The sequence below is a fragment of the Limosilactobacillus agrestimuris genome (genome assembly GCF_943193105.1).
GTDB lineage: Bacteria > Bacillota > Bacilli > Lactobacillales > Lactobacillaceae > Limosilactobacillus > Limosilactobacillus agrestimuris.
This window is the reverse complement of the sequence record NZ_CALPCW010000003.1, coordinates 57672-115342: the sequence shown is the minus strand read 5'-3', so window position 1 is coordinate 115342 and position 57671 is coordinate 57672. Positions and strand designations below refer to the sequence as shown.

Sequence of the window (57671 nt, the reverse complement as noted above, 5' to 3'; positions counted from 1 at the left end):
GCTGCAACTGGATTTAAGGCAATATTCTTCTTTGCGGAACGAACAGCAATTTCATCAATATCGTAAGCCTTCACCTTACCAACACCGAGTTGCTTAGCTGCAATGCTTAAGACTCCTGAACCGGTCCCAACATCAATCATTGATTCACCACCACGAACCACGATTTCTAATGCTTCTAACATCAACCGTGTCGTCGGGTGTGTTCCTGTTCCAAAGGCCATTCCTGGATCCAAAATGATTAATTTTTCATTAGCAGATTGCGGTTGATAATTTTCCCATTGAGGGACAATCGTTAACTGATTAGTCACGCGTAATGGATGATAGTACTTTTGCCAAACGGTTGCCCAATCTTTATTATTGACGGCTTCTGAAACAACAAGTCCTGCTCCCGGATCAAGTTGATAGTCCTTTAATTTATCTACTTTCTCCTGGATTGTTGAAACTAATTCTGGAACGAAAACATTTTGCGGGAAATATCCCGTTACTGCAGCCCCACTTTCACGGTGAGGAATCTCTTTGGGATCAATAATCTTGCCATGTTTACCATAACGTCCTGGCTTTAAATTAGCGAAATCTTTAGCATCATCAATCTGGACCCCAACTGCCCCTTCACTAGTTAAAATATAACTTACTGCTTCTACCGCTTCACTAGAGGTAATAACTTTTATTGCTGTCCAATCCATATTCTTCTCCTTTTATAAATAAAAAGTGACCACCAACATGATGGTCACAATATCTCGCTCACCTATTCTTCAGTTTCAAAATCAACAGGCTGCGATTGTTTCTCCTTATCACCCTTATTACCAAAGTGACTCTTTAAATACTCGATTAAGTCAGCCTCAGTTTTAAAAATCCGCGGATGATGTTGGTGGTGCAGGCGAACATCAATTTCATTAATTCTCAGTCGCCCGGTCCATGTATGGGAGTAGCGAATGATTACCCGATTGTTCAACCGATGTTTACCGAAACGGAAAACGTACACATGCTGAGGTGTCATCATCGGCCGAATGTATTCTTTTTTATACATTAAGTCGTTGTCACGCATAAAACGCTTCGTTTGATTCAACACGGTAACCACCTCCTCCTTTATATAATCAAATCATTAACATATGTTCTATTTTATCACATGGTTAAGATTGTGCAAAAGGTTAACCAGAATTAATCTTTTAAATTTTAAAAATGCTATAATACCTTCATCTTTTAAGCTTAGGAGGTTAATAAGGTTGGGGATTCTAATCACATTATTATTCTTATGGATCTTATGGAAATTAGGCCTTTTCACCCTTAAAATTTTGGGGTTACTTTTAGTAATTCTTGCAATTGGCTTTATTTTTCACATCCTATTAATTCCAGCAATCATTATTGCAATTCTAGTTATTATAATTGGTAGTTTTCAATCATGATTACGGTTAATTATTGATTAATATAGATAAAAAACGACAATAATTCTAAATTTAATAGCTTTTTTCACATGGAATGTTATAATTAATCATGTGAGAGAAATCTCAAATAGCATATTTACTAGATGAAAGGGAGACTGTTTAATTATGTCAAAGAATCATCAAAAAGTTGTTCTTGTTGGTGACGGTGCCGTAGGTTCAAGTTACGCTTACGCATTAGTACAACAAGGTTTAGCTGAAGAATTAGCAATTGTTGATCTTGTTAAGAAGCGTACTGAAGGTGACGCTTTGGATCTTGAAGATGCTACTGTCTTCACTGCACCAAAGCAAATCTACTCTGCTGATTACGACACTTGCAAGGATGCTGACTTAGTTGTTATCACTGCTGGTGCACCACAAAAGCCAGGCGAAACTCGTCTTCAATTGGTTGACAAGAACCTTAAGATCATGAAGTCAGTTGTTGAACCAATCGTTAAGTCTGGATTCAACGGGATCTTCTTAATCGCTGCTAACCCAGTTGATATCTTAACTTACGCTGTTCAAAAGCTTTCAGGCTTCCCAAAGAACAAGGTTATTGGTTCAGGTACTTCACTTGACTCATCACGTCTTCGGATTGCTTTGGCTAAGTTGTTCAACGTTGACCCACGTGACGTTTCAGCAAACATTCTTGCTGAACACGGTGACTCCGAATTTGCCGCTTACTCAAGTGCAACTATCGGTGGTAAGCCACTTCTTGACATTGCTAAGGAAAACAATGTTTCAATGGATCAATTACTTAAGATCGAAGATGACGTTCGTAACAAGGCTTACGAAATCATTAACCGTAAGGGTGCTACCTTCTACGGTGTTGCAACTTGCTTAATGCGGATTACTCGCGCTATCTTACGTGACGAACATGCCGTATTGCCAGTTGGTGCCCCAATGAACGGTGAATATGGTATCAACGACCTTTACATCGGTACTCCAGCAGTTATTTCTGCAAACGGTATTGACAAGGTTATTGAAGTCCCATTGGATGATCGTGAAAAGAAGGCTATGGATGCTTCTGCTGCTGCCCTTGAAAAGGTTGCAAAGAATGGTATGGCCAAGCTTCAAAACAACTAATTAATTACTAATTAGTTAAATAAAAAGAGTTCGGAAAATTCCGAACTCTTTTTATTTTTAAATTAATCAATATCTATATTAGTTTCTAGTTTCTTCTTCCTCCCTGCTTGAAGAACATAAACCGCAATGATAACTAATGCGATCCCAAGAACTTCAACTAAGGTCAAGTGGAGGTTAAAGAAGATTACACTCAATAATGAAGTTGTAATCGGCTGTAATGCATCCATAATACTAACAACATCTGAAGCCGCATAACGAGTAGCAATCATTAGTAAACTAAAAGGCAAGATTGTACCAAAAAGAACAACTGTTGCTACAGAGGCAACCAGTTCACCGCTGATTTGTGGTGGATTAACCCAAAATGGCCGGTAAATATTAAATAGGAGACTAGCAATGATCGTCCCCCAACCAAGTACAACAACTGGTGGGTTAGAATCAGCGGCCTTTTGCGGCAAAACAACGTAAAAGGCTGCTGTAATCCCTGAACCTAATCCCCACAATAGTGAGTCCATTGGAATATCTAGCTGAGTGAAGTTTCCCTTAGTCAATGCGAAGAAAACTCCAATTAATGCTAATCCAAAGGCAATCAAATCACTCCGGAAAGGTCGACGGTGTTTAAAGATAACTCCCCCAATAACAATAAATAGTGGTGAAAGGTACTGCAAGATAGTTGAAGCAGAAGCGTTCCCAGTTTGAATTGAATAGTAGAAAGTCAAGAGGTTAGCCATTAACCCAAAGATTGCATAAGTAATGACAGAAATTGTCGTATCACGATGCTTAAAAACATTAAAAGTCCTTTTTCCGTACATAAAGCCACTAATTACAAGCAAAATAATTCCGGCCGCAAATGTTCGAATAGAAAGCATCCATGTCGCTGGAATTGCTAAGTTCTGGGATATTAGCTGGAGAGTTGTCCCCGAAATCCCCCACATTATTGATGCAGTTGCCGCAATGATAATCCCCTTCATTATCGGATTACTTGTTTTCTTCACCATAAAGTACCCTTCTTCCTCATAAATTATTTATTTTTCTGTTGAGTATTCAAATTAAAAATTGGGATTTTAGGCCCCTGAATTTTTCTTGATTCTTGGTGTGAATAACTATTTTGTGATTTTTGTTCTTCAAATTGACGTTCATGTTCCTGAACATCGTGAACCGATTTTAGCCCCTGCCTGGACCAATTTCTTAAGATTCGATCCATATACTGAAGGCTCAAAGCATTGTTCATTACCGCTTGCCTTAACGCTAGATCAATGATTGCTCCTTGATAATGATCACGGTCAATCCAATCATTAACGATCTGCATTTCCATTGGCGATAATGGTCGACCAACTTCAGCTTCAATCTTATTAAACGTCGTCTTTCGTTGATTACTATTTTTAGTCTCAACCTTTTCAACCGCTTCTTGTTCATTAAAGGCACCAATTTTATTAATTAGTGGCGTAAAATCCCAAAAGGCGTCTTCCTTCCCATCAGCTAATTTTCGCATCTGTTGGACAACCAGCTTATTGCTCATCATTTGATGTAAAAGATCAAAGACCTGATTTTCATCCGTTTGAAGGTGGCGCGCAATTTGACGAATGTCGGGATCGATAATCCCACGATCAAGGTAGGATTTAAATTCAAGGTAGACAACTAACTGAGCTGTTGACATCCCCAATTCATGATAATGATGAAGAATAATATTACTAATAGTCGTCTCCCCAGCATTAAGGTATTGAACTAACGGATTATTTTCAGTCATTACGAACCCCCTTAATAAGTTTAACCAAAAAAGATAAGGATGTAGCGATCAAGGATCGTCCCCCTATCTTTATAAATTACAGATTATTAATTGATTGAATAACTTTACCTGTCTTAAAGTTAACTAATTCATAACATAATTGGCCTTTTTGATTACGGTAAGTAACCTCCCAGACCACCTTATCATTAAAAACTCCAGGAGCTGCTTTTAAGACTTTTTGTGGATTATGGTCTTGGCGAACTTGTTGAATTACTTGCTGTGCTGTCAGACCACTATTTTGTTTCAACACCCGAACGTTCCCACCATGCTGAGGAACAACTACCAAAATCGGCTGATCTTTATCATTCTTTCCTGCGATGGTGTAATAAGTGCTTTCACGATTGTAAATGTAGAAGCTACCTGGATCTTTGAGGTGAGCATACTTTTTTGCAATGGAAACCGTTTGTCGTCTGGCTGCTGAACGTGGCTGATTACTAATGAGGTAAAAGATCCCCATAATAACAATAATTGCCACAATGACAATTAAAAGATTACGAATCGTTTGTCCAGTAGAACGATTTTGTTTGTCACGCTGGACCTCACGACGACTTTGCATGTAACTTCCCCTCTTTAAATTTATTAATCTTAAAAATTATACCAGAAATTTCTTGCTTTCGTTATTTGTCCGCTGCTTTTTTAAAAAAATTTTGGTACTTTCCACTACTTTAGCTGTTGGCAATTCCTCCACCGGCAAACCCTTAGGCAGATTCTTTAACATTGAATATCCGTATCGCCGAGTACTAATCCTTGAATCAAGAATTACGCCAACTCCAAAGTCTTCAGGGGTTCGCAATAGTCGACCAATTCCTTGTTGAAGTCTCATCGTTGCTTTAGGAAGTGAAGAATGATAAAAAGGATTTTTACCTTCACGTTTCAGCAAGTCATTATAAGCCCGATTCATAATCTCATCTGGTGAATCAAATGGCAAACGAGTAACAATCAATAACTCCAAATTATTCTTAGGCAAGTCAATTCCTTCCCAAAAACTAGATGCACCAAGTAAAATTGAACTTGTCCCACTCGCAAACTGTTTTAAAAGTTTTTCTCGTCGCCCGGTAATTCCCTGTGCCAAAATATCGCGTTGATTAAACAGATCAGTTTCTTTAAGTTGACTATAAACCTGTTCAATCGTTACCAGTGAATTGAAAAGAATCATCGTTTGACATTCGTTATCTTTGCATAGATCGTAAATTGTTTGGGCAAGATAGTGAATATATTCTTCATTATTGGTTCGGTTAGGGGTAGGTGCATCTTTAGCAATCAATAACTTTGCCCTTTCTGCATAGTTAAATGGTGAAGCAAATCGCTTTTGAAGTGTCTGGGACCTCTCTAAATCTAATTGCTCGTACAAGTAATTTGAACGACTTGAAGTAAAGAGGGTCGCACCAACGAATAACGGTTGAGCAAAGTATGGATAAACGTTCTCCGTTAAAAAGTGGTTAGCTGTCAAAAGACCACCACTGAGTTTCATTGAGCTATGTTCAGTGGATTGTTGAACAGTAAGCCAAAAAGCGGCTGAACTTCCTCGCTCTTCAAGAGTTCCAATAAATTGATGAAGCTTATTATCGGCATCAGCAAGAACCAACCATTGACTTTGGAACTGACTCATTAAATACCGATCACTAAAGAGCCACCGATCAGCCTGCTGTTCAAAAAGATGCCGTAATGCTACAAAGTGAAGCTGGATACTTGCTAGGGCCTGTTCTAATTGCATTATTGGCTTACTAGTTGGCGTTAATAATGATAAGAGTTGTTGGTTATTCAATGGCTGTTCAATCAATTCATTAGGGTTACTTTGGATATTAAGCATAAACTGACGGTAGAGTGCTTGTTGAAAGGCATCATTGGCCTCATTCAGGGCACATAAATCATCCCTTAGTAATTCAACATTATATGAGCCAAGAGCATGCTCTTCAAAAATATTTGTCAGATTACGTTCCTGATTGTTACTAACCAAATTCTCCAAAACATGAATTACAGTTCGGATATTTTGGAAGTCAAGGGTCTGGCGCGACCGACGAAGAATACTTTCACTTAAATGCTGAGCCTCATCAACTATTAAGTAAGGTCGACGAGTACCATCCCCTAACTCTTGAGCATGGTCAACTAAGTAGGAATGGTTAGTAATGATCACATTTGCCGTATGCAATTGTTTTTGCCGACGAATTAAGAAGTCGTCTTTATAAAATTCATTATCCTCACGCAGAGTTTTTACTCCCTGATGGCGGATCTCTGCAAAATAAGGAGAGCGTTGAGCATTTAAATTCAGTTCATCCAGGTCGCCACTAGTCGTCCCCAATAACCATACAAGGATCTTTGCCTTGATTAATTGAACATAGTCAGAGTCTTCGATAATACTTAGTGAATGAACAAACTTAGCAAGGTCAAGGTAATGAGAATTTCCCTTCACCACAACCCCATTTAATTCAAACGGAAGAATACGGTTTAATTGTTTCATTGCCTTCTGAGCAATCTGTTGCTGCAAAAGATTAGTAGCAGTACTTACAACAATTTTTTTATTAGGATATGCCACATAAGCTAATGGAAGAAGGTAACCAAGTGTTTTTCCGGTTCCGGTACCAGCTTCAACAATCATTGACTTAGGTGCATCGTGAGTATAGTTATTATAAATGCTATTCATCATCTTCGACTGGGTAGGCCGAAATTTCAACATTTCTTCATATAATTTTAGTTTAGCCCGCTTAGTTGATGGGTAACGAACATTCACGACTTTACCTTGACTTGTTGCCGGGCGAACCTTATGGAGAACGATTCCGTGACTGACGTATAGATCATCAGATAATGGCAAAGGATTAGTTACCCGTAGTTCCAACTCTTTATTGAGGATCATCGTCGTTTGCTGAGGTAAATTTAATTTAAGCTCAACCAACTTTTCAAGAGTTAAAGTTGGTAATTCCCGTAACCGTTTCATCAAGTCAACTAATAAGTGGGCAGTAGCCTCAGCATCCGAAACCGCGCTGTGGGGATGATCGTGTTCAATGGACAATGAACTAGTCAGATCCCGTAAGCGGTAACTCTTTGCAGTAGGCATGAGGATTTGACTCAAAGTTACCGTATCAATTGCTTCAATTGACAAAGAAGGGTAGCCCGCTCGTTCTAACTCTGCGTTCAAAAACGGAAAATCAAAATTAACATTATGGGCAACAAAAATCGTTCCACTTAGAAGACTATAGAGTGTTCCCGCAACATCGTCAAAAAGCGGTGCATGACGGACATCACTATTCTTGATTCCAGTTAATTGTGTAATCTGTCGTGGAATAGTCGTCTGCGGATTAATTTTGGTTTCAAAATGATTAATGATTTCGCCATCTTGAACAAGGATACAACCAACCTGGATAATTCGGTCGCCATGATTAACACTTGTCCCGGTTGTCTCCAAATCAACGACTGAATATATTGGTCCGCGAGTATTCTTTCCTTTTTGCCGGCGTTTTATCGTTGTTGACAAAATATCACCATGTTTCGTTATTTATTCGATCAAAGTTCTGTTATTATGATACACCATTCGTTTTTTAAATTATAGTAACAATTGCCGCAGTCCTTTGGCAAATCAATAAATTTACGCTATTATTAATAATGGTATTTTACGAAGAAAGTAGGTTTTGATGTGAAAGAACAAGGAATCGGTCACAGTCATGCCAAAATAATCCTAATGGGCGAGCACAGCGTTGTCTACGGTGAACCAGCAATTGCCCTTCCTCTCCCTGACATTACATTAACAGTAACTATTGATCGTGCAGATAAGGGTGGTCACCAAATTAAAAGCCGTTATTTTACGGGACCATTAAACAAGTTACCGGAAAAAATGGCGGGAGTTCAACGATTGATCTCTTCACTAATGCATCGTTTTAATGGTGAAAGCGACCAATGGGTAATGACAATTGAAAGCCAATTACCGGCAGAACGAGGTATGGGATCATCTGCAGCAACAGCGATCGCAATCGTTCGTGCCTTTTTTGATTTATACGAAGAACAATTAAGCCGCGAATTACTGCTACAACTTGCTGATATTGAAGAAAAAGTAACCCACCGAAGTCCATCTGGTTTGGACGCCGCAACCGTCAGTTCAACTTCTCCCCTCTACTTTATCAAAGGTAAAGAAGGAGTCGCCTTAAAAATGAACCTCCATGCGACTATGGTAATCGCTGATACAGGAATTAAGGGAGCAACTAAAGAAGCGATTGATGCGGTTAAAAATGAATTAAAGACCAATCACGATAGTGCACAAACCCATATTAACCACCTTGGTAAATTGGTCAATTTAACAAGGGATTACCTAAAGAACGACGAAAGTATGAGTTTAGGAATCGCCTTAAATAGTGCCCAAAACGATTTAAAAGCATTAAAAGTAAGCGAACCACACCTTGAAAATTTAATCGTTACTGCTAATCGTAATGGTGCATTAGGCGCCAAATTAACGGGTGGTGGTCGCGGTGGCTGTATGTTTGCACTTACTAAGACTGCTCTTGGTGCCCGAAAACTAGCAGGAATTTTAAAAGATAGTGGTGCTCAACAGGTATGGTTACAACCACTTGGGGATACGGAGGAAAGCAATTAATGATTACTGCGCGTGCACATACTAACATCGCATTAGTTAAGTACTGGGGGAAAAAGGACCAAAAATTGATCATTCCGCAAACGGATAGTCTTTCACTAACGCTAAACGAATTTTATGCTGATACCAGTGTAGAATTTCGGGATGACCTAACTGCGGATCATATTGAAATTGATGGCCATGTAGTTACTGGTCATGTAGCTGACAAAGTCATTAATTTCCTTAATATTATCAGGAAAATGAGCGAAAAAAACAGCTATGCTAATGTCATTTCCACTAACCACGTTCCAGTCTCGGCAGGATTAGCTTCTTCTGCTTCAGCATTTGCAGCATTGGCAACCGCTGCCAGTAAAGCTGCTGGACTGGAACTGGATCGCCGTGATCTTTCCCGTTTAGCTCGCCGAGGCTCTGGATCAGCCACGCGCTCCATTTATGGGGGGCTTGTTGAGTGGCATCGAGGAACGGATGATCTCACCTCCTTTGCGGAACCAATTATGGAAAATGTTGATTTTGGAATTGAAATGATTGCACTCCTCCTTAATACTTCCAAAAAGAAAGTTTCAAGTCGGCAAGGGATGCAATCAAGTGTTGAAACATCGCCCTATTATCCTGCATGGCATAAAGTAGTTGCTCATGACATGGTAGCAATGAAAAAAGCTATCAATAATCAAGACATCGACCAAATTGGTCATATTGCTGAGGAAAATGCCTTGCGGATGCATGCACTCACCCTTTCTGCTGATCCAGGATACACTTACTTTAACGGTGAGACCATTCGTGCAATCCAAGCAATTAATGACTTGCGCTCTCAAGGAATTAGTTGTTACTATACTATGGATGCTGGTCCGAACGTAAAGGTAATTTATGACCGAAAGAATCGTTCAAAAATCATTGAATACTTGGGGAAGCTTTTTGGTCAAGAAAAGCTTATCGTATCAAAACCTGGACCAGGGGTAAAAATTATTAGTAAATAGGATTTGATTGAGAGGTTATGTAAGATTGATTACTGAAAAAGCACCTGGCAAACTTTATATTGCCGGTGAATATGCTGTTGTTGAAAATGGTTATCCAGCGATTTTAGTAGCACTGGATCAATTTGTTACCTGTTCAATTGAGGAAAGCGCCGCAGAAGTTGGTCGAATTATCAGCCGCCAATACCATAACAACGCTTTACAATGGCACCGCCTTGGAGAACAAATGGTTGTCGATAATCGTGACAACCCATTTTCGTATATTCTATCTGCAATTAAGGTAACTGAAGAATACGCACGGGCCTTCGCTCGTGAATTACGAATTTTTGATCTTCATATCGATAGTCAACTTGATAGTGAATCTGGAAAGAAGTACGGGCTTGGTTCGTCGGCTGCCGTTACCGTTGCCACGGTTAAGGCCCTTTGCCGTTTTTACAACCTTCCAGTAACAAAAGATGAAATTTTTAAGTTAGCTGCCATTGCCCACTTTGAAGTTCAGGGAAACGGTTCACTGGGTGATGTTGCCGCTTCTGTTTACGGTGGTTGGATCGCTTACCATTCATTTGATCGCCAATGGCTCGCCCAACAAAGAAAGTACCTTGATTTGCGAACTCTTATTGACCTTCCTTGGCCCGATTTAAAAATTGAGTCACTAAAGGCGCCAAGCAACCTCCAACTTCTTATCGGCTGGACTGGAAAACCTGCCTCTACTTCACAGTTGGTAGATAAAATCTCACTATTTAAGGCACGTCAGCAAAAAGAATATCACCAATTCCTAGAAGAAAGTAAGCACTGTATTCAACGGATGGTTGACGGTTTCCATAATGCTGACTTAGAGGCAATTAAAAATGAAATCCGTTATAATCGTGAGTTACTAAAACAATTAGGAACTAATTCCGGTGTTCACATTGAAACCCCAATCCTTAACAAGCTTTGTCAAATAGCTGAAGATTTTGGCGGTGCAGCTAAAACATCAGGTGCCGGTGGTGGTGACTGTGGGATTGTCGCCATTGATCGAAACAGCAATTTCAAGCAAGTATTAACAGAATGGACAGCAAATAAAATTGAGCAATTACCCCTTTCTGTTCACTTTATTGAAAATATTAAGGGTGAAATCAAACACCGACTTATTAAAAAAGGACAATAAATACTAAAAGAGTATGATAATCGATCAATTGATCTAAAATCACACTCTTTTACTTTATAATGGAATTAAATAATTTTGTCGTCATTTTGACGATTTTAAGGAGAATAGTTATGGAATCAAATCATGCTCAACGCAAGAATGAACACCTTTCGTTGGCAACTAAACTTTACGATCAGGTCCATACTAATTCACTCGATAGTATGCAGATCATCCATCATAGTCTACCAGAAATTGCTCTAAAAGAGGTAACAACAGCCACAAGTTGCGGAAGACTAAATTTCACCTCCCCCTTCTTTATTGAGGCAATGACTGGTGGTAGCCAAAATGCCTATCAGGTTAATCAGGAACTAGCAATTCTGGCAAAAAAGTACCAGCTTGCAATGGCCCTTGGTTCAGCTAGTATTACTTTTCACGATCCAGCTGCAAGAAAAAGTTTCTCTGTAGTTCGTGAAATAAATCCTAATGGTATTATCATTGCTAATTTGAGCGCCAAAGCAAATTTAGAACAAGCGCGGACCGTTATTGAGTTACTAAACGCTGATGCTTTAGAACTCCATATTAATACTACCCAGGAGCTAATTATGAATGACGGCGATCGTGACTTTCACTGGCTTGCAAACATTGAATCATTGACTAACCATCTCGATGTTCCAGTAATCGTAAAAGAAGTTGGCTTTGGAATGGACGCTGCAACGATTAATCAACTCCAATCAATTGGTGTCCAGTTAATTAATATTAGTGGTCGTGGAGGTACCAATTTTGCGGCGATTGAGGATCGGCGAAACCGCCACACTAATTTTAATTTTCTCAATAACTGGGGACAAACAACATTAGAATCCTTACTCGAGGCTCGTCAAGCCCGTAAAGAAACTACCCAAATTATTGCCTCCGGTGGTATCTGTTCACCGCTCGACGTTGTTAAAGCAGGAATTCTTAGTGCAAATGCCGTTGGAGTGGCTGGATACTTTCTTAATCTCCTTATTCGTAACGGTTTCGATGCTCTTGACAAGGAGATCAATAATTGGCAAACTACTCTTCCTCGTCTTCTTACCCTTCTCGGCTGTAGATCATTTAATGAATTAACCACAATTGATTTTGTTTTACATGGTAAAGAGTTAGAATATGCTCAACAACGCCATTTAATTTAAGGAGGTCTTTAATTATGAAGAAAAAAATTAATTGGCCAGTTACTATTGCTGCTGGTGTTGCTGGTGGGATAATTGGTGGTCTTGTTAAGCTCGGTTGGGAAAACATTTTACCACCCCGGACACCGGAAAGAGATCAAACTAACCCACCGCAAAAGCTCCTTCAGCAGTTAGGGATTCCTGCTAAGGTTACTCATTCAACATATTCCTACTCCGGTCACCAATTACCATGGGTAAGCTATTTGGTTCACTTCGGCTTTTCAACAGGATTTGGAGTTACCTATAGTATTGCTGGTCAACTTTTTCCATGGATTAAAGTCGGTCATGGGGTTCCATTCGGAATTGCTGTTTGGGATGCATTTCATGTTGAATTAATGCCCGCTTTAGGAACTATTCCAGCGGCTAAAGATCAACCACTGGAAGAACACGTTTCCGAAATTCTAGGGCATGCCGTTTGGATGTGGACAATTGATGAAATCATCCGTGGTATTAATAGTGAAGACTAACAGGAAAATCAAAAATGCCCTATTATAAAAATATTTTATTTGACCTTGATGATACTTTACTTGACTACGGAGCCGCTGAAGATCATGCTTTAAGACAGCTCTTTAGTGACTTTAACATTCCATTAACTGCTAACACTAAACGAACTTTTCAAAACTATAACGTTAATATGTGGCAGAGATATGAGCGAAACGAGCTTAGCTGGGATCAGTTAATGGACCACTTATTTGCTGACTACTTTAAGGTCTACCATAAGCTAAATGTCCCAGGGAGAAAGACAATCAAAACCTATCTCCACTACCTTAGCAATAACCATCAATTGGTACCCGGCACGCGAACTGTAATGCAGTATTTAAAAGAAAACAACTATAGTGTATACGCGGTCACTAATGGTCAAAAGCTAGTCCAAGATAAACGATTAAAAGATTCTCAACTTTTACAATACTTTAGTGGAATTTTTATTTCCCAAATTATTGGGTTCCAAAAGCCGAAAAAAGAAATGTTTGATTATGTATTAGCCAAAATTAATGGTCAGCAAACCAATACTCTGATGATTGGCGACTCATTAAGTTCAGATGTTCAAGGTGGCATTAACGCTCACCTTGATACCGTCTGGTTTAATCCCCATTCACTTCACAATCCTACACGGATAACACCAACCTTCGAAATTCACCGGTTAACTGAATTAAAAACAATTCTTTAAAAAGAAAGGCTCTTTGTCAAATCCTGTTGATATTGAGTTTTTGAATGGGAGAATCAAGTATTTATTTTGCTTGATTCTTCCTTTTCTTTATGGTCATTTGTTGTAACTTAATTCGAATAACTAAATTATGATAATTCCGTACTCCATACGACGTACGAATAATTTGTTTGATTTTGCGATTCACTCCTTCTAATGGGCCATTTGAATAATGGTATTTTGTAGCGTTCATAACTGCTTGAAGGTGCTCCTTAAAGGTACGATAGTTAGTTGATAAGGCTTCACAGACATCTTGGTCATCATTGATGATCTCTTTTAAACTCTGCCCATCATGTTCCTTGATTGCTTTACGAAATCCTTGTGTCGACCAGTAAGTGTTGGTTAATAATGGATTAGCCTGAATACCGTCTGTAATAATATGCTCTTCTGTTAACCGGTCACGTAAATAACGGTTATAAAAAAACTTTTTTTTCTAAATCATCATATGATTTTAGATATAGTTTCCAAGGTGATTTGAGTAAACGATAAGCCATTGAATGCTTCTCATAGCGCTTCATCGTTTGGATTCGTAACTGATTAAAACTACGGTTTACCATTTGCACAAGATAAAAACGATCAACGATAATTTGCGCTTTGGGAAATACTTTTCTGATAATGTCTGGATAATAGCTATTTAAGTCCACCGATACAGTTTTAACTCTTTGCCTAGTAAGGAGGGGGAATTTCTTAAAGTATTTAATAATCGTATTTTTATTATGATCCGGTAATATCTGTTGAATCTGGTGATTGTCGCTATCTAAGTAAATAAAATGCAGTTGGTGTCCGACACCCCTAAACTCATCAAAAGCTAAGCGTAATGGTAAATAATTAAAATTATGCCGGAAATATTCATCGAAAGCGTTTAGTTGTCTTTGTACCGTATTGGCAGAGATATTCGTTTCAGTTGCGATGCTAGTCATCGCCCGATCTTCAGTTAAGGCCATTTGCACTTTATGTTTTGCCTGATTAGAGATAAAGCAATACTTATTTACTAAAGTGGTACTAGCCATGGAATTTTGATGACAATCACGACAGATGACGCGTTGTTTATGTAAATCAATAATGACGGGGCGACTAGAGTCGGCACTAATGTAATGCACTTTTGAACGATAATGACCATTATGACAAATATTGATTGATCCACAATGAGGGCAAGCGGGTTAATTAACTCTGCTTCGTAAATCTTTTGTTGATTTTCATGATGAAAACCAGTAAAAATAATGTTTTGCTCTTTTATATCGAGACAAAATTTAATACTATTATCTAATAGGGACATAGTCATACACCTTATTTCTAATAATATGTTTGGTCGCAGATTTTTGAATACAAGGACTATGTCCTTTTTTGTATTCAAAAATCCCGTTAACAGGCTATCATAAAGATAACCTATCAACAGGATTTAGTGTATACCCAAAAGAAAAAGATGCGATGAAAATTCATCACATCTTTTTATATTACTACTTGATTAAATAGTTAACTAAACCAACTTTAGTCATACCATCAGTAACAACTTTCTTTAGAGCCTCAGATGACTTAGCCATCGCTTCACTCTCCCGTTCATTCAACGGAACTTCGATTACCTTTGAAATACCAGATGCATTAATTACAGCTGGAGTTCCTAGATAATTATCCTTAATACCATATTCACCATCGATATAAGCACCAACAGGTAATACAGCATTTTCATCCCGGAGAATTGCACGTGTAATTCTCATTAAGCAAGTTGCAACACCATATGCAGTAAAGCCTTTACGGTTGATGATTTCGTAAGCCTTATGACGTACATCATCTTCAATCTTTAGCAATTCATCATTACTGATACCCTTTTCTTCACAAATTTGAAGAAGAGGCTTGCCACCGACAGTTGCACTGGAATATGCAGCAAATTCTGAATCACCGTGTTCAGCCATAACATTAGCACTAATATCTAACGGACTAACGTCAAGCTTTTTAGCCAAAGCAATCCGAAGACGTGCTGAATCAAGTGAAGTACCAGATGAAATAACACGACTAGTAGGTAATCCAGAAATCTTTTGTACCGCGTAGGTCAAAATATCAACTGGATTGGTAGCTAACAAGAGAATGCCATCAAAACCAGTAGCCATAATACTCTTCGTAATTTGCTCCATAATCTTGAGGTTCTTCCCAACTAAGTCAAGACGGGTTTCGCCTGGCTTTTGAGCAGCACCAGCACAGATTACAACTAGGTCAGCATCTGCACAGGCATCATAATCAGCCTGGTAAACTTGTTTAGGAGCAGTAAAAACAGTTGCGTCTTCTAAATCGAGGGCGTCACCTTCTGCATGTTCCTTTGACAGGTTAACAATTGCTAATTCTTCAGCCAAGCCTTGTTGAACTAATGCATAGGCGTAAGCTGAACCAACTTGTCCGTCACCAACAAGAACAACTTTTTGATGATTTTTTGACATAATTCAGTTTCTCCTTAACGATTAATTAAATTACATGAATAAGTGAGCGTAGATTGGTACTAAGATATCCATAGCCAATGAAATAATCAAAACAGAAACACCGGCCATAGCACCTTGAACTTCACCAAGAGAAAGAGCCTTAACAGAACCAACGGTGTGCCCTGCAGAACCTAAACCTAAACCAGTAGCAACCGCAGAAATCTTCTTCAAGCCAAGAACCTTAATAAGGAATTCGGCCAATGCGTAAATAACAACGGCGTTAAGGATACATGCCATCGCAGTAACGGCTGGAACACCATGTACACCAGCAGCGATTGGCATGGCAACAGCAGTAGTTGCGGCTTGTGGCAACATTGATGCAGTTGAAGCAGCGGAAAGACCGAACAACTTACATACAAGGTTGATAAGGAACAATGAAATAAATCCACCAACGAAGCAGATTACGATGATATCGAACCAGTACTTCTTGAAAATGTTGTTAACACGGTAAACTGGAATAGCAAAGGCCATAGTAGCTGGGTTCAAGAACCAGAAAATCATGTTACCACCAGGAAGGTAGAACTTCTTGTAAACAGCAGCAGTAGTAGAACCAGTACCCTTAGCCCAAATTGCTAAGACAACGATACCAAGCACCATACCAACAAGTAATGGGTTAAAAAGGAAGAATCCATTACTAATCTTTGTTAACCACATACCAATTAGGTAAACAATTAATGAAATGAAGATACCAGTAAATGGTAATGCTAGATTTGTAACAATCGTATTAGCCATAATTATTGTGCCTCCCTAGTCTTCTTTAGTACCAGTGATCTTGTGGTGAATGCTCATAACAAGGGCACCAACGTAGGCAATAACAACAAGAATGATAATCGTAGCAATAATGATTACGATAACATCTTGAAGTCCTTCCTTCTTCATGATGTCAAGGTGAGCAGCTAATTGAATACCTGATGGAACGAACAGGAATGCAATTAGTCCGATCATAAAGTCACCAAACTTAGCAACTTGGTGAAGCTTAACAATGTGACATGCCAACAGAATGTAAAGCAATACCATACCAATTAAAGGAGTTGGTACAACAAAGCTCTTTGGAAAAAGATCAGAGATCAATTGAGAAACAAATAAAATAGCAGCAAAGATTCCCATTTGAACATAAATGTTGGAATCCTTAGGTTGTTTGTCCTTTTCCATAACTTATTCCCTCCCACAGAAATAAAAATAAATTTTGTTCGGCGCTGTTCTAAAGCGCCTCTTCAGTTATTTAATTTACACTTTTTTTTACGATTTGTGTTCGTTTTCACACTTAAATAGCCATATTTTAAGATGAAATGCCCTAGATAAGGGATGAAATGCCTTTAAAGCTTGTTAACCTATTTACAATTTCAAAAAACATATAATTACTTCTATTAAAATCATTCTTATCAAATGCTGGTATATCAATATAATTACTGTTAATTCCCCTTAAATATACTTGTACACTATTGATCGAATATTGATTTTTATTTTTCGGTTTAACAATTAAAAAAGAAAGAAGACCATGTAATTATTATCACGATCTTCTTCCTTTTTAGTAATCTAACTTCACTTTACTCCTAATGCTTGCTTCGTTGCGGAAACAAATGACCGACTTACAGGAATTTTACTTCCATCATCAAGAGTTAACTCATAAGTATGGTTAAAGCTTGGCTGTAATTCGTGTACCTTATTAAGGTTAACAACAAAGCCACGATGAACCCGAATAAACCTGTTTGGATCTAGCAAGCTAATCATGCTGTTTAACGTTTGTTTACTAATTATTTCTTGTTTCTCAGTATGAACAACCGCTTTTCCGTTTTGCGCTTGAACATAAAGAATATCTCGCTTTTGAATAACAATTGTTCGTTCATCATTAGTTAACGAAATTCGGGGGTTCTTCTGCTGAGGAGTAACTTCATTATTATACTGGTTATTATTCAATAACTTAGCAACCCGGTTTACCGCGTCATCAATTCGTTCCTGTTCAAACGGCTTTAAAACATAATCAATCGCATCAGCCTCAAAAGCATCCAAAGCATATTGATCATATGCCGTGGCGAAGACAATGTAAGGACCATCATCCATCTTCTTTAGTCTTTTAGCAAAAGCCATTCCACTACCATCATCTAATTGGATATCCAGAAAAATTAAATCAGGCCGATTCTTTTCAACCTCTTCTCGAGCTGAATTTATTCCATCAGCTTCATTAATCTCATCAATTAGGTCATTTTGCTCCAGTAAATAATGCAGTTCATCCCGCGCTAGTGGTTCATCATCCACAATTAAGACTTTCATTTACTTGTCCTCCCTTTTTAGTAAATGGAATGGATATCATAACAGTTGTTCCCTGCTCACTACTCTTAAAACGAAGGCAACTATCTTCTCCGTACAATCCAATTAACCGTTGATTCAAGTTATGCAATGCAGTTCCTGAACCATGCTCAGACGGTACGGCTTGGTGTCCAAGACGCTTTATTAGGTCAGGGGAAATTCCTTGACCATTATCTTTGACCGTAATTATTAATCGGTCATTTTGGTTATTAATGTTTACAATTACATGATTTCCTGTTTTTCGTTTTCCAAAAGCATGCTTTAACGCATTCTCAACTAAAACTTGAATTGTAAATGGCGGTAATAAGACATCATCACTAACGGTGCTATTTAGTTGAACATCATATTTATTCGGAAAACGGGTCATTTCTAAACTGAGGTAAGCATTAACTTGTTGACGCTCCTGCGTTAATGTTATCTGTGTCTCACGTGCACCAACAAGGTTTGAGCGGAAATACGTACTCAACTGAAGAAGAAGCTGCCGTGCCTTTTCACTATCCCGTCGCATTAATGCACTAATTGTATTAATGGCGTTAAAGAAGAAATGGGGATTTACTTGTGCCTGGAGTGATTTAATTTCAGCATCACGAACTAGTTTTGCCTGCATTTCCGCATTTCCTAAAGCAATTTGGTTAGCAAAAATTTCTCCTAACCCAGTTGCTAGTTGAATCTCAACTGGCGTCAATTTCCAACTATCCGTGTAATACATCTTTAATGTCCCAACAACACCATCTGCAACCCGGAGTGGGACAATAATCGCTGCCTGTAAAGGACAATCAATATGGGAACACCCTATTTCTTCTGCATTTCTTGCAACCTTTACCTGACCGCTTTGAATAACGGATTCGGACAAGGTTGTTACCATTGTCTTTCCTGAAATATGGTGATCGCTTCCTGCGCCGATATGAGCAAGAATTGTATTGCGATCAGTAATACTAATTGCATCAAAATTTGTGTACTTTTTAATAATGCGGACAACTTGCTGAGCTGATTTAAAGTTAAGACCATTTCTAAAATATGGCAACGTTTGATTGGTTAATTTTAAAACCGAGTGAGTTTGGGTTGCCCGAGTTTCCTCCTCTTGGCGAAGGTACATTGTAATAATCGAAATAAAAATTGACGTCCCTAAAGAACTAATCAAAATCATCGGAATTGCAATATAACGAACAAGGAGCCAACCAGTTGGACTAAAGAGGAAAACAAAAATCATCTGGATTGATTCCATTGATAACCCAACGATAAAGCTCCGCCACGGTGTCATAACAGTAAAGGAACTATTTTTATCCTTATATAGGTAACCTGAAAGGAGACCAATTAAAGTCGAACTTGGAATATAGAACCAAGCCTCACTGGCAAACCCGGCTTGAAATGCCCGGTGGAGCCCAGCGATTAAACCAACAGAGCCCCCTACCCAGGGGCCACCAATAATTCCCGCTGTCGTAACAGCAAGAATTCGCGCATTCACTACTGAATAATCATGCGATACGGCAGTTAGAATAACCTTATTATGTAATTCATTAGCTGGATCAATTTCAATCCCGGTAATATTCGCCATAATCGCAAAAAGCGAGAAAATTACCACTAATTGTAATTTTGCGGTAATCGTTTGGGCAAACAAGCACCGCCGAAATGCGGGAATATTAACAAGAAGGAAGGCACAAATAATAACAAAGCCGACCCGCTCGGTCATTAAAATTGTTAAATATAGCATGTGTTTTCTATCCCCGATTACTGTTGGGTTCCGGTATTAATTACCGGTTGGGTTCCCCGTTCACTAATAATCGCCACCATAATATTGTTGATAATTTGAAGGCGCTGTTCATCAGTTAACTCTAGATTTGCTTCTTTTGATAAGCGATCAATTGCATCCTCAGTAATTGATACAGCACCCTCAACAATAATTTTTCTTGCTGAAAGGATGGCAGATGACTGCTGTTTTTGCAGCATTGCACTAGCAATTTCGGTTGCATAAGCCAAGTGAGTCAACCGGGTTTCAATAATCTTAACCCCAGCAACGTTTAGCCGTTCCTGCAACTCACTTGCTAACCGATCTGAGACCTCGGTTGGGTTGCTCCGCAGAGTTAACGCGTTTTCATTTTCAAACGTGTCATATGGGTATTCACTGGCAACATGACGAATTGCTGATTCACTTTGGATTTGTACAAATTGTTCATAATCATCAACCGAAAACAGTGCCTTAGCGGTATCAACTACTTTAAAGACTATTACCGCTGCAATTTCAACTGGGTTCCCTTTAGAATCATTTACCTTAAGGATTTGACTATTAAAGTTCCGTACCCGAAGAGAAACGGGTTCTTTATCAGTAAACGGTACCGTCATAAACAAACCAGCATCACGAATAGTTCCTATATAATTACCAAAGAACGTTAATGCCTTAGCTTCGTTTGGTTGAATAATGGTTAAGCTACTTGCCAAAATTAAAATAAGAATAACTAAGATGATGCCAACGATCATTGTTAGTAGGTGTCCTAAGCGAAAGCCACTATATATCAGCCAGAAGCCAACCAAGCCTCCAAGGATTGCCACCAGTAGGCCAAGGTAACCATTAACATGAAATGCCTGTTTTTCCTTCATTTTATTTCATCTCCCTAAAACCGTAATCCCTTTGGGTAGAAGTTCTTAACTGTTCCTTGAACTAACTTACCAAAACCACAGGGATGGTTATCACAAATTAATAAGTACCACCCATTAGGTAACTGCCCCTTAATTGTAAAGGTATCACCATGAACATACTGACGCCACTGCTCTCTACTTATTTCTAGAGATTTTCTGGTATCCTCTGGTTTCAAAGCAAGCGCTAGGGCCAACGATGGTTCAAATCGTCGTTTTTTAAATGTTCCGAGATGCAAACCTGGACGAAGAATATTCAGGTCATCAATTTCACTAATCCCTGCTGGCAAATCATAAAGTTGCTCTCCAAACAAGATCAGTTTATTTGCCTTGTAATCTGGAATTACCATTTGCCGAAAATCATTAAACAATTGTTGTTGTTCCCTACTTAGGCCATACTTATTTTGCTGTCTCTTCTTTTTCCGTCCTTTTTTCTTTGAACTATCCACTACTGGTGCACTTCCATAACGGAACTTAGAAATGAAATGACCTTCTCCTTTAATATGGTGCGGAAATAACCGAATTGCCTTTGTTAGTTCAGGATTACCATCTGCCCATTCGGGACGGCCATGATCCATTCCCGGATATGCTTTAATTTCTTCCATCCGCATCTCGGGGTAATTTTTAAGAATCCAACTCGCATTCTGTTCATCTTCTTCAGGAGCAAACGTGCAAGTCGAATAAACCAGTACACCACCTGGCTTCAGCATCTTTACTGCCGAAGCAATAATTTTTCGTTGACGATTAGCACATTCCGCCGGGTAATCAGGATTCCAGTATTCAATCCCTGCTGGTTCCTTCCGAAACATTCCTTCTCCAGAACATGGAGCATCAATTAGGATTCGGTCAAAAAAGTGGGAAAAATGTTTTTCTAATTCTTCCGGACTTTCATTAGTAACTACGGTATGTCTAGTCCCCCACCGTTCTATATTTTCGGCTAAAACTTGTGCCCGTTTCCGGAAAATTTCGTTAGCAACTAGCAGTCCTTGGTCCTTCATCAATGAAATTAAATGGGTCGATTTCCCACCAGGTGCGGCACAAAGATCAAGTACCTTTTCACCCGGCTGCGGATCAACTACTTCACCGACATACATTGCCGATGGCTCCTGACTATATAGCCATCCCGTAACGTGATCAAGGGATTTTCCATTCACTTGCCCATAATACCCAGTCGGAACATAGGGAACTTTCCCCTCAGCCCTGTTGATTGTTTCCTGCGGAAGGCCATTCTTAAGTGGGTTAACTCGAAAGCCACTCACACTTTCCTCAGTACTTAACGCTTTCAAAAATACCGGAGCTTCTTCTCCTAACAATTGCTGGTATTTAGTTTTAAATGCACTTGGTAGCTGCATTTCTTTCATCACTCCATCAATTTAATCTTAATCAAATTATAACTTATTTTAGCCAGTTCCTAAACATTTCCCCAGCGCATTCTTGCATTTCATTTAACTTTTCCTTAATTCCAGGTATAATATTTAATTATTCGCAATGATAAATCAAAGGAAGTGACAACTTCAATGGATCAACACCTAATTGCCATCGACCTCGATGGAACAACATTAAATAATCAATCAAAATTAACTACCAAAACAATCAATACTTTACGGGCCGCGGCCAAGAACGGTCACATCGTTAGTATTATTACTGGGCGCCCTTACCGAATCGCTCAACATATTTATGACCAAATTGGCATTAAAACCCCAATGGTCAATTTTAATGGTGCCCTGACTCATATTCCTCACGAAAACTGGGATAAAGAATATGAAGTTGAATTAACTAAAGAATTAGCCCTTGATCTTCTGGAACATAAAGAAGAATTAGGGATTGATACAATCACTGTTGAAAGTAAGGAACGATTCTGGGCAAACCAGGCAACGGAAGATGTTCCCGAGTTTCTCCCAAACAGGCTCAAGCCAGAGCAACTTCTCAGTAAAAAGAACCTCAGTGATGACCCAATTGCAATGACAATTGAATACCAACCAGGAAGTAAAGAGCGGATCATCAAAGCCGTTAACGAAAAATACGGTGACTTTGTGGAACCACGAGTCTGGGGTGGCCCATACCATATTCTTGAGTTAATCCATCGCGGTACTCATAAGGAATCTGGTATGTTTTATATCGCTAAACAGTATGGGATCGACCGAACCCATATTATTGCTTTCGGTGATGAAAAAAACGATCAAGAAATGATTGATGCTGCTGGTCGTGGTGTCGCAATGAATAATGCCATTCCAGAAATCAAGTCAATTGCAGACGATGTAACCCCACTTGATAATGACCATAATGGTTTGGCTAGGTATCTCCAAGATTATTTAAAATTAGCCTAAATTCTATAATTAGACTTATAAATTAAAAAGGCCGATGAAAAGTAAAACTTCATCGACCTTTTTGTCTGTCAATTATTAGATTTCAGGATCGCCAGTAAACTTACCAACTAATGGTAAATCTTCAAGAACCCGCTTCATATGAAGTGAACGTTTAATTGCGGCACTCACATCATGCCCAGCCAAATTACCGTGGTGTTTCCCGTTACGCCAAGCAGGGATGTTACTAACATCATAAACCTTTCCCTCAACTGCGACATAGGCTGGGTTACCATCTTGGCCATTATACTTTGCAAGTTCTTCAGCGGAAAATGTCCTTGTAGTCATACTAAAATAGATCCTCCCGATACTCATTGTTAAATTTATTATAGCACTTTTAAATTCAACACTTACTATTGGTGATCATTAACAATACAATAATAATCTAAAAATTAATTTTACTTAAATAATGTTTATTTATACAACAAGTATCAAAAATTTTGTTATAATAAAAAAGAAGGTGATTCTGCAATCACTTTCGCTAAATACTTCTACTTGGGGATCACGATATGTCATGTTATCGCGGTCCTCAATTTTTTACTTAATTAAACCGTCTAAAAAGGTAACAATATAATACAACAAAATTGCAGCAATAATGAGGGAAAGAACATCCCAGAGCTGACGCCAAATATTTTTCTTCATTTCCTTGCCTCCCTCAAATCAATATTTCATATTATACACCAGATAACTTTTCCAATTACTATATTTCTATCCAAAATTAAAAATCGACATTCCCAAAATAAGGAACGTCGATTTTTTACTTCTCATCCACTTCTTCATCGGTCTTGAGGACAGCCATAAAGGCTTCTTGAGGAATATCAACTTTTCCAACAGCCTTCATCCGTTTCTTACCACGCTTCTGCTTTTCCAAAAGCTTGGCCCGTCGATCGGGATCACCGGTATGAATCCGTGCAGTAACATCTTTCCGGTAAGCCTTAATGTTTGTCCTGGCAATAATCTTTGAACCAATCGCAGCTTGGATTGGGATTTCAAAGTTTTGTCGGGGAATAATCTTCTTCAGCTTAGAAGTAATATCACGTCCTCGCTCTGCAGCAAAGTCCTTATGCGCGATAAAACTCAAGGCATCAACTTTATCCCCATTTAGGAGGATATCGATCTTCACTAACTTGCTTGGCTTATAATCGTCAATCTCATAATCAAGGGAAGCATAACCACGGGTCGAGCTCTTTAACTTGTCGAAAAAGTCAAAGATGATTTCGGACAACGGAATATGGTAAATCACGTTTACCCGAGTATCACTCAAGTATTCCATTGTTTCAAAGATTCCCCGTTTCCGTTGGCAAAGTTCCATTACCGGCCCAACATAATCGTTTGGCACCATAATAGAAGCCTTTACGTACGGTTCTTTAATATCTTTAATTGACGAAGCATCAGGCATTTCAGCTGGGTTTTCAACTTCTTTTGTTGTACCATCAGCAAGATCAACATGGTAAGTAACCGAAGGCGCAGTGGTAATCAAGTCGAGGTTAAATTCCCGTTCAAGCCGTTCTTGAATAACATCCATGTGTAATAATCCAAGGAACCCACACCGGAATCCAAAGCCAAGTGCTTGCGAAGATTCGGGTTCAAACGTTAAAGCGGCATCGTTTAACTGTAACTTTTCTAACGCATCCCGTAAATCGTTAAACTTCGCGTTATCGGTTGGGTAAAGTCCAGCATAAACCATTGGGGTCATTTGCCGGTACCCTTCCAGCGGCTTGTCAGTTGGGTTATCCGCATTTGTAACGGTATCACCAACCCGGGTATCCTTAATATCTTTAATTGCTGCGGTAATGTAACCAACATCTCCAGCCATCAAGACATCCCGGGCAAGTGGCTTTGGTGAGTTAATCCCAACTTCAGCAACTTCATATTCGGTCCCACTATTCATTAGGCGGATCTTATCGCCCTTTTTAACGGTTCCTTCAAATACCCGGACACTAAGAACAACACCACGGTAATCATCATATTTTGAATCAAAGATTAAGGCCTTCAAAGGTGCTTTCAAGTCACCAGTTGGTGCTGGCACTTTCTTGACGATTTCTTCTAGCACCTTATCAACGCCTAAACCGGTTTTAGCACTAACATCTAAGGCATCATTAGTATCCAAACCGATTTCGTCTTCAATTTGCTTCTTTGTTCCTTCAGGATCAGCTGATGGTAAGTCAATCTTATTGATTACTGGTAAAATTTCCAAATCATTATCCAAGGCCAGGTAAACATTTGCCAAGGTCTGTGCTTCGACCCCTTGTGTAGCATCGACAACGAGGATTGCCCCTTCACAAGCTGCCAAAGAACGCGAAACCTCATAGGAAAAGTCGACGTGTCCTGGAGTATCAATCAAGTGAAAAATATAATCCTGTCCATCCTTAGCATGGTAGGTTAAGGCAACGGCATTTAGCTTAATAGTAATCCCCCGTTCACGTTCCAGAGGCATATCATCAAGGATTTGATCCTTCATTTCGCGCTTACTAATTGAATCTGTCATTTCCAAGATCCGGTCAGCAAGTGTTGATTTCCCGTGATCAATGTGAGCCACAATCGAAAAGTTACGAATGTGCTTTTGCCGTTCTTTCATTTCATCAAAATCCATTGTCATGAATTAGTTCACTACTTTCTAAACTTGTAAAATAACTAGTACTAGTATACCAAAGACCGGAGTGGCTTGAAAAGTTAATCAAACCAGGACCTTTAAATACAATAAGCCAGTAATCCCGATTAACCACCGGAAATTACTAGCTTATTTTCATTTATTTATCTTCAAATGCGTCTCGGAGCTTGTCTAAGACAGTCTTCTTAACTCCCTTAACTTCTTCACCACTAGCAGCAGCGAATGCCATCATGGCCTCTTTTTGACGCTTGTTAAGGCTCTTTGGCGTATGAACATGGACAGTCACATGTTCATCACCGTTACCATTACCATTTAGGTGTGGGACACCCTTTCCACGGAGACGGAAGTTCGTTTCTGATTGGGTACCAGCAGGAATCTTCAAGTTAACGTCACCATGAACAGTCTTTACCTTCACCTCATCACCAAGTGCGGCTTGAGCAAATGAAATATCTTGATCAACATAGATTGTAGAACCATCTCGACGGAATTCACGACTTGGCGTTACCCGGAACACAATGTAAAGGTCACCATAAGGGCCACCATTTTCACCAGCATCTCCCTGGTGTTCCAAACGCATTTGTTGACCGTCATCAATCCCGGCAGGAACCTTAACTTCCAATTGGTGGCGTTCATGAACATGACCGGTACCATGACACTTAGTACACTGATCCTCTGGCTTAATAATCTTCCCGGTTCCGTGACATTCAGGACAAGTTGTTTGGGTCTGGATATTACCAAGTGGCGTCCGCCGTACGGTAAATACTGCCCCACTACCATGACAACGTGAACATGTCTCAGGAGACTTACCAGGCTTTGCACCAGTCCCGTGACAAACATCACATTGGGCATCCCGTTCATACTTGATCGTCGTGGTCTTGCCAAAAACAGCATCCATAAAGTCCAGAGTCATAGAATACTGTAAGTCACGGCCCTGACGAGGCGCCGTTGGATCGGCTTGACGACGACCACCGCCACCAAAGAATTGGCTAAAGATATCACCAAAGTCACCACCAGCAAAGTCGCCGTAGCCTTGTTGACCACCAAAGCCACCGAAACCGCCACCAGCACCAGCATTAGGACCAGCAGAACCAAATTGGTCATATTGAGCACGCTTCTGTGGATCACTCAAAACTTCATGTGCTTCATTAATTTTCTTAAACTTTTCTTCAGCACCAGGTTCGTGGTTAATATCTGGGTGGTATTTTGCGGCTAATTTCCGGTAAGCACGGTTAATTTCTTTTTCCGAAGCATCCTTTTTTACGCCTAGGATGTCGTAATAACTTTCTTCTGCCATACGGAGATCCTCCATTTTTATTGCTTGTTTAGTTATACCACAGGTGACAAACGAAAGTAAAAGCCAAAGTCCTCATCCCGGCCTTTGGCTTTTAACAATTGTTTACTAACGTACTCTGACGTTATTTCTTGTCATCTGGAGTAACATCCTTGAAGTCACCATCAACGGTCTTACCATCATCGGAACCAGAATTATTGTTATTTCCAGTAGCACCGTTGTTACCGGCAGCGCCAGTTTGACCGCCTTGAGCACCTTGAGCTTGTTGGTAAAGCTTTACACTAAGGTCTTGGATAACCTTGTTTAAGGCGTCCTTCTTTGCCTTCATGTCATCTAAGTTGCCGCTTTCCTTAGCCTTCTTCAAGTCGTCACGAGCACTTTCAGCCTTCTTGATATCTTCTTCAGGAACCTTACCCTTAACTTCATTTAGAGTCTTATCAACTTGGAAGAGTTCTTGGTCAACTTCGTTCTTCAAGTCGACTTCTTCCTTCTTCTTCTTATCGGCTGCTGCGTGTTCTTCAGCATCCTTCTTCATCCGTTCAATTTCTTCATCACTTAAGCCGGAATTAGACTTAATAGTGATGTTTTGCTTCTTGTGGGTTCCTTGATCTTCAGCAGAAACGTTAACAATCCCGTTCTTGTCGATATCAAAGGTAACCTTGATTTGAGGTACACCACGAGGAGCAGCAGGAATGTCTGTTAGTTGGAAGTTGCCTAAAGTCTTGTTATCTGCTGCCATTGGACGTTCACCTTGAAGGACGTGAATATCAACGGCTGATTGGTTATCAGCAGCAGTTGAGAAGATTTGACTCTTTGATGTTGGAATAGTAGTATTCCGGTCAATCAACTTGGTGAAGACACCACCCATGGTTTCGATACCAAGTGAAAGTGGAGTAACATCAAGCAAAACAACATCCTTAACATCACCAGTAAGGACACCACCTTGGATAGCAGCACCAAGAGCAACGGCTTCATCTGGGTTGATGGAGTGGTTAGGTTCCTTACCAGTTAATTCCTTAACCATTTCTTGAACAGCTGGAATACGAGTAGAACCACCATTAAGGATAACTTCATCGATATCATCAAAGGTCAAGTCAGCATCCTTTAAGGCATTCATAACGGGTTGCTTAGTCCGTTCAACCAAGTCATTAGTTAATTGATTAAATTGGGCACGACTCAAGGTCTTTTCAAGGTGTAGTGGACCATTTTCACCAGCAGAAATAAATGGCAAGCTGATTTGGGCTTCTTGAACACCAGACAAGTCTTTCTTTGCCTTTTCAGCAGCATCCTTCAAACGTTGAAGAGCCATCTTGTCCTTAGATAAGTCAACACCATTTTCTTCCTTAAAGCCTTCGATTAACCAATCCATGATCTTCTTATCGAAGTCATCACCACCAAGGTGAGTATCACCATTAGTTGAAAGTACTTGGAAGACACCGTCACCTAATTCAAGGATGGAAACATCAAAAGTACCACCACCAAGGTCATAAACAAGGATCTTTTCATCCTTGTCCTTCTTATCAAGACCATAAGCTAATGATGAAGCAGTTGGTTCGTTAATAATCCGCTTAACATCCAAGCCAGCGATCTTACCAGCATCCTTAGTTGCTTGACGTTGGGCATCATTGAAGTATGCAGGAACAGTAATAACTGCCTTATCAACAGTATCACCGATGTAATCTTCAGCATACTTCTTTAAGTATTGAAGAATCATTGCAGAAATTTCTTGTGGAGTGTACTTCTTACCGTCAACTTCAACGGTGTATCCTGCTTCACCCATGTGACTCTTGATTGATGAAATGGTGTTAGGGTTAGTAATCGCTTGACGCTTTGCAACTTCACCAACTTGAGTTTCACCATTCTTAAATGAGACAACAGATGGAGTTGTCCGACTACCTTCCGGATTTGTAATAATCTTTGGCTCGTTACCTTCCATAACGGCAACGGCGGAGTTAGTAGTACCTAAATCAATACCAATAATCTTGTTACTTGCCATTGTTTATTCCCTCTCTTATTTTTATTGTGCAACTACAACCATTGCGGGACGAAGAACCCGGTCCTTTAATTGATAGCCGGCCTGCAGTACTTTAACTACTGTTTCAGCCTTCTGATCACCTTCAACCGGAACAGTTTGCACTGCCTGGTGGAGGGTCGGATCAAACGGCTTACCGTCAGCCTCAATCTCCGTAATTCCATGATCCTTTAACGCACTAATCAAGTGATCGTGAACCATTTGGATCCCCTTCTTTAGCTGTTGACCATTTTTATCATGAACTTCAATTGTCAACGCCCGCTTAAGGTTATCTAAAACTGGTAAAACAGATTTTGCTAAATCTTGACCATCATACTTTAATAACTGAGCACGTTCTTTTTTAAAGTGAGTATTCATATTTTGAATCTCTGCTTCAGCTCGTAAGTATTGATCATCCTTATCACTTAATTGTTGCTGTAAATCTTTAACTTGGTCTTTTAATTTTGTTACTTGACTTTGTAACTCTTTAGCATCAAGTTTATCATTCTTTTCAGGAGCAGCACTCTTAGATGCTTGCTTTTCATCCTTACTTTGCTTTGCAGCTTTGTCTTCTGCCAATCGACTCGCCTCCTATGAATCGTAATAGTGACGGTAAAAGTCCAAAAGTCGTTTGGCTAGTTCCTGACGAAATGCATTCACCAACCCGATTGTCCGTGAATAAGACATTCGTGTAGGACCTAGCACCGCAATAATACCCTTACCATATTGGTCAACATCATAGGTTGCCGTGATCAAACTATAGTTATCCAAGGCCTTATCCTTAGAAATCTCAGAGCCAATCTTAACGCTTACCTTATCACCAGAAACGTTTGAATCTAGTAAGTGTGATAATTGATCATTATGATCGAGCAGACTATACAATGTTTGCAGGTCTACAGCATCATGTTTTTCTGAGAAATCTAACAGGTTTAACCGGCCGCCAACAAAGAATTGTTCACGTGCTGCCCTTGACACGACACTATCAAAAAGATCCAAGAAGCCATCCGCACTTTGCATATAATGCATTACCCGCAGCGGAATATCATCGTTCAACCGCTTCATTACATCAGCCAATGGTTGCCCAACTAACTGATCATTAATCATTCGGATAACTGCTTGAAGTGCATCAGTATCATAATTTCGTGGTAACGTAAATGCCTGACTTTCAACATCCCCACTATCGGTAACCAGAATAGCAACAACTTTCCGATTACCTAATGGGACAACCCGAAACCCGCTTAAACGGACATCCGCTTGTTCAGGTTTCAAGGTAAAAGTAGTGTAGGAAGTAAGATCGGATAAAATATCAGCCGAGTGCGAAATGATCTCATCGATCTTTTGAAAACTTGTTCCTAACGAGTTTTGAATTACCACTAAATCATTGTTAGTAATTGCTTCTGAATTAAGCAAGTGGTCAACATAATAACGGTAACCCTTTTTTGACGGAACACGCCCAGAAGACGAATGTTCCTTAGCAACAAAGCCATTATCTTCAAGAACACTCATCTCGTTACGAACCGTAGCCGGGCTTACCTTAAATGGTAATTCCTCAGCTAAGTGTTTTGAACCAACAGGTTGACCGGTTGAGGTATATTGACGTACAATCGCTTGCAGGATCTTATTTTGACGCTGTGTTAGCATTTTTATCACTTCCCCTTTTAGCACTCTATAGGGTTAAGTGCTAAACACATGTATAATATACCAATCTGGTTAGTAAAAGTCAAGAAACGTCAAATGAAAATTTAGGAGTTTTTCAATGAAGCATAAAAAGCAACGATATATTCAACCAAGTGGTCCTGAAGATGCCATGCGAATTATCCAGAAGCTCTTTAACAGTTACCGGAATGCTCCGTTAACTAAAGAGCTCTTAGACTACCACAATAATTTAATTAGTCGCCTTCAATCTGACATTCGTGAAGCAGCGGTTAAAAGCAATGACGAACATCTGCTCAAGCAGCTTGACGGAATGACAGATATCCTACGACGTTGGGTTTCTATCCGCCTATCGAACCGTCCATTCAATGCTAAAATGCGTCATTTTAGGTTAGTTTCTGATGGTGGAACAAAATTCAAACGCTATGTTCATAAGATTAATCAAACCGGCGGTCACCGTTCAAGTCGCCATTAATAGAATAGGATTCCAAAGCTCGGGAAAATGTCCGAATTTTGGAACCCTATTTTTCTATATTAAAGAATACTTTTTAGTAGCCATCTTTTTAAGGTACTCGCGTGACACTTGCTCATCACGATTCATCTGAGCAACCAATTCATCTGCACCATTAAACTTTATCTCACCCCGTTGGTAATAAAGCCAACGTACTTGTACCTCTTCCCCATAGACCATTTGGCTAAAATCAAAGAGGAAAATTTCAACTGTAAGCTTATTCTGATCACCAAAAGTAATATTGTGGCCAACACTTGCCATTCCGCCATACCACTTTGAGCCGATTTTTACCTGAACCGTATATACACCAATTCCGGGAATACGCTCAGCCTCTGGCGTTTCAACATTAATCGTCGGAAAACCTAAAGTTCTCCCTCGCGCTAATCCATGCACAACAATCCCCGTTGTCATATATCGGTATCCAAACATCCGATTAGCTACTCCGATATTACCGTTATCAATTGCCTTACGAATACTACTTGAACCAATCTTTTGTTCACCTTTACCGGTAAATTTAGGGACAGTCACCACATTAAAACGTCCCTTTGCATACTCCGGTAGTTTTTCCATGGTTGCAACTGCTGCTTTACCATAAGTATGATCAAAGCCTGCTACTACTGTATTGGCATGAAAGCCAATCAAATATTGGTCAACAAATTCCTGGGGTGAAAGACTAGCAAAAGCAGAAGTAAAGCTAACGAGATATACTAAGTCAACACCAAGCTGTCTTAATAGGGACAATTTTCGGGTGGTTGTCGACAAATATTTAAAACCACCGGGATACTGTCGATAAACAATTCCAGGAGCGTGATCGTAAGTTAAGACAGCTAAAGGAAGGCCTTCTTTATTAGCAATTTCTTTGGCAGTTTCAATTACTTGCTGGTGGCCCCGGTGAACACCGTCAAAGAAGCCCATTGCTAGAACTACTTGTCCTGCAGGAACTAAATCTTTTTGCAATGGATGGTGGATTTTTACAACTTCCACTAGTCCTTCCTCCTTTATTTTACTGAGAACATTTTTGTTGGTTTATACCCTTGAGAGGTCAAATGATATAAGGCCTTAGTTGAACCATTATATTTTAAAACAACTTCATTGGCAGTCGTTGATAATTCATCCTTTTTCAACCATCCACCATGCTGAACAGCTTGCCATTGATCTTCGGTTAATTCTACCGATGGATACTCCTTCAAGGCATAGTCGATCGGGTAAAGGTGCCGATTAATTGGCTGGTGAGCAACTGCATCTTGAATATCGTTTAAACTCATGGTTTGGTCAAGCGTAAAGCCACCACTTTCTAGCCGAGTCAACCACTTCATTGCGCCAGGATAGCCAAGGGCACGGGCTAAATCAGCAACAAGCGTCCTGATGTAGGTTCCTTTGCTACATTTTACTTTGAAGTAAACATGTTGCTCTTGAGCCTTGTCATCATACTCATTCCGGCACATTACAAATTCACTAATTGTTGCTTTCCTGCGAGGTCGCTCAACCGTTTCACCAGCACGGGCATATTCATAAAGGCGTTTCCCGTTAACCTTTACAGCTGAATACATCGGGGGGATTTGAATAATCTCCCCCGTCATTTTCTCCATCGCAGCCTTAACTTTTTCATCACTAATTGGCGCTTCAACTGGCTTGCTTTCTACAACATCACCATCAAAATCTTCGGTTGTCGTTGTTTTACCGATTACCAATTCACCCTGATATTCTTTTCCAGACTGCATCAGGTATTCTACTACTTTAGTTGCATTTCCCACACAGATTGGCAAAACACCATCAACTGAGGGATCCAACGTTCCAGAATGACCAATCTTTTTAGTTTTTAAAATTCGTCGTAATCGACTTACGCAATCAAAGCTTGTCATTCCCCGTTCTTTGTATAAAGGAATAATTCCGTCCATACACTTTCACTCCATAAAAAACGGGCCAAGGAGTCGTTCCTCCCAGCCCGTTCATCCTTAATTACTTATCTTGTTCTTGCTGGTGAAGCTTGTTGATCAATTGATCAATTCGACTTCCATAAGCAATTGACTTGTCTCTTTCAAATTTGATTTTGGGTGTCTTAAAGATGTTTAACCGTGCACCTAATTCACTCCGAATCAAACCAGTTGCTTTGTCTAAACCGGCTTGAGTCTTTTCCATATCAGAAGCCTTGTCAGACAAGATACTGTAGTAAATAGTTGCTTGTTGAAGATCTCCAGTAACATCTACCCCAGTAATGGTTACCCCTTGTACACGAGGATCGCGAACCCGTTTCAAAAGAATTTCGTCAACGTCTCGTTGAATTTCTTGAGATAACCGATCAACACGATATTGTTTGTTAGGCATTTTATTCACCTCGGTTTACTTAACTGGTACTTCCTTCATTTGGTAAGCTTCAATAACATCATTTTCCTTGATGTCATTGTAGTTTTGAATTGTCAAACCACATTCAAAGCCAGACTTAACTTCCTTAACGTCATCCTTAAACCGCTTCAAGCTACCAAGTTCACCACTGTAAACAACGATTCCATCACGAACTAACCGTACTTTTGCATCACGGGTAATCTTACCAGATGTAACCATTCCACCAGCAATTGTTCCAACTTTAGATGCCTTGTAGATTTGCCGTACTTCAACCTGACCAATTGTCTCTTCTTTATAGACAGGTTCAAGCATCCCCTTCATAGCATCTTCAACTTCTTCAATTGCATTATAGATAACTTGGTGAAGACGGATATCAATCTTATTGGAATCTGCTAATGATTTAGCAAGGGATGTTGGGCGAACATTGAAACCAATAATAACCGCATTTGAAGCTTCGGCCAATGTAACATCAGATTCATTAATTGCACCAACGGCTTGGTGAATAATATCAACCCGAACACCATCGACCTTGATCTTTTGGAGACTTTGGCTTAATGCTTCAACTGATCCTTGAACATCAGCCTTAATGATCAATGGGAGAGTCTTCATTTGCCCCTTCTTCATCGTATCAAATAAGTTGTCCAAAGTAACGTGAGAAGTCCGTTTCCGCTCTTCTTCTTGTGCTTGTTCGGCACGTTTTTCACCAGCAGCCCGGGCAGTCTTTTCATCATCAAAGACAACAAACCGGTCCCCGGCTTCTGGGACAGAATTTAGACCAGTAATTTCCACTGGGGTTGATGGTGTTGCTTCCTTGATCCGTCGACCATTTTCATTTGTCATGGTCCGAACACGCCCATAGGTATTCCCAACAACAATTGGATCACCGACATGCAAGGTTCCTTGTTGGACAAGGACAGTAGCAACTGAACCCTTACCTTGGTCAAGACGAGCTTCAACTACAGAACCAGCAGCATTTTGTTCTGGGTTAGCCTTCAATTCCATCATTTCAGCTTGAAGTTGAATCATATCAAGTAATTCATCAATATTCTTACCAAACTTAGCTGAAATATTAACAAAGATGGTGTCACCACCCCAGTCTTCTGGGATTAAGTTATACTTAGCTAATTCTTCAATTACTCGTTCTGGATTAGCCCCCGGCTTATCAATCTTGTTAACAGCAACAATGATTGGTGTCTTAGCAGCTTGAGCGTGGTGGATTGCTTCAACAGTTTGTGGCATAACCCCATCATCAGCGGCAACAACCAATACAGTAATATCAGTAACGTTAGCACCACGCGCACGCATTTCTGTGAAGGCTGCGTGTCCTGGAGTATCCAAGAATGTGATCAAGTTATCCTTGTAGTGAACTTGGTAGGCACCAATTTCCTGGGTAATTCCACCGGCTTCATGTTCAGTAACGTGGGAATGACGAAGCTTATCTAGTAACGTGGTCTTACCATGGTCAACGTGCCCCATAACTGTAACAACTGGTGGCCGACTAACTAGGTGATCCGTGTTGTTCTGTTCTTCTTCGAACATCTTATCGATATCAGAAATATCTTCTTCAACCTTTTCCTTAGCGTCGATTCCATAATCTGTCGCTAACAGTTCAATTGTATCTTTATCTAAGGATTGGTTTTGGTTAATCATTACACCAAGCATAAAGAGCTTCTTAATAATTTCAGCTGGTGAACGGTGTAAAATCTTACCAAGATCTTGAGCATTCATCCCTTCGGTGTATTCAAGAACATCTGGTAACGGCTTATCCTTCCGTTGAGTTGGTTGTTGGTGCTTAACCTCACGAAGGCGACCATTGTTATTGTGCTTCTTATTCCGCTTCTTGTTGAATCGTTTACCTTTTCGACCAGATTCATTTAAGCTACCGCCAAAGCGACCGTTGTTGTCATTTTGGTGACGGTTATTGTTTTCGTTATTTTGCTTTGAAGAATGGTTATTATTCTCATGATGTTTCTTATTGTGATCATGATGTTCATTCTTCTTGTTGTTATGGTTATTAGGCTTGCTAGTTGGACGTTGGTTATCTTTATGACTAGCCTTAGCTTGAGAATTCTTCTCGTGCTTTTGAGACTGGTGCTTAGATTGGCCATTGCTGCTATTATTATTTCCCTTAACAACTTGACGCAGCTTTTGAGCTTGATCTGGAGTTACGGATGACATGTGGCTCTTAATATCCATTCCTTGATCCTTAGCTACCTTTACTAAGCTCTTGCTTGGCATCTTGAGTTCTTTGGCTAATTCATAAATTCGTTCTTTGGCCATGTACTCACGCTCCTTAATTCATTGTTAGTAATTCCTCAAACTTTCTTGCAAATCCAGATTGCGTTACACAAATAACAGTTCTTGACTGTCCGATTGCTTGACTTAGCTGTTGCTTTGTAAATGATTCACACAACGGAACCCGATAAAAGCTACATTTATCTGTAAACTTTTTTATCGTTGCTGAACCAGCATCCTTTGCTAAGAAAACAAACTGGGCTTTTCCTGTTTGAATTGATTTTAATACACTACCTTCGCCACTTTGAATTTGTTTGGCGCGGCGTGCTAACCCGAGTAAATTTAAAACGGATTGTTGATTATTTTTCATTGTTACCAAATAATGCTTGTCGTGCTTGCAAATGATCTGTATATTGGATCAATTCATCGTAGAATGAATCATCCATTTTAACATGAAAGGCTTTTTCAAAGGTCTTTTCATCCTTTGCGCGCTTTGCAACCTCAACATCAACTGCGATGTATGCACCCCGACCGGACTTCTTACCGGTTGGGTCGATTGAGACTTCACCTTCCTTGTTCTTTACTACCCGGATCAATTGTCGTTTAGGCATCATTTCACCAGTAACAATATCTTTTCGCATCGGTACTTTTCTCTTTTTCATTTATTTCACCCCGCTGCTTTATTCTTCTGAAGCGTCAGTTTCGTCTTCGTCTACATCGACACTATCTTCCATTTCAGAAGCTGGCTTAATGTCGATCTTGTACTTTGTCAAACGTGCAGCTAACCGAGCATTTTGACCTCGCTTACCAATTGCAAGAGAAAGTTGGCTGTCAGGAACAACAACGGTACAAGAGCGTTCTACAGAAGTAGTTGTTGCTGGTGCTTCTGAATTTTCTTCACTTGATACTTCACTACTTTCAGTAGCTGCTGAATTATCACTTGCTTCTTCTGCAGGTTGTTCTTCAGTTGTTGGTTCTTCTGGTTCATTAAAGATCACATCGAGAACTTCTGCTGGATTAAGTGCATTAGCAATGAATTGTGCTGGATCCTTAACGTATTCAACGATATCCATGTTTTCGCCATCAAGTTCATTAACAATGGCTTGAACACGTGAACCTCGAGGACCTACACAAGTACCAACAGGGTCAACGTTTGGATCATTTGAGTACACAGCAACCTTAGCTCGATCTCCAGCTTCCCGCGCAATATTTTCAATTAAAACAGTTCCATCCTTAATTTCAGGAACTTCACGTTCAAATAGCCGCTTTAATAATTCTGGGGCTGTCCGACTAACGAAGATTTGTGGACCACGACGATCATCATTTACCTTTGAAACATAAACCTGGATCCGATCATGGATGTGGTAGTGTTCATTTGGCATCTTGTCACGATAACCCATTGCACCTTCAACACCATCACCAAGATCAACCCACGTAAAGCGCTTATCCTCACGGGAAACTTCACCAGTGATAATTTCGTTTTCGTAAGTCTTGTACTTATTGTAAATGATCTTCCGTTCTTCTTCACGCAACCGTTGCATAACTACTTGCTTGGCAGTTTGTGCAGCAATTCGGCCGAAGTCACGTGGGGTAACTTCTTCACGGATTTCGTCACCAACATCGTATCCTTGACCGTGAGGCAACTTTCGTGCATCAGCAAGGCTCATGTATTCGTTATCGTCTTCTTCGACCAGGTCTTCATTATCGGTAATAGTCTTAACGGCATAAACCTTAATGTTACCGGTAACTCCGTCAAAGTCTACTTCAACGTTCTTTTCACCGTAGTTTTGCTTATAAGCTAATTCTAGGGCTTGTTCCAAAGCCTCAACAACAACATCCTTCTTGATTCCTTTCTCCTTTTCAAGGTAATCAAGAGCGGCGATCATTTCAGTGTTTACTTTTGTTTTGCTCACCTTTTAACACTCCCTTTAAATCTTACTAAAGTCGATTGCTAACCGTGCTTGTGCGATCACTTTACGGTCAATTTTTACTTGGCGCCGACGGGTCTTATCCATGTATTCCAGTGTTAATTCATCCGGCTTAAGGTCAACTAATGTTCCTTCATAAACCTTCTTCCCTTCAACTTGTTGGTAAAGGGAAATATGAATATAATCATTCACTGCTCGCTCATAGTCGGCTTCCTTCTTCAATGGCCGTTCGGCACCTGGTGAAGAAACCTCAAGGAAATATGCTTGAGGGATCGGATCCGGTTCAGTATTGTCGAGTGCTTCACTCAATTCATCACTAATATCCGCACAGTCTTCTAGAGTTACTCCCCCATCCTTATCAACATAAACCCGTAAGTACCAGCTTTTACCTTCCTTAACGAATTCAAGATCATAAAGGTAGCAACCATGCTTTGCTAAGATTGGTTCTGCTAATTCAGTTACTGTTTCAACGACATTGCTCAACTGCGTCACCTCCATTGTTTGCAATAAAAAGAGCGAGCATCTCTGCTCACTCCAACGGGTTATTTACCATGTATATTATAGCATGAACAATTACAACTAGCAAGCCGCGATGCTTAGAAGAGGCTTAGCTGGTTTTCATCAGGCAGGCCATCTAGAACATGATTCTCCGTTAGGAAGTCAATAATTGTTTGTGAAACCTTTCCCCGTTCAGCAAGGTCCTGCTTGGATAAGAATTCCTTTTCTTCCCGTGCAGCAACAATTTGCTTAGCAACGTTTAATCCTAAACCAGGGACTGCCCGGAATGGCGCAATTAATGAATCACCATCAATTAACCAGTCGCTTGCATCTGACCGTTCGAGATCAACCATCTTGAACTTAAAGCCCCGCTCTAGCATTTCATTTGCCAATTCAAGGATTGTTAATAAACTCTTATCCTTTGCACTAGCATCATTCCCTTGGTCGTTGATTTCTTTCATCCGTGTCTTAACCGCATCCTTACCGTGAGACATGGCAACGACATCGAAATCATCAGCCCGAACAGAGAAGAATGCACAGTAATAAACTAACGGGAAGTAAACCTTAAAGTAGGCAATTCGTAACGCCATTAAGACATAGGCTGCCGCGTGGGCCCGCGGGAACATGTACTTAATCTTCAGGCAAGAATCCATGTACCATTGTGGAACATTTACGTCCCGCATCTTCTTTTGCCATTCATCTGGAATACCACGTCCGTGCCGCACTGATTCCATTACCTGGAAGGACGTTTCAGAATCAAGGCCATAGTGAATCAAGTCGGTCATAATGTTATCACGACATCCGATCACGTTGGCAATCGTTGCGACTCCTTGCTTAATCAGCTCTTGTGCGTTATCCAACCACACACCTGTCCCGTGAGAAAGTCCAGAAATCTGTAATAACTGAGAATAATTTTTCGGGTGGGTATCTTCAAGCATCCCCCGCACAAAACGAGTCCCGAACTCTGGCAATCCAAGTGTCCCTGTCTTACTTTGGATTTGTTCTTCGGTAACTCCTAAGGCTTTAGGACTAGAGAAGAGGCTCATCACACCAGGGTCATTCATTGGAATGGTTTGTGGATCAACACCAGATAAATCCTGTAGCGCACGAATCATCGTTGGGTCATCATGTCCCAGGATATCCATCTTCAAAATATTATCGTGGATTGAGTGGAAATCAAAGTGGGTTGTTTCCCAGGCGGCATTTTGATCATCTGCTGGGTATTGAACCGGCGTAAAATCATAGATCTCCATATCATCGGGGACAATAATAATTCCCGCCGGGTGCTGACCAGTCGTCCGCTTTACCCCAGTGGCACCGTGGGAAAGACGATCCTCTTCTGCCCCCCGGAACTGCTTATCGGTGTCTCGTTCGTAAGCTTTAACGTACCCGTAAGCAGTCTTATCGGCAACCGTACCAATCGTTCCCGCACGGAATACGTTCTTTTCACCAAACAGGACTTTCATGTAGTTATGGGCAATCGGTTGGTAATCTCCGGAGAAGTTCAAATCAATATCTGGAACCTTATTCCCCTTAAACCCTAAGAAAGTTTGGAATGGGATATCATGACCATCTTTAACCAATAATGTCCCACAACGCGGACAATTCTTTTCAGGAAGGTCAAAGCCAGAACTATATTCCCCCTTAGTGTAGAAGTGAGAATAGTGACACTTTGGACACCGGTAATGTGGTGGCAACGGGTTAACTTCCGTAATTCCAGAAAGGGTTGCAACCACACTCGAACCAACAGAACCACGAGAACCTACCAGGTATCCGTCTTTATTCGACTTTGCTACCAACCGCTGGGCAATTAAGTAGATAACTGAGAAACCGTTTTTAACGATACTATTTAGCTCAAGTTCAACCCGGTCCTTGACAATTCTTGGCAACGGATCGCCATACCACCTTTTAGCGGTATCCCAGGTCCGGTCCTGGATTTCTTGTTCTGCACCCTTCATATGCGGCGTATAAAGTTTATCCTTGACTGGACTGATATCATCATCAATCATATCCGCAACTTTATGGGTATTCGTAACAACAATTTGGTGCGCCAGATCATCATCAAGGAAACTAAATTCATTTAGCATTTCGTCGGTTGTCCTGAAATGAACATCCGGCCGACTCGTTCTGTTTAGTGGGTTTGCACCACCCTGGGAATTAATTAAAATCTTCCGGTAAATTGCATCATGAGCATCCAAATAATGGACATCCCCTGTTGCAACAACTGGCTTATCTAGGTTCTCACCAAGTTTAACCATGTTCTTCAAAATATCTTCCAGGTGGGCATCATTAGCAATCACCTTTTGTTCCATCAACGGGAGATAATTTGGCTTCGGTTGAACTTCAATAAAGTCATAATATTTCGCCTTTTGTTCGGCCTCCGTGAAGCCTTTCTCCATCATTGCGGTAAACACTTCACCAGATGAACACGCAGTCCCCAAAATCAAACCTTTCCGGTACTTAGTTAGAACACTCCGGGGAATCCGTGGCACCCGGGCAAAGTATTTAACATTCGACATCGAAACTAACTTATAGAGATTCTTCAACCCCGCTTGAGTCTGGGCCAAAATAGTAACATGGAATGGTCGCGCATGGCGGTAAGCATCGTTATCTGCCATATGCTTATTTAGATCACTAATTTTCTTGATCCCATAACGCTTTTCTGCATTCTTCAAGAAAATGTGGAGCAGTTTTCCGGTCGCTTCAGCATCGTAATTTGCCCGGTGGTGGTGTTCAAGCGCAACCTTAAACTTTTTACTCAGAGTATTTAACCGGTAGCCCCGCATGTGAGGGTAAAGGAAGCGCGCAAGTGGAAGAGTATCAATAACTGGTGCCGTAATTTCCTCCATATTGTGTCGTCGATATCCGGTATTCATGAACCCCATATCAAAGGAAACGTTATGTCCGGCAATGATGCAGCCCTTACAGAAGTCCTTAAACATCTTAAAGACCTCTTCCTCACTTTTCGATCCCTTGACCATTTCATCGGTGATTGACGTTAAATTGGTAGTTTCTTCAGAAAGTGGAAAACCAGGATCAATAAATTCATCGAACCGCTCTAAGACTTCACCATCTTTCATCTTTGAAGCAGAAAGTTCAATTACTTTATCATAAATTGCGGAAAGACCCGTTGTTTCCACGTCAAAGATAACATATGTTTGACCATCAAGAGGGGTGTCATTTTCGTTATAAACTAACGGAATCCCATCATCAACAACGTTAGCTTCAACACCATAGAGCATCTTTATTCCAAACTTTTTAGCCGCCTTAAACGCTTCTGGAAAGGCCTGAACGTCGGCATGATCCGTAATTGCGATTGCAGGATGTCCCCATGAATGAGCTCGACCAGTCAGTTCGGTAATTGAATTAGTGGCATCCATTTGGCTCATTTCAGAGTGAGTATGAAGTTCGATCCGCTTATCGTCAGCAGGAGCCTTATCTTGACGTTCTTCATGTTTAATTTCATTCACGTCAAATGCATTGATAACTAAATCATGCATCCAGGTGTCCTCTTGAACAGGTCCGCGAACTTTAAGCCACATACCAGCTTTAATATTTGCAAATTGGGCCTCATCTGCTTCATTCCGGGAGAACTTCTTTACGGCAAATGATGAAGTATAATCAGTAATTTCAAAAGTAAGCAGTTGTCTCCCCGAACGTAATTCACGAACCTCGGTATTGAAGACATATCCTTCAACAACGACCGATCGTTCTTCTTCAACAATGTCCTTCATCTGCTTAACTTCTTGAGAATCATTTATTAGCCGACCAAGTTGAACTGGCCCGTCGGCAGGAGCAACCGCCTTTTGCTGCTTTTTCTTCTTGGCAACATTATTCTTTTTAATCTGTTCCATTGCCTTAGCTGCCAGTTTAGCATCCGCAGCTTCATGCTTAGCCTTTAGCTCCTTAATCCGTGCTTCAGAAGCTGACTCGTCAACAAAGGGGTGAATCCGAAACTTAGGAAAGCCAAGCTCAACGTAGTACTCTTCAATTTTTCCGAGAACGTTTTTGGTAAGAAATTCCTTCATCATTTCATTTTCAATAACAAGGGTAACCCGACCATCTTTTACTTCTGGTGCAGTTTGGGTGCAAACTTGCTGGGTCATTGGTGAATCAGGAGCAGTATGACGAACTACATATTCCCAGTAATCTCCAATCAACTTAGAATCAAGTTCAGTCATTGGACTACTAATTTTTACCTGTGTATTGGCAATGTCACGAAAACCCATTTTTAAGGCATTCCCAAAATCATTAAAGAGGTTAAACGGTAATGGTTGGCGCATCATTAAGTGAAATTCCCATAGCCGTGAATCCTTATGCACCACAACTGATTGAACCTTTGCATCACGAAAGGCCGGATTATCTTTTTCTGGAAAGTGAATTTGTTCAAGTAACTTTTGAAATAATTCTTGTCGCGATAAGCTCACTTGTATCCTCCTACAATAAAAAAGTGGTGCGTTGATAAGTTAAACTTTACCATCGCTACCACAAATTAATGATTAGACTAATTATTTAGCTTCATTAGCATCTTGTCCACTAAGTTGCTTAAGCAAAATACCAACAGTATCAGCAACTTCTTCGGTCTTAACTTCGACTGTTTCACCAGTCTTCCGAATCTTAATTTCAACAATCCCGTCGGCAGCCTTTTTACCAACAGTAACCCGAATTGGTAACCCAATTAAGTCAGAATCAGCAAACTTAACACCGGCACGTTCTTTACGATCATCTAATAGGACCTCATAACCAGCTTTTTCTAAGTTAGCAGTGATTTCATTAGCCATTTCCATTTGGTCAGCCTTCTTGGCATTTACAGGAATAACGTGAACATCAAATGGGGCAATACTATCAGGCCAAACCAAACCATTTTCGTCAGCAGTTTGTTCCGCAACCGCAGAAAGTAACCGACTAACACCGATTCCGTAACTTCCCATAATAACGTCCACTAAGCGACCGTTATTATCAAGGACTTGAGCGCCAAGCTTATGGGAGTAGTGAGTCCCTAATTTAAAGATGTGACCAATCTCGATTCCGGGAGTGAACTTAATTGGGTGGCCGTCTGGGGCAATTTCACCTTCCTTAACATTCCGGAAATCACCAAATTTATCAACACGGAAGTCCCGGTCAATATTAGCGTTAATGTAGTGGTAACCATCCTCATTTGCACCACAAGCCATGTTAACCATTACCTTAACGTAATTATCAGCATAAATTTTGATGTTGTCATCAACGTTAACTGGTCCAAGTGAACCCGGATGTGCACCAAGGTACTTTATAGCATCTTCTTCACTAGCCAGGGTTAATTCCTCACAACCCAGTTCATCCTTCAACTTTGCTTCGTTAACTTCATCGTTACCACGCATTAAAACGAGAACTGGTTCTGATTCTTCCTCACTCATCTTAGCAATGTAGAACATTGTCTTAATAATTTGGCTTGGATCAATCCCAAGGCTTTCTGCCGCTTCATCTACACTGTGAGCGCCAGGAGTTGGCTTCTTTTCAAGTTCCTTTGGTTCATCAGTTTGTTGAACCTCTGTGAACTTGCTAGTAGCCTTTTCCAAGTTTGCAGCGTAGTCACCGTCAGTATAAGCAATAATATCTTCCCCAACTTCGGCTGGAGCGGAGAATTCTTGAGAGTTCTTACCACCCATTGTACCTGAATCAGCCAAGATTACCTTATAGTTCAAGCCAATCCGGTCAAAGATGTTCCGGTAAGCCTTAGCTTGAAGATCATATGCTTGGTCCAATCCCGCTTGGTCAGCAGAGAATGAGTAACCATCAAGCATTTCAAATTCTTTACCACGGAGGATTCCATAACGTGGACGATCTTCATCACGGAACTTATCTTGCAATTGGTAAACAACAAGGGGTAACTTCTTGTAAGACTTAATGCTATCCCGGATAACTTCAGTAAAGGTTTCTTCATGAGTTGGTCCCATAATAAAATCGCGATCACGACGATCCTTTAGTTTAAAGAGGTTATCGCCATAGCTTTCGTACCTACCAGATTCCTTCCATAAGTCAGCAGGAAGTAATGCTGGCATCATCATTTCAACGGCACCTGCTTTATCCATTTCTTGGCGAATAATATTTTCAACTTTCCGAATAACCCGGTAAGCCATTGGCAAGTAAGCCCAGACACCAGCGGAAACCTGGTAAATATACCCAGCCCGAACCATCATCTTATGACTAAGTGCCTCTGCATCACTTGGTGCTTCCTTTTTTGTTGGAATTAAAATCTTTGATTGTAGCATACAAATACTCCTTTTCCCTTATCGAATGAAATAACGTTGAATGTCATTCCACGTAACCAAAATCATTAATACTAATAGCAAGAAAAAGCCGATCATCGTCACAATTCCTTCAGCCTTTTCTGGAATTGGGCGCCGAATAATCGCTTCGATGATGTTTAGTAATAATTTCCCACCATCGAGAGCTGGAATTGGCAGCAAGTTAACAATCCCCAAGTTAATCGAAAGTAATGCTAAGAAGTTCAATACTCCCGTAAAACCAAGTGATGTCGCCTGTGATGTTCCAGCATAAATAGCAACCGGTCCCCCAAGATCATTTAATGAGAAACCATGGGTAAACATATGACCGAGAACACTAAAGATTAATGTTCCGGCTTCAACAAATCGTTGCCAGCCAAAATTAATTCGGGCTGAGAAACTCTTATCCGTTTCTTCCAGGATCCCAATTTGACCAATCTTTTGATTTGATTGTTTAACAGTCTTAGGAACCATTGAAGTGGTGTGCTGTTTACCATTGTGCTCATAATTTACCGTAATCTTTTTTCCAGGATGACTTGAAATTGCGGTCGAAAGATCTGTCCAGTTCTCAATTTTAGTATGGTTAACACGGATAATTCGATCACCACTTGCAAGCCCTGCACGAGCTGCAATTGAGCTTGAATTAACGTGACCAATCTTATTGCTATTTACCGGAACACCACCACTGAGAAGGAAACCAAGAATAATGAAAACGACAAGAGATAAGATAAAGTTATTCATTGGTCCCGCAAAGTTGGTCATCATCCGGGCTGGCAAACTAGCTGAATTAAACTGAACATCCTTTGGCGCAATTTGGACAACAGTCCCATCGTGTTCCGTAATCAAAGCATCATGAGCAACATTATACGTCTTAAGATCATTCTCATCACCATTAACATATCCCTTAATCCATAAGCCATTGACTAAATCAGAATCAACAACTTGTAGCGGAATTCCTTGAAAAAGGGTTGTCTTTTGACTTGCGTTAATGTTAGTAACAAGGTCTTGATCGTTTAATTGAATTGTTACTGGCGTCCCAGGACGTAATTCATCTTCATCCTCGTCATCTGCACCAGCAAGGCGAACATAACCACCTAATGGTAAAATCCGGATCGTGTAAGTTGTTCCACCGGATTGTTTCCACCAGATCTTGGGCCCCATTCCAATTGAAAATTCGCGGACGAGGATTCCCGCACGTTTTGCAAAATAATAGTGTCCAAATTCATGAACTAAGACTAATATTCCGAAAACGATTATAAAGGTGATGATTGTTATTATCACAAAATCCCTTCTTCTTTCAGAATTAAATAATACCTAAGAGGTGCATCATCGGCATAACGATTAACATACTATCAAACCGGTCAAGAATACCACCATGTCCTGGTAGAATCTTTCCGGAATCCTTCACACCATAAAAACGCTTGAGTGATGATTCAATCAGATCACCAAATTGTCCCATAATCGATAAGACTAACGTCAAGCAAACCATTGGGATAAATGAACCGCCAACCGGAATAAAGTAGAGGTAAATAGCAAGAATGATTGTTGCGGCAACCGTTCCGCCAATTGAACCTTCCCAAGTCTTATTAGGACTAATCTTTGGTGCCAACTTATTCTTTCCGATCTTTCGTCCAATAAGGTAAGCACCACTATCGGTAATCCAGACAATTAACATCCCGTACAACAATGTTTGGAAGTTTACGGCCCGTGCTTCTACAAAATAACGAAAACCAAGGCCAATGTAAAGCATCGCTAACGTTAATACCCCAGCATCATCAAAGGTAAAACGCTGTTTACGAATTACGGTATGTAATAGTAATAAGATTACTAAAAAATAAAATGCAAACCACCTGGTAGCGACACTAGGTAAGAAATCTAGCCAACCATCAGGAAGGACTAACAACGCTACTCCTAAGTAAGAGACAATGGCCTCAAACGAAATCAGAAACATTTTCTTCATTGCCAGGATTTCACTCATTGCAACAATGCCCAGCACAATTGCGGCAATTGTTAATGGCCAATGACCATAAACAATTAGCGGAATGAAGATCGCTAAACCAACAACAGCAGTAATTATCCGTGTTTTCAATGTTTTTCTCCCCAAACTTAATTATTTTTTAAGCCGCCATAACGACGATGACGTCCTTGAAACTCAATAATGGCATCTTCCAAAGAAGCGCGATTAAAGTCGGGCCAGTAGACATCAGTAAATTCTAATTCACTGTAAGCAATCTGCCAGAGCATAAAATTACTAATTCGTTCTTCACCACTAGTTCGAATTAGGAGATCAGGATCAGCTAAATCACCTAACTTTGCTGACATCATATTCTGCGAAAGTAGCTGTTCATCAATCTGTTCACTACTAATCTCGCCAGCGGCCACCTTTCCGGCAATGTGTTTAGTGGCCCGAATAATTTCATCGCGACTGCCATAATTCAAAGCAAAATTCAAAATCATCCCATCACAATCGGCAGTATCTTTAATCGCATCGTTAACCGCCTTTTGAGTCCCAGCAGGTAACTTGGTGATATCTCCCATCACCATTACCCGGACGTTATGTTTAACTAGATCCGGAACAAAGGTTGAAAAGAACTTGATTGGTAATTGCATTAAATAATTAACTTCACTCGATGGTCGCTTCCAATTCTCAGTTGAGAAAGCATAGAGTGAAAGAACTTTTACCCCTAATTCACTAGCAGCAATCGTCACGGCCTTCACAGTCTGCATTCCCTGCTTATGACCAGCGACCCGTGGCAAGTGACGTTTTTGCGCCCACCGACCATTTCCATCCATAATAATTGCAATATGGTTAGGAATTCGTGTTGGATCTAACTTTGCATTACTAGTTGAGGATACTTCTTTTTTGCCAAACAAAACAGTTCCTCCAGACAAAATTTTGGATTTAAAGTAAAAACTACTTGTCAATTATAAATGTATTGGGGCGAAAAGCCAACCCTAACTAAAAAAAGAGCGAAAACGAACTAGTTTCCCAACTCGCTTTTCGCTCTTCTAAAACAACGGAGATATTAAATTAACCCATTAATTCCTTTTCCTTATCAGCAGCAATGCCTTCAAGGTTCTTAATTCCATTATCGGTTTCTGCTTGAACCTTCTTTTCAAGATCATGGAATTCGTCATCATTGAAGTCACCATCTTTGTTACCCTTCTTCAAGTCGTCCATTGCTTCACGACGGACATTCCGAACGGCAACCTTAGCCTTTTCAAGTTCAGCCTTAACATCCTTAACGAGTTCTTTCCGCCGCTCTTCAGTGAGTTGTGGAATCAAAATTCGAATAGCTGAACCATCATTTTGTGGTGTCAAGCCAAGGTTAGCAGCATAAATTGCCTTTTCAATGTTGTCCAATGAGCTTTCATCATATGGAGTAACAAGTAATTGCCGGGCTTCAGGGATTGTAATTGACGCCACTTGGTTTAATGGAGTAGGTGCACCGTAGTAGTCCACCTTAACACCATTAAGCAGGCTTGCGTTTGCCCGTCCGGCACGGATATCAGCTAAGGTCCGACGTAATGCATCGCCTGACTTGGCCATTTTATCCTTTGCTTCATTTAAAATTTGCTTTCCTGTAGCCATAAGTTAATCCCCCTCAATCGTGGTTCCAACTTCTTGTCCCTTAACAACTTTCATAATATTGCCGGGAGTATTCAGGTTAAATACAACTAATGGAATATGGTTATCCATTGAAAGTGAACTTGCAGTGGTATCCATAACGTGTAAGTTCTTTTCGATTAATTCCATGTGGGTTAAGTGATCAAACTTAACCGCGCTTGAATCCTTATTTGGATCTGCACTATAAACACCATCAACACCATTCTTACCCATAAGAATAGCATCAGCATTAATTTCAGCAGCACGCAATGCAGCGGTAGTATCAGTTGAGAAGTAAGGACTTCCAGTACCACCAGCAAAGATCACGATCCGATCCTTTTCAAGGTGACGAATAGCCTTCCGCCGAATATATGGTTCAGCGATTTGACGCATTTCAATAGAGGTTTGGACCCGTGTTGGAACATCAAGTGATTCCAATGCGTCTTGAAGTGATAATGCGTTCATAATTGTTGCTAACATTCCAATGTAGTCAGCCTGTGCACGTTCCATTCCAAGTTCTGCACCTGTAACACCACGCCACATGTTTCCACCACCAACAACAATGGCAATTTGAACACCTAAATCATGGACTTCCTTTAATTCCTTAGCGACATCTTTAAGCACTGGTGGGTTAATTCCAAAGCCCTTTTCACCAGCAAGAGCTTCACCACTAAGCTTTAAAATGACACGATTGTATTTAATGTCTGACATAAACCTACCTCCTAATGGTATTGTTTTCAAAAAAAGGCGCACTTCAAAGAGTACGCCCTTTCTAGCCGAACGTTGTTTAGTTCATTTGGTCCTTAACTTCTTGAGCAAAGTCATCTTGCTTCTTTTCGATTCCTTCACCAACTTCGTAACGAACAAATGACTTCAACTTACCATCGTTAGCAGATACGAATTCAGCAACGGTTTGGTCTGGGTTCTTAACAAAGTCTTGGTCAGCCAAGCAAATTTGTGAAAGGAACTTGTTTAAACGACCTTCAACAATCTTGTCAACAATCTTAGCAGGCTTGCCTTCGTTCAAGGTTTCTTCCTTGAAGACTTCACGTTCATGGTCAAGACGGTCTTGGGATACATCGTCACGAGTCATGAATTCAGGGTTGATAGCAGCAACATGCATAGCAACATCCTTAGCTGCATCTTCATTTCCGCCTTCAAGAACAACAAGGGCAGCAATTTGGCCACCTTGGTGAAGGTAGGCACCGAAACTGTCGCCGTCTTCCTTTTCAACAACTTCAAAACGACGAAGACTAATCTTTTCACCGGTCTTTTGAGTAGTGCTGATCAAGTCATCGTTTAAAGTACCGTTTTCAGTCTTCATAGCAAGAGCTTCTTCAACGTTAGCTGGCTTGTTTTCACTGATTAACTTAGTAACCTTCTTCAATAAATCCATGAATGGGTCACTTGCAGCAACAAAGTCAGTTTCTGAGTTTAATTCAACGATAGCAGCTGTGTTACCACTAACAGCAATGTCAGCTAAACCTTCAGCAGCAACGCGGTCACTCTTCTTAGCAGCCTTTGCAATACCCTTTTCACGTAAGTAATCCATTGCCTTATCCATATCACCATCACTAGCAACTAATGCCTTCTTGGCATCCATGATACCGGCACCAGATTTCTTACGTAATTCCATAACTTGAGCAGCTTTAATTTCAGCCATGATTAGATCTCTCCTTCGTTAACTTTTTAATAAAAAAGGCCATTTGGTACTCAGGCCACAATGGTCCGTACGCAAACAGCCCAAGTATTTAATACTTAATTATCGTTTAATTACTTACCTTCAACACTGTTCTTAAGGTTCTTTAATGAATCTTCAGAAACTTCTTCGTGTTCTTCGGCAGCGTCGTTAGTATCAGCTTGCTTGTTGTCATCTTGACCTTGCTTACCTTCGATAACAGCATCAGCCATCTTTGAAGTGATAAGACGAACGGCACGAATAGCATCATCGTTTGATGGAATTACGTAGTCGATGTCGTCTGGGTCAGTGTTAGTATCAACCATGGCAACGATTGGAATGTGAAGCTTTTGTGCTTCCTTAACAGCGATTTGTTCCTTGTGTGGATCCACAATGAACATTACATCAGGCATCTTTGGCATATCTTCAATACCACCTAAGAAACGTTCAAGCTTTTCACGTTGCTTAGTCAAAACAGCAACTTCCTTCTTTGGAAGAACATCAAAAGTGCCGTCTTCAGACATCTTCTTCAATTCCTTCAAACGAGCAATCCGTGATTGGATAGTCTTCCAGTTGGTCAAAGTACCACCTAACCAACGGTGGTTAACGTAGTATTGACCTGCACGGGTAGCTTCTTCTTCGATTGAGTCTTGAGCTTGCTTCTTAGTACCAACAAAAAGAACAACACCGCCATTAGCAGCAACATCCTTCATGTAGTTGTAAGCAGTATCAATCAACTTAACAGTCTTTTGTAAGTCAATGATGTAGATACCGTTACGTTCAGTGAAGATGTATTCTTCCATCTTTGGGTTCCAACGGCGAGTTTGGTGACCGAAGTGAACACCGGCTTCAAGCAATTGCTTCATAGTAACAACAGACATAAAATATGTACCTCCAAAATGTTTTTTCCTCCCCAATAATCCTCTGGCAGTCAAACTGAATCAGCACATTGCCACCATCCTATTGGGTGTGAAATTGGCGTTTAACACCGAAATATAGTATACAAAAAAGCGTCTCATCTGACAAGCTTTTATCCCTAACTTCACAGAATTAATTTAAATACTAATTCCTCTCAAGTGTAAGTAGTGTTCTTTTTGCTGTCTACTTTGGTGTTTGAAATGGTATTCAGCACTTAATGCATCATGTTTAGTCGGGTATTCGCACCAGTAGATCAACTTAAGTGGGTGGCGTGATTTTACCCGCGTATATTTTGCTCCCTTATATGTTTGATGAGTGTGAAACCGTCGGAGCACATCAGTTGTAAAGCCACAATAAAGACTTTCATCGGCACAATGTAAAACATACATATAATAATGTTTACTTTTTATCGCCATAAAGCAACCGTTGCACCTCAGTTCCGTACTCACCGTTAGCTTGATTAACTACTAATGGGGGAACGACCCGGATGCCACCATCCCCACCATCCTTAATTGCCTCAATCAATACGATATTTGCTTCACGATCCGGTTTTGGATGGATAAAGCGGATCCGTTTAGGAGCAAGACGGTGACTAGTTAATGTCGTTAAAATTTCAGCTAAGCGATCTGGACGGTGGACTAGGTATCCCCGACCATTCATCTTTAAGAGGCCACTCATCTTTTCGACAACCATTGTTAAATTAGTTTTAATTTCATGACGAGCAATAGCTAAAGCTTGGTTAGGGTTCTTTTGACTATGCTCATTATTTGGAAAATATGGTGGATTGCACAAAACGATATCTGCTGAATCCTTTGGTATCTTCTCGTAAACGTCCTTAATATCCATATTTAAAACATCATAACGTTCTTCTAAGTGATTTAACTTGACGGTTCGCTCTGCCATGTCCGCAATCGGCTGTTGAAGTTCTACCTCTGTAAAGTGACCACCAAGCTTCTGATGGAGAAAAAGGCCAATCGCCCCATTGCCAGCACACAGATCAACAATTTTTGCTTGGCGCTTCTTATTGGGCCAAACAAAATCAGCTAAGAGAACTGCATCTAGTGAAAACGCAAAGCAGTTTGGATTTTGAATAATTTGAACATCCTGGCTGTATAGTTGATCAATTCGTTCATTTGTTTTTAGTAATTTATCATTGTCCATTTACCACTCACCTCTTTTAAAACTTGCAAGGAGTTGATTTTTTCGTCATAATAATGCCAGTTATTATTCAGATTAAGATTGGATGATTTTATGCTATATTCATTTCTCGTTGCCATTATTCAACCATTTTTAAACTTAATTAATGGCAAGGCTAAGATTTACAATAAGGAAAATATACCCGACGGTAATTATATCATTATTGCCCCCCACCGGACATGGATGGATCCGGTCCTAATTGCTCTAGCGATCTACCCAAAGAAGTTTAGTTTTATGGCAAAAAAGGAGTTATTCAAAAATCCTTTAGCCGCCTTCTTCTTAAAGCGGCTCCATGCCTTCCCAGTCGACCGTAAAAATCCCGGTCCATCTGTTATTAAAAAGCCGGTCCAGATCCTGCGGAAGACCGATCTATCAATAATTATTTTTCCATCAGGTTCCCGCTATTCAAGCAAGTTAAAGGGTGGTGCTACTTTAATTGCCAAATTAGCGAATGTTCCCCTCGTTCCGGTTGTTTACCAAGGACCACTCAAGTTTGGTGAAATGTTTAAGCGGCAACCTCGCCACATTGCCTTTGGTAAGCCAATTTATGTTGACCGCAAAAACAAATTAGATGATGAAAGCCAGGCAAAGCTAGAAGATGAAATGCAAAGGGCTTTTGATGAACTAGACCACCAAATTAATCCAAATTACAAATATATTGTTCCACCAAAGCCAAAAGATGACGACTTTTAATTATAAATTGAAAGAAATCTGAGAATTAACCTTCTTGAGAGCCAAATAGACTTGCGCCGCTGCGTTATACTCTAAGACGGCTCTGGTTACGACGCGAAGCTAGCCTTTAGGATTCCCGTAATTAGACTTTATAAGTTTGAAACTATAAAAAATAGATTAAGGGTGAGAAAAACGTTTTGTTTTTCTCACCCTCTTATCTTTTAAAAATTACTTATTTGCTTTTTTGGCTTGCGCCTTCATGGTTTGCATCATTTGATGTAACTTTCGGCTAGATGGCTTCTGGCCCATTTGTAACATCATTGTCCGCAACATTTCTTCACTAATAGGTGGATTATTGCGAAGGTAGTTTTCCATGTAACGACGAGCACCAAAGAAACCGCCAACTAAACCGATTAGTAAGGCGAGGATTACCAATGAAATTGTTAATGCCACAACTACTTTCCTCCTTTTTTAGTTACTGTTCAATAGTACACGAAAGTAGTCGACTTGAAAAGGGCTAAACAATTTTAGTCATCCCGTAATCCCCTTTTCCGTTGAATTTCACGAACCTTTTCTGGAGTAACTTCCTTACCGTTATCATCAAAGATCCGCATCATTTCAATATTACTCCGCATTGCTTCACGAAAATTCTTAAGATATTCTTTTCTTAACTTTGCCCGCTCTTTTGTTTCGGCTTCCGTTAAACCTTCTTCTTTATTTTTGTGGGCAAGTTCATTAATTCGCTTTAATAACTTTTCCTGGTCTGTAGATTCAGCCATAATTATCTCCTCACATTCCATATATTCTTAAATTACTACCTTGATCTTAGCTAAATTGGTGGCTATTTTCAAGATATCTACTAATTAGCTTTTGTCGCGAACGTACGTTTGAAAATCATCATTCACTATGATATTCTAAGAATAATATCAATAGCCAAATGAGGTGTCAAAATGGCAAAAGCTGCAAGTCAAAAACAAATTGCCGTATTAAATTGCATTTATAAACACGTTAAGGATCACGGTTACCCACCAACAGTCCGCGAAATTTGCGGAACCGTTGGCCTTTCTTCCACCTCAACCGTCCATTCTCACTTAACTAACTTAATTAAGGAAGGCTACCTCCAAAAGGATCCTTCCAAACCACGGGCATTAGAAATCACTAAGCAAGGGCTTGATCTTCTCGGAATCGAACCAGAGCAAAAGGAGATTCCAATGCTCGGTGTAGTCACAGCTGGTCAACCGATTTTAGCCGTTCAAGATACCACTGACTACTTCCCTCTCCCTCCTTCGATTAAGGATGCATCTGGATTATTTATGTTAAAGATCCACGGGACGAGTATGATCAAGGCGGGAATCCTTGACAGGGATGACGTCATCGTCCGCAAGCAATCGACTGCAAAAGACGGTGAAATCGTGATCGCCATGACGAGTGATAATGAAGCCACTTGCAAGCGTTTCTACCGCGAACCAGAAAACAAACGCTACCGTCTTCAGCCCGAAAACGATACGATGGCACCGATTTACTTAGATAACGTTACAATTCTTGGAAAAGTGATTGGTTTATATCGTGATCATATATTCTAATAGATATATCACCATTAAAGCATAGCAGAAACCTAAAGTAGTTATGTTGTGCTTTTTCTTTTGCGCTCAACTAACCATACCAGAAGCATCACAATCATAACATCTGGTAAGGTATTCCCTACTGGCAAGTCAATTAACATCAAGCACCGGTAAACGATGAAGCCAATCAACCAGAGATTGAAGTTCCGCCAATTAATCCGTTGGTCGCGATTATCAAAATGGAAAACAAAGCGGTCCATAATCTGAATCGTAATCATTGGAGTAAACACGGAACCAATGATATAGAGAAAGTTACTGAAATTATCCATCGGCAAAATAATCGCTCCCAGAACGCCAAAGACCGTTACCAAGATCGCGGTCGAGCGAGATGACCACTTAACTTTTAGTGTCTGGGCAGAAACACCAGCGGAATAAGCATCCATAAAGGTCGTGGTGACTGTCGAGAGGAGAACAATAGCTAAGCCACCTAGGCCAACTCCAGCATCGAGCATAATTTTAGCAATATTGGTTTCACCGGTTAGGAGGGTTGCACCCAGCCCAACAATGGCCATCCAGCAACTAATCACCCCATAAGTAACCGCACTAACGCCACTTGCCTGAGCGGGTTCCTGGGCTACCGAAGTATAATCTGAAATCAAAGGTAACCAAGAAAGGGGCATCGAGACCGCTAATTCAAGGCCTTGACCAAATGACAAGTTGCCAAAGCGACTATCAACGTGGGGTTCTGTGAAGATGAGGTAGCAAAGGCCAACCGTCAGTAACAATAAAGCAGCTAGCGCAATCAAATTGAGCCACTTTAGTCGTCGAATTCCAATAACCAACCATAAAATGATCAAAATCCCAATTAACAGGCACCATGTCGGTTGACCAAGTTGCCAGAGTCCATCAGCCGCTAATGAACCATCATAAATCATAATCCCGGTCCAACCGACTAACTGGAGGACATTCAATAACGCAAAAAACAACGCCCCAATTTGACCAAAGCTCAGTTTAACCGATTCCATTGCACTAATTCGTAACTGACCGCCAATTACTCCCGAAAGGAAAAGAAGACTACAACCAATAAGGTGGCCTAAAATAATCGCGATAATTCCTTTCGTCATTCCTAATGGCGCCAAATACGTTCCTGTCAGGATCTCGGCAATTGAGATTCCTGCTCCACACCAAATCATTCCATTCTCAAACAGTGACGTCCTATGTTGCATCAGTTCCACCATCCTTTACATGATTAGCGGAACTTGATCCTGATAAAGAAAAGTCGACCAGGTTCAAAACCTGATCGACTTTAAAATTCTTAATTGAATTCCCTCCGTTGGCATTATCCAAATCAGGTCCCATGGGTCGAAGATCACATCTTCCTCTCAGCCTGTTATACAAGCTCCCCGTTTATTGTTAATTACAGTATAACACTTTTGTCCAAGATTAATTTTCGCCCTTACCATAAACCCGCTTGTAATCTTTTTGTCCCTTAAGAACAAACGGTGCTGGATCCTTTTCCCAGTCAAGCTCTACATCATCAGGATTCATCCCTAATTGAGAATTAAATTGCTGTTCGTATTCTTCAATTGATACCTGATGACGATCAGCTAAGTCCGCTTTAACGTTACTGAGGTATTTTTCAAAACCATCTTGTAAAATTCCACTGTAGAATTCACCTTCAGCTCCGGAGCCATAGCTAAAGAGTCCAATCCGGTCACCAGCTTTAACCTGACCATTTTGCAATAGCGACATCAAGCCAAGGTAAAGTGAACCAGTATACAAGTTTCCTACTTCACGACAGTACTTTTGACTTGCGGTTAATTGTTCCCGCATCTTCTCTGCAATTGGGGAATGATCATCCTGGAGTAATCCTTCAAGAGCCTTCTTCCCCATCTTGGTAAAGGGAAGGTGAAATGCGAGCGCAGCAAAATCATCGAGTTGGCGACCCGTTAATTGACGATAGCGTTGCCAGCATTGGAGGAAGAATTCAATGTAAACGTTAGTCGAGTACTTCCCGTCAACATGCGCCTCAGTGGCATAGAGTGGCCGCCAGAAGTCCATGACGTCCTTAGTGTATGATACCGCCGTATCTTCGAGCGCCAAGACATGCGGGGTAGCTGTGATCAACATTGCGACCGCGCCAGCACCCTGGGTCACTTCACCCGGAGTTTCTAAGCCGTACCGGGCAATATCAGCCGCAATTACCAAGACAGCCGACTGGGGATCCATTGCTACCAATCCCTTAGCAAATTGGATCCCAGCAGTTGCGGAGTAACAAGCTTCCTTTAATTCTACAGTCCGCACAAAATCATCCAAGCCTAAAAAATGCTTCACGTAAATTGCACTGGCCTTTGAATTATCAATTCCTGATTCCGTGGCTACAATGACAGTTGACAGGTGCTTTTTGTCATCATCAGTTAGCAGCTTTTCTGCCGCTGCCGCCCCTAACGTTACGATATCCTGACTTGCCGGCACAACGGCTTGACGATCTTGGCCAATCCCAATTGTATACTTGTCTGGTTCATCTCCCCGCTTCCGGGCCAATTCCCGTAAGTCAATGTATTCATCGGTTGTGGCAAATGCCATTTTATCAATTCCAATTTTCATTTTTCTTCCCCCATCTTATCCATCGTTTCATTTAAGAGGTGGTCAACAATGATATTCCCATCGTTATCAGCGTGACCCTTTGTCCACTGAAATTCGATCCGGTTAAATTGTGGCAGTAATTTGACAACCTCCTGCCATAATTCCTTGTTAGCGACTGGCGAACCGCTGCTTGTTTTCCAGCCCCGCTTTCGCCAACCATTTAACCAATACTTCATAATTGGGTCCAAAACATAGTGCGAATCAAGGATCGCAATGATCAGGCTATCCTGCTTTTTATTTTTCAACAGGATTTGGAGGGCATTCCGCAATGCCATTAGCTCCATCCGGTTATTCGTTGCCCCAAATTCCCCACCGGTTTTGGTAAAGGACTTGTCACCTTTCCTAATCAATAATGCCCAAGCAGCCTTATCCGTCTTTTTAACGTGTTGGCCTAACTTATTTCCGTGATTTCGCGATCCACCATCCGTAAAAAGGTAAATCGCATCGGGATTATTTTTATTGATTTTTTTCTGATCGGTATCCCGTCCATCAAGCCACTCGATTGCGGTTTGCCTATCCAAAAAGCTTTTATACACCGCACCAGGATAACCACTAATCTCCCGCTGACACTCAGGCCAGGCTTGGTAGATCCCGGGATGCCGCCCCTTCTTTACTGCATAGTACTTACTCATAATCAACCTCTTTAGAAACTAATACATTAATTATAACGGAAAAGCAGAATAATTTTAACTGCATTACACTGGTCAAAACATTAAACACTAGCCAGTTTAACAACCATTAACGGAAATATTATTTACTAATATTATTTGTTTTATCTACTTGATAGTGATGTTCTAAGTATGTAAGCGTTAACGATGGTTAGTGCGATTTATTTCTCCTGTTTTATATATTAGAAAGGATGTTTCTTTATGGGTGAACTAGACGGTAAAATTGCAATCGTAACTG

The 57671-nt window shown here is 40.4% G+C and carries 55 protein-coding genes, 1 pseudogene and 1 riboswitch (2 of these 57 cut by a window edge); of the genes and pseudogenes, 12 read left to right on the top strand and 44 right to left on the bottom strand.

Going from position 1 to position 57671, the window contains the following annotated elements; all coding sequences use genetic code 11:
- Both prmA and NFR46_RS03340 read right to left on the bottom strand, forming a co-directional pair.
- Nucleotides 1-683: the 5' portion of a 50S ribosomal protein L11 methyltransferase gene (gene prmA / locus NFR46_RS03345; protein WP_251574684.1), read on the bottom strand. It extends 280 nt beyond the left edge of the window; 683 of the gene's 963 nt are visible here — the first part of the coding sequence; it begins with the start codon at nucleotides 681-683; its stop codon lies beyond the left edge, outside the window.
- Nucleotides 684-745: 62 nt separating this feature from the next.
- Complete coding sequence (locus tag NFR46_RS03340) at nucleotides 746-1045, bottom strand: hypothetical protein (RefSeq protein ID WP_191685074.1); 300 nt, start codon at nucleotides 1043-1045, stop codon at nucleotides 746-748.
- A 502-nt stretch (nucleotides 1046-1547) separates the two neighbouring features.
- Between NFR46_RS03340 and NFR46_RS03335 the strand changes: the two genes are divergently transcribed.
- Nucleotides 1548-2504: an L-lactate dehydrogenase gene (locus NFR46_RS03335; RefSeq protein WP_251574683.1), complete on the top strand. Its 957-nt coding sequence runs from the start codon at nucleotides 1548-1550 to the stop codon at nucleotides 2502-2504.
- Between the two features lie 62 nt (nucleotides 2505-2566).
- On the opposite strand, the gene NFR46_RS03330 is transcribed toward NFR46_RS03335, so the two are convergent.
- The 4 genes from NFR46_RS03330 to NFR46_RS03315 all read right to left on the bottom strand — a co-directional run bounded on the left by NFR46_RS03330 (nucleotide 2567) and on the right by NFR46_RS03315 (nucleotide 7756).
- Nucleotides 2567-3499, bottom strand: a complete 933-nt coding sequence (locus NFR46_RS03330; RefSeq protein WP_420908577.1) for a DMT family transporter — start codon at nucleotides 3497-3499, stop codon at nucleotides 2567-2569.
- 23 nt (nucleotides 3500-3522) lie between these two features.
- Nucleotides 3523-4248 carry a DnaD domain-containing protein gene (locus NFR46_RS03325; RefSeq protein WP_251574681.1) on the bottom strand — a complete coding sequence of 242 codons (726 nt, stop codon included), beginning with the start codon at nucleotides 4246-4248 and terminating at the stop codon, nucleotides 3523-3525.
- Nucleotides 4249-4324: 76 nt separating this feature from the next.
- Nucleotides 4325-4843, bottom strand: a complete 519-nt coding sequence (locus NFR46_RS03320) for a cell wall elongation regulator TseB-like domain-containing protein (protein WP_251574679.1) — start codon at nucleotides 4841-4843, stop codon at nucleotides 4325-4327.
- A 36-nt stretch (nucleotides 4844-4879) separates the two neighbouring features.
- Nucleotides 4880-7756, bottom strand: a complete 2877-nt coding sequence (locus tag NFR46_RS03315) for a helicase C-terminal domain-containing protein (protein WP_251574678.1) — start codon at nucleotides 7754-7756, stop codon at nucleotides 4880-4882.
- A 159-nt stretch (nucleotides 7757-7915) separates the two neighbouring features.
- On the opposite strand from NFR46_RS03315, the gene mvk reads away from it, so the two are divergent.
- From mvk to NFR46_RS03285, 6 genes are all read left to right on the top strand, one after another.
- Nucleotides 7916-8866 (top strand): mevalonate kinase, encoded by a 951-nt coding sequence (gene mvk, locus NFR46_RS03310; protein ID WP_277612845.1) that lies wholly within the window; start codon nucleotides 7916-7918, stop codon nucleotides 8864-8866.
- A complete protein-coding gene (gene mvaD, locus NFR46_RS03305; RefSeq protein WP_251574676.1) occupies nucleotides 8866-9837 on the top strand; it encodes a diphosphomevalonate decarboxylase in 972 nt (323 codons plus the stop codon). The genes mvk and mvaD overlap by 1 nt, the downstream gene beginning before the upstream one ends.
- Nucleotides 9838-9862: 25 nt before the next feature.
- Nucleotides 9863-10981, top strand: coding sequence for a phosphomevalonate kinase (locus NFR46_RS03300; RefSeq protein ID WP_251574673.1), 1119 nt, complete (start codon nucleotides 9863-9865; stop codon nucleotides 10979-10981).
- 110 nt (nucleotides 10982-11091) lie between these two features.
- Nucleotides 11092-12129, top strand: coding sequence for a type 2 isopentenyl-diphosphate Delta-isomerase (gene fni / locus NFR46_RS03295; RefSeq protein WP_251574666.1), 1038 nt, complete (start codon nucleotides 11092-11094; stop codon nucleotides 12127-12129).
- 14 nt (nucleotides 12130-12143) lie between these two features.
- Complete coding sequence (locus NFR46_RS03290; RefSeq protein WP_251574664.1) at nucleotides 12144-12632, top strand: DUF1440 domain-containing protein; 489 nt, start codon at nucleotides 12144-12146, stop codon at nucleotides 12630-12632.
- Nucleotides 12633-12646: 14 nt separating this feature from the next.
- A complete protein-coding gene (locus NFR46_RS03285) occupies nucleotides 12647-13333 on the top strand; it encodes a YjjG family noncanonical pyrimidine nucleotidase (protein WP_251574663.1) in 687 nt (228 codons plus the stop codon).
- A 61-nt stretch (nucleotides 13334-13394) separates the two neighbouring features.
- Here the strand turns inward: NFR46_RS03285 and NFR46_RS03280 are convergent.
- From NFR46_RS03280 to NFR46_RS03245, 8 genes and pseudogenes are all read right to left on the bottom strand, one after another.
- Nucleotides 13395-14645, bottom strand: a pseudogene (locus tag NFR46_RS03280) (ISL3 family transposase).
- Nucleotides 14646-14826: 181 nt separating this feature from the next.
- Nucleotides 14827-15798, bottom strand: coding sequence for an L-lactate dehydrogenase (locus NFR46_RS03275; RefSeq protein WP_251574661.1), 972 nt, complete (start codon nucleotides 15796-15798; stop codon nucleotides 14827-14829).
- Between the two features lie 30 nt (nucleotides 15799-15828).
- Entirely contained in the window at nucleotides 15829-16569 is a 741-nt protein-coding gene (locus NFR46_RS03270) for an LrgB family protein (protein ID WP_182581543.1), read from the bottom strand.
- Nucleotides 16570-16584: 15 nt separating this feature from the next.
- Complete coding sequence (locus NFR46_RS03265; RefSeq protein ID WP_191683779.1) at nucleotides 16585-16989, bottom strand: CidA/LrgA family protein; 405 nt, start codon at nucleotides 16987-16989, stop codon at nucleotides 16585-16587.
- Between the two features lie 390 nt (nucleotides 16990-17379).
- On the bottom strand, nucleotides 17380-18108 hold the full coding sequence (locus NFR46_RS03260; protein WP_251574659.1) for a LytR/AlgR family response regulator transcription factor: 729 nt from the start codon (nucleotides 18106-18108) through the stop codon (nucleotides 17380-17382).
- Nucleotides 18086-19855: a sensor histidine kinase gene (locus tag NFR46_RS03255; RefSeq protein WP_251574658.1), complete on the bottom strand. Its 1770-nt coding sequence runs from the start codon at nucleotides 19853-19855 to the stop codon at nucleotides 18086-18088. Before NFR46_RS03255 ends, NFR46_RS03260 begins: the two co-directional genes overlap by 23 nt.
- Before the next feature lie 17 nt (nucleotides 19856-19872).
- Nucleotides 19873-20739 (bottom strand): SPFH domain-containing protein, encoded by an 867-nt coding sequence (locus tag NFR46_RS03250; protein WP_251574657.1) that lies wholly within the window; start codon nucleotides 20737-20739, stop codon nucleotides 19873-19875.
- A 14-nt stretch (nucleotides 20740-20753) separates the two neighbouring features.
- Entirely contained in the window at nucleotides 20754-22127 is a 1374-nt protein-coding gene (locus NFR46_RS03245) for an RsmF rRNA methyltransferase first C-terminal domain-containing protein (RefSeq protein WP_251574831.1), read from the bottom strand.
- A gap of 165 nt (nucleotides 22128-22292) precedes the next feature.
- On the opposite strand from NFR46_RS03245, the gene NFR46_RS03240 reads away from it, so the two are divergent.
- The gene (locus tag NFR46_RS03240) at nucleotides 22293-23102 is read left to right on the top strand and encodes a Cof-type HAD-IIB family hydrolase (protein WP_251574656.1); all 810 of its coding nucleotides are present in this window, start codon (nucleotides 22293-22295) and stop codon (nucleotides 23100-23102) included.
- Nucleotides 23103-23177: 75 nt separating this feature from the next.
- Here the strand turns inward: NFR46_RS03240 and NFR46_RS03235 are convergent, their stop codons facing one another.
- From NFR46_RS03235 to hrcA, 6 genes are all read right to left on the bottom strand, one after another.
- Nucleotides 23178-23426, bottom strand: coding sequence for a cytochrome b5 domain-containing protein (locus NFR46_RS03235; RefSeq protein ID WP_251574655.1), 249 nt, complete (start codon nucleotides 23424-23426; stop codon nucleotides 23178-23180).
- 469 nt (nucleotides 23427-23895) lie between these two features.
- A complete protein-coding gene (gene lepA, locus NFR46_RS03230; RefSeq protein ID WP_251574830.1) occupies nucleotides 23896-25731 on the bottom strand; it encodes a translation elongation factor 4 in 1836 nt (611 codons plus the stop codon).
- Nucleotides 25732-25888: 157 nt separating this feature from the next.
- Nucleotides 25889-27043, bottom strand: coding sequence for a molecular chaperone DnaJ (gene dnaJ / locus NFR46_RS03225; RefSeq protein WP_251574654.1), 1155 nt, complete (start codon nucleotides 27041-27043; stop codon nucleotides 25889-25891).
- A 121-nt stretch (nucleotides 27044-27164) separates the two neighbouring features.
- Nucleotides 27165-29036, bottom strand: coding sequence for a molecular chaperone DnaK (gene dnaK / locus NFR46_RS03220; RefSeq protein ID WP_251574651.1), 1872 nt, complete (start codon nucleotides 29034-29036; stop codon nucleotides 27165-27167).
- 21 nt (nucleotides 29037-29057) lie between these two features.
- Nucleotides 29058-29630, bottom strand: coding sequence for a nucleotide exchange factor GrpE (gene grpE, locus NFR46_RS03215; RefSeq protein ID WP_251574642.1), 573 nt, complete (start codon nucleotides 29628-29630; stop codon nucleotides 29058-29060).
- A gap of 12 nt (nucleotides 29631-29642) precedes the next feature.
- A complete protein-coding gene (gene hrcA / locus NFR46_RS03210) occupies nucleotides 29643-30692 on the bottom strand; it encodes a heat-inducible transcriptional repressor HrcA (protein ID WP_251574641.1) in 1050 nt (349 codons plus the stop codon).
- A gap of 115 nt (nucleotides 30693-30807) precedes the next feature.
- Here hrcA and NFR46_RS03205 point away from each other — a divergent pair, with 115 nt between their 5' ends.
- On the top strand, nucleotides 30808-31179 hold the full coding sequence (locus tag NFR46_RS03205; protein ID WP_251574638.1) for a hypothetical protein: 372 nt from the start codon (nucleotides 30808-30810) through the stop codon (nucleotides 31177-31179).
- A 54-nt stretch (nucleotides 31180-31233) separates the two neighbouring features.
- Here the strand turns inward: NFR46_RS03205 and ribF are convergent, their stop codons facing one another.
- From ribF to NFR46_RS03110, 19 genes are all read right to left on the bottom strand, one after another.
- Entirely contained in the window at nucleotides 31234-32199 is a 966-nt protein-coding gene (gene ribF, locus NFR46_RS03200) for a riboflavin biosynthesis protein RibF (RefSeq protein ID WP_251574637.1), read from the bottom strand.
- 14 nt (nucleotides 32200-32213) lie between these two features.
- Nucleotides 32214-33113 carry a tRNA pseudouridine(55) synthase TruB gene (gene truB / locus NFR46_RS03195; protein WP_251574636.1) on the bottom strand — a complete coding sequence of 300 codons (900 nt, stop codon included), beginning with the start codon at nucleotides 33111-33113 and terminating at the stop codon, nucleotides 32214-32216.
- A gap of 61 nt (nucleotides 33114-33174) precedes the next feature.
- Nucleotides 33175-33540 carry a 30S ribosome-binding factor RbfA gene (gene rbfA, locus NFR46_RS03190; RefSeq protein WP_251574633.1) on the bottom strand — a complete coding sequence of 122 codons (366 nt, stop codon included), beginning with the start codon at nucleotides 33538-33540 and terminating at the stop codon, nucleotides 33175-33177.
- A 15-nt stretch (nucleotides 33541-33555) separates the two neighbouring features.
- Nucleotides 33556-35838 (bottom strand): translation initiation factor IF-2, encoded by a 2283-nt coding sequence (infB, locus tag NFR46_RS03185; RefSeq protein ID WP_251574631.1) that lies wholly within the window; start codon nucleotides 35836-35838, stop codon nucleotides 33556-33558.
- 13 nt (nucleotides 35839-35851) lie between these two features.
- Complete coding sequence (locus NFR46_RS03180; RefSeq protein ID WP_251574630.1) at nucleotides 35852-36163, bottom strand: L7Ae/L30e/S12e/Gadd45 family ribosomal protein; 312 nt, start codon at nucleotides 36161-36163, stop codon at nucleotides 35852-35854.
- The gene (gene rnpM, locus NFR46_RS03175; protein ID WP_251574628.1) at nucleotides 36153-36455 is read right to left on the bottom strand and encodes an RNase P modulator RnpM; all 303 of its coding nucleotides are present in this window, start codon (nucleotides 36453-36455) and stop codon (nucleotides 36153-36155) included. Before rnpM ends, NFR46_RS03180 begins: the two co-directional genes overlap by 11 nt.
- 18 nt (nucleotides 36456-36473) lie before the next feature.
- Nucleotides 36474-37706, bottom strand: coding sequence for a transcription termination factor NusA (gene nusA / locus NFR46_RS03170; RefSeq protein WP_251574627.1), 1233 nt, complete (start codon nucleotides 37704-37706; stop codon nucleotides 36474-36476).
- A 15-nt stretch (nucleotides 37707-37721) separates the two neighbouring features.
- Nucleotides 37722-38204 carry a ribosome maturation factor RimP gene (gene rimP, locus NFR46_RS03165; RefSeq protein WP_251574825.1) on the bottom strand — a complete coding sequence of 161 codons (483 nt, stop codon included), beginning with the start codon at nucleotides 38202-38204 and terminating at the stop codon, nucleotides 37722-37724.
- Between the two features lie 113 nt (nucleotides 38205-38317).
- The gene (locus tag NFR46_RS03160; RefSeq protein ID WP_251574624.1) at nucleotides 38318-42646 is read right to left on the bottom strand and encodes a PolC-type DNA polymerase III; all 4329 of its coding nucleotides are present in this window, start codon (nucleotides 42644-42646) and stop codon (nucleotides 38318-38320) included.
- 81 nt (nucleotides 42647-42727) lie between these two features.
- Nucleotides 42728-44470, bottom strand: a complete 1743-nt coding sequence (locus NFR46_RS03155) for a proline--tRNA ligase (RefSeq protein ID WP_251574621.1) — start codon at nucleotides 44468-44470, stop codon at nucleotides 42728-42730.
- Nucleotides 44471-44488: 18 nt separating this feature from the next.
- Entirely contained in the window at nucleotides 44489-45766 is a 1278-nt protein-coding gene (gene rseP, locus NFR46_RS03150; RefSeq protein WP_251574618.1) for an RIP metalloprotease RseP, read from the bottom strand.
- A 22-nt stretch (nucleotides 45767-45788) separates the two neighbouring features.
- On the bottom strand, nucleotides 45789-46574 hold the full coding sequence (locus NFR46_RS03145) for a phosphatidate cytidylyltransferase (protein WP_251574616.1): 786 nt from the start codon (nucleotides 46572-46574) through the stop codon (nucleotides 45789-45791).
- Nucleotides 46575-46591: 17 nt separating this feature from the next.
- A complete protein-coding gene (locus NFR46_RS03140) occupies nucleotides 46592-47359 on the bottom strand; it encodes an isoprenyl transferase (RefSeq protein ID WP_251574615.1) in 768 nt (255 codons plus the stop codon).
- A 157-nt stretch (nucleotides 47360-47516) separates the two neighbouring features.
- The gene (frr, locus tag NFR46_RS03135; RefSeq protein ID WP_251574614.1) at nucleotides 47517-48077 is read right to left on the bottom strand and encodes a ribosome recycling factor; all 561 of its coding nucleotides are present in this window, start codon (nucleotides 48075-48077) and stop codon (nucleotides 47517-47519) included.
- Nucleotides 48078-48080: 3 nt separating this feature from the next.
- The gene (gene pyrH / locus NFR46_RS03130; protein WP_191683753.1) at nucleotides 48081-48803 is read right to left on the bottom strand and encodes a UMP kinase; all 723 of its coding nucleotides are present in this window, start codon (nucleotides 48801-48803) and stop codon (nucleotides 48081-48083) included.
- Nucleotides 48804-48879: 76 nt separating this feature from the next.
- Nucleotides 48880-49755 (bottom strand): translation elongation factor Ts, encoded by an 876-nt coding sequence (gene tsf / locus NFR46_RS03125; protein ID WP_251574612.1) that lies wholly within the window; start codon nucleotides 49753-49755, stop codon nucleotides 48880-48882.
- Between the two features lie 110 nt (nucleotides 49756-49865).
- On the bottom strand, nucleotides 49866-50651 hold the full coding sequence (gene rpsB / locus NFR46_RS03120; protein WP_251574610.1) for a 30S ribosomal protein S2: 786 nt from the start codon (nucleotides 50649-50651) through the stop codon (nucleotides 49866-49868).
- A 174-nt stretch (nucleotides 50652-50825) separates the two neighbouring features.
- A complete protein-coding gene (locus NFR46_RS03115) occupies nucleotides 50826-51098 on the bottom strand; it encodes a GIY-YIG nuclease family protein (RefSeq protein WP_251574824.1) in 273 nt (90 codons plus the stop codon).
- Nucleotides 51088-51849 (bottom strand): tRNA1(Val) (adenine(37)-N6)-methyltransferase, encoded by a 762-nt coding sequence (locus NFR46_RS03110; RefSeq protein ID WP_251574609.1) that lies wholly within the window; start codon nucleotides 51847-51849, stop codon nucleotides 51088-51090. The genes NFR46_RS03115 and NFR46_RS03110 overlap by 11 nt, the downstream gene beginning before the upstream one ends.
- Nucleotides 51850-51939: 90 nt before the next feature.
- On the opposite strand from NFR46_RS03110, the gene NFR46_RS03105 reads away from it, so the two are divergent.
- Entirely contained in the window at nucleotides 51940-52578 is a 639-nt protein-coding gene (locus NFR46_RS03105) for a lysophospholipid acyltransferase family protein (protein ID WP_251574608.1), read from the top strand.
- Between the two features lie 207 nt (nucleotides 52579-52785).
- Here NFR46_RS03105 and NFR46_RS03100 read toward each other — a convergent pair whose 3' ends face one another.
- Together NFR46_RS03100 and NFR46_RS03095 are read right to left on the bottom strand one after the other, a co-directional pair.
- A complete protein-coding gene (locus NFR46_RS03100; RefSeq protein ID WP_003716917.1) occupies nucleotides 52786-53010 on the bottom strand; it encodes a YneF family protein in 225 nt (74 codons plus the stop codon).
- Between the two features lie 74 nt (nucleotides 53011-53084).
- Entirely contained in the window at nucleotides 53085-53336 is a 252-nt protein-coding gene (locus NFR46_RS03095) for a DUF896 domain-containing protein (RefSeq protein WP_251574607.1), read from the bottom strand.
- A 171-nt stretch (nucleotides 53337-53507) separates the two neighbouring features.
- On the opposite strand from NFR46_RS03095, the gene lexA reads away from it, so the two are divergent.
- Nucleotides 53508-54140, top strand: a complete 633-nt coding sequence (gene lexA / locus NFR46_RS03090; protein ID WP_251574606.1) for a transcriptional repressor LexA — start codon at nucleotides 53508-53510, stop codon at nucleotides 54138-54140.
- A gap of 41 nt (nucleotides 54141-54181) precedes the next feature.
- On the opposite strand, the gene cytX is transcribed toward lexA, so the two are convergent.
- The 3 genes from cytX to NFR46_RS03075 form a co-directional block, all read right to left on the bottom strand.
- Nucleotides 54182-55345 carry a putative hydroxymethylpyrimidine transporter CytX gene (cytX, locus tag NFR46_RS03085; protein WP_251574603.1) on the bottom strand — a complete coding sequence of 388 codons (1164 nt, stop codon included), beginning with the start codon at nucleotides 55343-55345 and terminating at the stop codon, nucleotides 54182-54184.
- Nucleotides 55346-55426: 81 nt separating this feature from the next.
- Nucleotides 55427-55535, bottom strand: a riboswitch (TPP riboswitch).
- Nucleotides 55536-55562: 27 nt separating this feature from the next.
- The gene (locus tag NFR46_RS03080; RefSeq protein WP_251574602.1) at nucleotides 55563-56726 is read right to left on the bottom strand and encodes a hydroxymethylglutaryl-CoA synthase; all 1164 of its coding nucleotides are present in this window, start codon (nucleotides 56724-56726) and stop codon (nucleotides 55563-55565) included.
- Entirely contained in the window at nucleotides 56723-57400 is a 678-nt protein-coding gene (locus NFR46_RS03075; RefSeq protein WP_251574818.1) for a ribonuclease H family protein, read from the bottom strand. The genes NFR46_RS03080 and NFR46_RS03075 overlap by 4 nt, the downstream gene beginning before the upstream one ends.
- Before the next feature lie 234 nt (nucleotides 57401-57634).
- On the opposite strand from NFR46_RS03075, the gene NFR46_RS03070 reads away from it, so the two are divergent.
- Nucleotides 57635-57671 carry the 5' end (the start) of a glucose 1-dehydrogenase gene (locus NFR46_RS03070; RefSeq protein ID WP_251574601.1) on the top strand. Its footprint extends 701 nt past the window's final position, so only the first 37 of its 738 coding nucleotides appear in the window; its start codon is at nucleotides 57635-57637; its stop codon lies beyond the right edge, outside the window.

Bases quoted from the DNA above. Each gene is read 5' to 3' on its own strand.
- NFR46_RS03155 (WP_251574621.1), bottom strand. From the start codon at position 44,470: ATGCTACAATCAAAGATTTTAATTCCAACAAAAAAGGAAGCACCAAGT.
- lepA (WP_251574830.1), bottom strand. From the start codon at position 25,731: ATGGATTTTGATGAAATGAAAGAACGGCAAAAGCACATTCGTAACTTT.
- frr (WP_251574614.1), bottom strand. From the start codon at position 48,077: ATGGCTACAGGAAAGCAAATTTTAAATGAAGCAAAGGATAAAATGGCC.
- NFR46_RS03260 (WP_251574659.1), bottom strand. From the start codon at position 18,108: ATGAAAGTCTTAATTGTGGATGATGAACCACTAGCGCGGGATGAACTG.
- NFR46_RS03330 (WP_420908577.1), bottom strand. From the start codon at position 3,499: ATGGTGAAGAAAACAAGTAATCCGATAATGAAGGGGATTATCATTGCG.
- dnaJ (WP_251574654.1), bottom strand. From the start codon at position 27,043: ATGGCAGAAGAAAGTTATTACGACATCCTAGGCGTAAAAAAGGATGCT.
- pyrH (WP_191683753.1), bottom strand. From the start codon at position 48,803: ATGTCAGACATTAAATACAATCGTGTCATTTTAAAGCTTAGTGGTGAA.
- NFR46_RS03180 (WP_251574630.1), bottom strand. From the start codon at position 36,163: ATGAAAAATAATCAACAATCCGTTTTAAATTTACTCGGGTTAGCACGC.
- hrcA (WP_251574641.1), bottom strand. From the start codon at position 30,692: ATGCTAACACAGCGTCAAAATAAGATCCTGCAAGCGATTGTACGTCAA.
- rbfA (WP_251574633.1), bottom strand. From the start codon at position 33,540: ATGCCTAACAAACAATATCGTGTTGATCGGTTATCTCAAGAAATTCAA.
- NFR46_RS03285 (WP_251574663.1), top strand. From the start codon at position 12,647: ATGCCCTATTATAAAAATATTTTATTTGACCTTGATGATACTTTACTT.
- NFR46_RS03095 (WP_251574607.1), bottom strand. From the start codon at position 53,336: ATGGCTGAATCTACAGACCAGGAAAAGTTATTAAAGCGAATTAATGAA.
- NFR46_RS03340 (WP_191685074.1), bottom strand. From the start codon at position 1,045: ATGCGTGACAACGACTTAATGTATAAAAAAGAATACATTCGGCCGATG.
- fni (WP_251574666.1), top strand. From the start codon at position 11,092: ATGGAATCAAATCATGCTCAACGCAAGAATGAACACCTTTCGTTGGCA.
- NFR46_RS03320 (WP_251574679.1), bottom strand. From the start codon at position 4,843: ATGCAAAGTCGTCGTGAGGTCCAGCGTGACAAACAAAATCGTTCTACT.
- dnaK (WP_251574651.1), bottom strand. From the start codon at position 29,036: ATGGCAAGTAACAAGATTATTGGTATTGATTTAGGTACTACTAACTCC.
- NFR46_RS03110 (WP_251574609.1), bottom strand. From the start codon at position 51,849: ATGGACAATGATAAATTACTAAAAACAAATGAACGAATTGATCAACTA.
- lexA (WP_251574606.1), top strand. From the start codon at position 53,508: ATGGCAAAAGCTGCAAGTCAAAAACAAATTGCCGTATTAAATTGCATT.
- truB (WP_251574636.1), bottom strand. From the start codon at position 33,113: ATGGACGGAATTATTCCTTTATACAAAGAACGGGGAATGACAAGCTTT.
- NFR46_RS03245 (WP_251574831.1), bottom strand. From the start codon at position 22,127: ATGCAGCTACCAAGTGCATTTAAAACTAAATACCAGCAATTGTTAGGA.
- NFR46_RS03270 (WP_182581543.1), bottom strand. From the start codon at position 16,569: ATGGCTAATACGATTGTTACAAATCTAGCATTACCATTTACTGGTATC.
- rpsB (WP_251574610.1), bottom strand. From the start codon at position 50,651: ATGTCTGTTGTTACTATGAAGCAATTGCTTGAAGCCGGTGTTCACTTC.
- NFR46_RS03250 (WP_251574657.1), bottom strand. From the start codon at position 20,739: ATGAAGGAAAAACAGGCATTTCATGTTAATGGTTACCTTGGCCTACTG.
- NFR46_RS03105 (WP_251574608.1), top strand. From the start codon at position 51,940: ATGCTATATTCATTTCTCGTTGCCATTATTCAACCATTTTTAAACTTA.
- NFR46_RS03205 (WP_251574638.1), top strand. From the start codon at position 30,808: ATGAAGCATAAAAAGCAACGATATATTCAACCAAGTGGTCCTGAAGAT.
- mvaD (WP_251574676.1), top strand. From the start codon at position 8,866: ATGATTACTGCGCGTGCACATACTAACATCGCATTAGTTAAGTACTGG.
- NFR46_RS03080 (WP_251574602.1), bottom strand. From the start codon at position 56,726: ATGAAAATTGGAATTGATAAAATGGCATTTGCCACAACCGATGAATAC.
- NFR46_RS03335 (WP_251574683.1), top strand. From the start codon at position 1,548: ATGTCAAAGAATCATCAAAAAGTTGTTCTTGTTGGTGACGGTGCCGTA.
- NFR46_RS03240 (WP_251574656.1), top strand. From the start codon at position 22,293: ATGGATCAACACCTAATTGCCATCGACCTCGATGGAACAACATTAAAT.
- NFR46_RS03235 (WP_251574655.1), bottom strand. From the start codon at position 23,426: ATGACTACAAGGACATTTTCCGCTGAAGAACTTGCAAAGTATAATGGC.
- NFR46_RS03325 (WP_251574681.1), bottom strand. From the start codon at position 4,248: ATGACTGAAAATAATCCGTTAGTTCAATACCTTAATGCTGGGGAGACG.
- cytX (WP_251574603.1), bottom strand. From the start codon at position 55,345: ATGCAACATAGGACGTCACTGTTTGAGAATGGAATGATTTGGTGTGGA.
- tsf (WP_251574612.1), bottom strand. From the start codon at position 49,755: ATGGCTGAAATTAAAGCTGCTCAAGTTATGGAATTACGTAAGAAATCT.
- rnpM (WP_251574628.1), bottom strand. From the start codon at position 36,455: ATGAAAAAGAGAAAAGTACCGATGCGAAAAGATATTGTTACTGGTGAA.
- infB (WP_251574631.1), bottom strand. From the start codon at position 35,838: ATGGCCAAAGAACGAATTTATGAATTAGCCAAAGAACTCAAGATGCCA.
- NFR46_RS03275 (WP_251574661.1), bottom strand. From the start codon at position 15,798: ATGTCAAAAAATCATCAAAAAGTTGTTCTTGTTGGTGACGGACAAGTT.
- NFR46_RS03290 (WP_251574664.1), top strand. From the start codon at position 12,144: ATGAAGAAAAAAATTAATTGGCCAGTTACTATTGCTGCTGGTGTTGCT.
- NFR46_RS03255 (WP_251574658.1), bottom strand. From the start codon at position 19,855: ATGCTATATTTAACAATTTTAATGACCGAGCGGGTCGGCTTTGTTATT.
- NFR46_RS03265 (WP_191683779.1), bottom strand. From the start codon at position 16,989: ATGGAAAAGGACAAACAACCTAAGGATTCCAACATTTATGTTCAAATG.